This window comes from Mogibacterium kristiansenii, assembly GCF_029224645.1.
Taxonomy (GTDB): domain Bacteria; phylum Bacillota; class Clostridia; order Peptostreptococcales; family Anaerovoracaceae; genus Mogibacterium_A; species Mogibacterium_A kristiansenii.
The window spans coordinates 57,672-101,035 of record NZ_JAQXUZ010000018.1 but is presented as its reverse complement, the minus strand read 5'-3'; the positions used below and the strand labels follow the sequence as shown (position 1 = coordinate 101,035).

At 51.1% G+C, this 43,364-nt stretch carries 43 protein-coding genes and 1 other annotated feature (1 of these 44 only partly in view); of the genes, 8 read left to right on the top strand and 35 right to left on the bottom strand.

The window, feature by feature from the left end; all coding sequences use genetic code 11:
• The 24 genes from PUE40_RS05320 to PUE40_RS05205 all read right to left on the bottom strand — a co-directional run.
• Positions 1-453: GTP-binding protein (locus PUE40_RS05320; protein ID WP_277672117.1), on the bottom strand; the 453-nt coding region annotated here is incomplete at its 3' end.
• Between the two features lie 38 nt (positions 454-491).
• Positions 492-2,558 carry an elongation factor G gene (fusA, locus tag PUE40_RS05315; RefSeq protein WP_154553941.1) on the bottom strand — a complete coding sequence of 689 codons (2,067 nt, stop codon included), beginning with the start codon at positions 2,556-2,558 and terminating at the stop codon, positions 492-494.
• Between the two features lie 48 nt (positions 2,559-2,606).
• Positions 2,607-3,077, bottom strand: coding sequence for a 30S ribosomal protein S7 (rpsG, locus tag PUE40_RS05310; RefSeq protein ID WP_277672116.1), 471 nt, complete (start codon positions 3,075-3,077; stop codon positions 2,607-2,609).
• A 100-nt stretch (positions 3,078-3,177) separates the two neighbouring features.
• Positions 3,178-3,594 (bottom strand): 30S ribosomal protein S12, encoded by a 417-nt coding sequence (gene rpsL, locus PUE40_RS05305; protein WP_154553940.1) that lies wholly within the window; start codon positions 3,592-3,594, stop codon positions 3,178-3,180.
• A gap of 156 nt (positions 3,595-3,750) precedes the next feature.
• Positions 3,751-7,389: a DNA-directed RNA polymerase subunit beta' gene (rpoC, locus tag PUE40_RS05300; RefSeq protein ID WP_154553939.1), complete on the bottom strand. Its 3,639-nt coding sequence runs from the start codon at positions 7,387-7,389 to the stop codon at positions 3,751-3,753.
• A gap of 17 nt (positions 7,390-7,406) precedes the next feature.
• The gene (gene rpoB / locus PUE40_RS05295) at positions 7,407-11,240 is read right to left on the bottom strand and encodes a DNA-directed RNA polymerase subunit beta (RefSeq protein WP_154553938.1); all 3,834 of its coding nucleotides are present in this window, start codon (positions 11,238-11,240) and stop codon (positions 7,407-7,409) included.
• A 214-nt stretch (positions 11,241-11,454) separates the two neighbouring features.
• Complete coding sequence (rplL, locus tag PUE40_RS05290; RefSeq protein ID WP_154553937.1) at positions 11,455-11,823, bottom strand: 50S ribosomal protein L7/L12; 369 nt, start codon at positions 11,821-11,823, stop codon at positions 11,455-11,457.
• Positions 11,824-11,899: 76 nt separating this feature from the next.
• Positions 11,900-12,406: a 50S ribosomal protein L10 gene (rplJ, locus tag PUE40_RS05285; RefSeq protein ID WP_154553936.1), complete on the bottom strand. Its 507-nt coding sequence runs from the start codon at positions 12,404-12,406 to the stop codon at positions 11,900-11,902.
• A gap of 51 nt (positions 12,407-12,457) precedes the next feature.
• Positions 12,458-12,569, bottom strand: a sequence feature (ribosomal protein L10 leader region).
• An 11-nt stretch (positions 12,570-12,580) separates the two neighbouring features.
• A complete protein-coding gene (gene rplA, locus PUE40_RS05280) occupies positions 12,581-13,276 on the bottom strand; it encodes a 50S ribosomal protein L1 (RefSeq protein ID WP_154553935.1) in 696 nt (231 codons plus the stop codon).
• Positions 13,277-13,319: 43 nt separating this feature from the next.
• Entirely contained in the window at positions 13,320-13,745 is a 426-nt protein-coding gene (gene rplK, locus PUE40_RS05275; protein ID WP_154553934.1) for a 50S ribosomal protein L11, read from the bottom strand.
• Positions 13,746-13,768: 23 nt separating this feature from the next.
• Positions 13,769-14,362, bottom strand: coding sequence for a transcription termination/antitermination protein NusG (gene nusG / locus PUE40_RS05270; protein WP_154553933.1), 594 nt, complete (start codon positions 14,360-14,362; stop codon positions 13,769-13,771).
• Positions 14,363-14,381: 19 nt separating this feature from the next.
• Positions 14,382-14,618, bottom strand: a complete 237-nt coding sequence (gene secE, locus PUE40_RS05265) for a preprotein translocase subunit SecE (RefSeq protein WP_154553932.1) — start codon at positions 14,616-14,618, stop codon at positions 14,382-14,384.
• A gap of 30 nt (positions 14,619-14,648) precedes the next feature.
• Positions 14,649-14,798, bottom strand: coding sequence for a 50S ribosomal protein L33 (rpmG, locus tag PUE40_RS05260; RefSeq protein ID WP_277672115.1), 150 nt, complete (start codon positions 14,796-14,798; stop codon positions 14,649-14,651).
• A 224-nt stretch (positions 14,799-15,022) separates the two neighbouring features.
• Positions 15,023-15,205 carry a hypothetical protein gene (locus tag PUE40_RS05255; protein ID WP_277672114.1) on the bottom strand — a complete coding sequence of 61 codons (183 nt, stop codon included), beginning with the start codon at positions 15,203-15,205 and terminating at the stop codon, positions 15,023-15,025.
• Positions 15,206-15,431: 226 nt separating this feature from the next.
• Positions 15,432-16,454: a 23S rRNA (guanosine(2251)-2'-O)-methyltransferase RlmB gene (gene rlmB, locus PUE40_RS05250; protein WP_154553930.1), complete on the bottom strand. Its 1,023-nt coding sequence runs from the start codon at positions 16,452-16,454 to the stop codon at positions 15,432-15,434.
• A 2-nt stretch (positions 16,455-16,456) separates the two neighbouring features.
• A complete protein-coding gene (locus PUE40_RS05245) occupies positions 16,457-16,945 on the bottom strand; it encodes a dihydrofolate reductase (protein WP_154553929.1) in 489 nt (162 codons plus the stop codon).
• A gap of 119 nt (positions 16,946-17,064) precedes the next feature.
• Positions 17,065-17,895: a thymidylate synthase gene (thyA, locus tag PUE40_RS05240; protein ID WP_154553928.1), complete on the bottom strand. Its 831-nt coding sequence runs from the start codon at positions 17,893-17,895 to the stop codon at positions 17,065-17,067.
• Between the two features lie 3 nt (positions 17,896-17,898).
• Positions 17,899-18,288 carry a Mini-ribonuclease 3 gene (locus tag PUE40_RS05235; RefSeq protein WP_154553927.1) on the bottom strand — a complete coding sequence of 130 codons (390 nt, stop codon included), beginning with the start codon at positions 18,286-18,288 and terminating at the stop codon, positions 17,899-17,901.
• A 2-nt stretch (positions 18,289-18,290) separates the two neighbouring features.
• A complete protein-coding gene (cysS, locus tag PUE40_RS05230) occupies positions 18,291-19,694 on the bottom strand; it encodes a cysteine--tRNA ligase (RefSeq protein WP_277672113.1) in 1,404 nt (467 codons plus the stop codon).
• A 100-nt stretch (positions 19,695-19,794) separates the two neighbouring features.
• The gene (locus PUE40_RS05225; RefSeq protein ID WP_154553925.1) at positions 19,795-20,373 is read right to left on the bottom strand and encodes a chromate transporter; all 579 of its coding nucleotides are present in this window, start codon (positions 20,371-20,373) and stop codon (positions 19,795-19,797) included.
• Positions 20,370-20,915: a chromate transporter gene (locus PUE40_RS05220; protein ID WP_277672112.1), complete on the bottom strand. Its 546-nt coding sequence runs from the start codon at positions 20,913-20,915 to the stop codon at positions 20,370-20,372. The genes PUE40_RS05225 and PUE40_RS05220 overlap by 4 nt, the downstream gene beginning before the upstream one ends.
• A gap of 2 nt (positions 20,916-20,917) precedes the next feature.
• Positions 20,918-22,657 (bottom strand): proline--tRNA ligase, encoded by a 1,740-nt coding sequence (locus PUE40_RS05215; protein ID WP_277672111.1) that lies wholly within the window; start codon positions 22,655-22,657, stop codon positions 20,918-20,920.
• Positions 22,658-22,659: 2 nt separating this feature from the next.
• Complete coding sequence (ispF, locus tag PUE40_RS05210) at positions 22,660-23,853, bottom strand: 2-C-methyl-D-erythritol 2,4-cyclodiphosphate synthase (RefSeq protein WP_277672110.1); 1,194 nt, start codon at positions 23,851-23,853, stop codon at positions 22,660-22,662.
• A 78-nt stretch (positions 23,854-23,931) separates the two neighbouring features.
• Positions 23,932-24,405: a CarD family transcriptional regulator gene (locus tag PUE40_RS05205; RefSeq protein WP_154553921.1), complete on the bottom strand. Its 474-nt coding sequence runs from the start codon at positions 24,403-24,405 to the stop codon at positions 23,932-23,934.
• 276 nt (positions 24,406-24,681) lie between these two features.
• On the opposite strand from PUE40_RS05205, the gene PUE40_RS05200 reads away from it, so the two are divergent.
• From PUE40_RS05200 to PUE40_RS05175, 6 genes are all read left to right on the top strand, one after another.
• Positions 24,682-25,386, top strand: coding sequence for a response regulator transcription factor (locus PUE40_RS05200; protein WP_154553920.1), 705 nt, complete (start codon positions 24,682-24,684; stop codon positions 25,384-25,386).
• A complete protein-coding gene (locus PUE40_RS05195) occupies positions 25,343-26,830 on the top strand; it encodes a HAMP domain-containing sensor histidine kinase (protein ID WP_277672109.1) in 1,488 nt (495 codons plus the stop codon). The genes PUE40_RS05200 and PUE40_RS05195 overlap by 44 nt, the downstream gene beginning before the upstream one ends.
• Positions 26,831-26,940: 110 nt before the next feature.
• Entirely contained in the window at positions 26,941-27,954 is a 1,014-nt protein-coding gene (gene ansA, locus PUE40_RS05190; RefSeq protein ID WP_154553918.1) for an asparaginase, read from the top strand.
• The gene (locus PUE40_RS05185; protein ID WP_277672108.1) at positions 27,947-29,017 is read left to right on the top strand and encodes an elongator complex protein 3; all 1,071 of its coding nucleotides are present in this window, start codon (positions 27,947-27,949) and stop codon (positions 29,015-29,017) included. Before ansA ends, PUE40_RS05185 begins: the two co-directional genes overlap by 8 nt.
• Positions 29,010-29,282 carry an ACT domain-containing protein gene (locus tag PUE40_RS05180; protein ID WP_154553916.1) on the top strand — a complete coding sequence of 91 codons (273 nt, stop codon included), beginning with the start codon at positions 29,010-29,012 and terminating at the stop codon, positions 29,280-29,282. The genes PUE40_RS05185 and PUE40_RS05180 overlap by 8 nt, the downstream gene beginning before the upstream one ends.
• A 17-nt stretch (positions 29,283-29,299) precedes the next feature.
• Positions 29,300-30,661: a PFL family protein gene (locus PUE40_RS05175; protein WP_154553915.1), complete on the top strand. Its 1,362-nt coding sequence runs from the start codon at positions 29,300-29,302 to the stop codon at positions 30,659-30,661.
• Between the two features lie 85 nt (positions 30,662-30,746).
• Here the strand turns inward: PUE40_RS05175 and PUE40_RS05170 are convergent, their stop codons facing one another.
• From PUE40_RS05170 to tadA, 7 genes are all read right to left on the bottom strand, one after another.
• Positions 30,747-30,881 carry a hypothetical protein gene (locus tag PUE40_RS05170; RefSeq protein WP_330636939.1) on the bottom strand — a complete coding sequence of 45 codons (135 nt, stop codon included), beginning with the start codon at positions 30,879-30,881 and terminating at the stop codon, positions 30,747-30,749.
• 41 nt (positions 30,882-30,922) lie between these two features.
• Positions 30,923-34,978 carry a carbamoyl-phosphate synthase large subunit gene (carB, locus tag PUE40_RS05165; RefSeq protein ID WP_277672107.1) on the bottom strand — a complete coding sequence of 1,352 codons (4,056 nt, stop codon included), beginning with the start codon at positions 34,976-34,978 and terminating at the stop codon, positions 30,923-30,925.
• The gene (gene carA / locus PUE40_RS05160) at positions 34,971-36,059 is read right to left on the bottom strand and encodes a glutamine-hydrolyzing carbamoyl-phosphate synthase small subunit (RefSeq protein WP_277672106.1); all 1,089 of its coding nucleotides are present in this window, start codon (positions 36,057-36,059) and stop codon (positions 34,971-34,973) included. The genes carB and carA overlap by 8 nt, the downstream gene beginning before the upstream one ends.
• Before the next feature lie 118 nt (positions 36,060-36,177).
• On the bottom strand, positions 36,178-36,843 hold the full coding sequence (locus PUE40_RS05155; RefSeq protein WP_206157293.1) for a GntR family transcriptional regulator: 666 nt from the start codon (positions 36,841-36,843) through the stop codon (positions 36,178-36,180).
• Positions 36,830-37,792: a 4-(cytidine 5'-diphospho)-2-C-methyl-D-erythritol kinase gene (locus PUE40_RS05150; protein WP_277672105.1), complete on the bottom strand. Its 963-nt coding sequence runs from the start codon at positions 37,790-37,792 to the stop codon at positions 36,830-36,832. Before PUE40_RS05150 ends, PUE40_RS05155 begins: the two co-directional genes overlap by 14 nt.
• Before the next feature lie 68 nt (positions 37,793-37,860).
• Positions 37,861-38,712, bottom strand: a complete 852-nt coding sequence (locus tag PUE40_RS05145; protein WP_277672104.1) for an Ig-like domain-containing protein — start codon at positions 38,710-38,712, stop codon at positions 37,861-37,863.
• Positions 38,712-39,236, bottom strand: coding sequence for a tRNA adenosine(34) deaminase TadA (tadA, locus tag PUE40_RS05140; protein ID WP_277672103.1), 525 nt, complete (start codon positions 39,234-39,236; stop codon positions 38,712-38,714). The genes PUE40_RS05145 and tadA overlap by 1 nt, the downstream gene beginning before the upstream one ends.
• Positions 39,237-39,406: 170 nt before the next feature.
• Here tadA and pduL point away from each other — a divergent pair, with 170 nt between their 5' ends.
• Positions 39,407-39,985: a phosphate propanoyltransferase gene (gene pduL / locus PUE40_RS05135; protein WP_154553908.1), complete on the top strand. Its 579-nt coding sequence runs from the start codon at positions 39,407-39,409 to the stop codon at positions 39,983-39,985.
• Between the two features lie 114 nt (positions 39,986-40,099).
• On the opposite strand, the gene PUE40_RS05130 is transcribed toward pduL, so the two are convergent.
• Entirely contained in the window at positions 40,100-40,996 is an 897-nt protein-coding gene (locus tag PUE40_RS05130; protein WP_277672102.1) for a LysR family transcriptional regulator, read from the bottom strand.
• A gap of 385 nt (positions 40,997-41,381) precedes the next feature.
• On the opposite strand from PUE40_RS05130, the gene PUE40_RS05125 reads away from it, so the two are divergent.
• Positions 41,382-41,561, top strand: a complete 180-nt coding sequence (locus PUE40_RS05125; RefSeq protein WP_154553906.1) for a hypothetical protein — start codon at positions 41,382-41,384, stop codon at positions 41,559-41,561.
• Positions 41,562-41,612: 51 nt separating this feature from the next.
• Here the strand turns inward: PUE40_RS05125 and PUE40_RS05120 are convergent, their stop codons facing one another.
• The 3 genes in view from PUE40_RS05120 to PUE40_RS05110 are tightly spaced (at most 21 nt apart) and all read right to left on the bottom strand, a layout consistent with a single transcriptional unit that may run on beyond the window.
• A complete protein-coding gene (locus PUE40_RS05120; protein WP_277672101.1) occupies positions 41,613-42,611 on the bottom strand; it encodes a (Fe-S)-binding protein in 999 nt (332 codons plus the stop codon).
• Complete coding sequence (locus tag PUE40_RS05115; protein WP_277672100.1) at positions 42,604-43,311, bottom strand: TVP38/TMEM64 family protein; 708 nt, start codon at positions 43,309-43,311, stop codon at positions 42,604-42,606. Before PUE40_RS05115 ends, PUE40_RS05120 begins: the two co-directional genes overlap by 8 nt.
• A gap of 21 nt (positions 43,312-43,332) precedes the next feature.
• Positions 43,333-43,364, bottom strand: partial view of a nitroreductase family protein gene (locus PUE40_RS05110; RefSeq protein WP_154553904.1) — the 3' portion only. It continues 655 nt past the right edge of the window; 32 of the gene's 687 nt are visible here — the last part of the coding sequence; its start codon lies beyond the right edge, outside the window; it ends in the stop codon at positions 43,333-43,335.

The following is a 43,364-nucleotide window of genomic DNA, read 5'->3' as shown; positions in this document are numbered from 1 at the left end:
AACCAGGTCGAGCAGCTCCTCGTCATCAACCATATCGCACTTGTTCAGGAATACGATGATGTAAGGTACGCCTACCTGTCTGGACAGAAGAATGTGCTCTCTTGTCTGAGGCATCGGACCATCAGTTGCAGCTACTACCAGGATAGCACCATCCATCTGAGCAGCTCCTGTGATCATGTTCTTTACGTAGTCGGCGTGTCCCGGGCAGTCTACGTGAGCGTAGTGTCTGTTCGGAGTCTCGTACTCTACGTGTGCGGAAGAAATCGTGATTCCTCTTGCCTTTTCTTCCGGCGCCTTATCGATTTCGTCGAATGCTACGTCAGCACCCAGACCGTATCTTGCGTGCAGTGTCTTAGTGATTGCTGCAGTCAGAGTGGTCTTACCGTGGTCAACGTGGCCAATTGTACCGATATTAATATGCGGTTTGGTTCTCTCATATTTCTGCTTAGCCATATCTTTCCTCCTAATATGGTAAAAATAATTTTTTTATACTACTTCGTTACCTTTTCCAGCAGGCTCTCCGGGAGCTTGTCGAAATGGTCGAACTGCATTACATAGGTACCTCTGCCCTGTGTCTTGGAACGCAGGTCGGTAGCGTAACCGAACATCTCGGACAGCGGAACGAATCCACGTACGATTGCGGCACCGCCTCTGATGTCAGATCCTTCGATTCTTCCTCTTCTGGAACTGATATCACCGATGATGTCACCCATGTTGTTCTCCGGAACGGTTACCTCAACCTTGAAAATCGGCTCCAGAAGAACCGGTGCTGCCTTCTTGCAGGCATCCTTGAATCCCATGGTTGCTGCAATCTTGAAGGCCATCTCAGAAGAGTCGACTTCGTGGTAAGAACCGTCATACAGCTCGATACCGATGTCTACCATCTGATAGCCTGCAACCGGACCGGTTTCCATTGCGCTGACGAATCCTTCCTCGATCTTCGGGATGTATTCCTTCGGAATCGCACCACCCACGATGGAGTTCTTGAATTCGAATCCGGAACCGGCTTCTCTCGGATACATCTTGAAACGAACGTGTCCGTACTGTCCGGAACCACCGGTCTGTTTCTTGTGCTTGTAATCCTCGTCCACTTCCTTGGTGATGGTCTCCTTGTAGGATACCTGAGGCTTACCAACGTTTGCTTCTACCTTGAACTCTCTCAGCAGTCTGTCGACGATGATTTCCAGGTGAAGCTCACCCATGCCGGCGATGATGGTCTGACCGGTATCGGCGTTGGTGTAGGTCTTGAAGGTTGGGTCTTCTTCTGCCAGCTTTGCCAGAGCAATACCCATCTTTTCCTGACCTGCCTTGGTCTTCGGCTCAATGGCGATCTCGATTACCGGATCCGGGAATTCCATGGATTCCAGAATGATCGGATGATCCTCGTCACACAGAGTATCACCGGTGGTGGTCTGCTTCAGACCAACAGCGGCAGCCAGGTCACCGGAGTATACCATCTCGATTTCCTGTCTGTGGTTCGCATGCATCTGCATGATACGGCCGATTCTCTCCTTCTTGCCCTTGGTTGCGTTGTATACGTAGGAACCTGCCTTCAGAGTTCCGGAGTATACACGGAAGAATGCCAGCTTACCAACAAACGGGTCAGCAATAATCTTGAATGCAAGTGCGGCAAACGGAGCCTTATCGCTGGAGTGTCTTTCATCCTCTTCTCCGGTATCCGGGTCAATACCCTTGATAGCCGGAATGTCCAGTGGGGATGGCATGTAATCTACGATACCGTCCAGCATCATCTGAATACCCTTGTTCTTGTATGCAGATCCGCAGAACATCGGGAACATCTCGCCCTTCAGTGTCTCTTTACGGATTGTGGTCTTGATCTCGTCGATGGTGATTTCTTCACCCTCAAGATACTTCATCATGAGTTCCTCGTCGCACTCTGCAACAGACTCAACCAGCTTATCGTGCCATACCTGAGCCTCTTCCAGCATGTCTTCCGGAATATCTACGATATCAAATTCGGTTCCAAGAACGTCTCTGTCATATACCTCTGCCTTCATGGTGATCAGGTCGATGATACCTACGAACTGGTTCTCTGCACCGATTGGCATCTGAACCGGAACGGCATTCGCTCTTAATCTATCATGAATTGTGTCGAGAACGTGGAAGAAATCCGCACCCAGAACGTCCATCTTGTTAACGAAGATCATTCTCGGTACGTTATACTTCTCAGCCTGTCTCCAAACTGTTTCTGACTGAGGCTCTACACCCTCTTTCGCACTGAGTACCATTACCGCACCGTCCAGCACACGAAGAGATCTCTCTACCTCAACGGTAAAGTCCACGTGTCCCGGGGTGTCGATAATATTGATACGAGTGTCTTTCCACTGAGCGGTAGTAGCCGCAGAGGTGATGGTAATACCACGTTCCTGCTCCTGGGCCATGTAGTCCATGGTAGCTGCACCATCGTGTGTTTCACCGATCTTGTGCGTTTTTCCTGTGTAAAACAGAATACGTTCTGTCGTTGTGGTCTTACCGGCATCGATATGAGCCATGATACCAACGTTTCTTGTTTTCTCCAAAGAAAATTCTCTTGGCATTCTATCTCCTCTCTATAATACTCGTTTTCTCTTTCTGTTTCTTTCAGATTACCATCTGAAGTGTGCAAACGCCTTGTTTGCCTCAGCCATCTTATGCGTATCTTCCTTCTTCTTTACAGACGCACCTGTATTGTTGGACGCATCGATGAGCTCTTTTGCCAGTCTCTCTGCCATGGTCTTCTCTCCTCTGTTTCTTGTGTACAGAGTGAGCCAACGCAGAGCCAGAGTCTGACGTCTTTCTGGTCTTACTTCAATCGGAACCTGGTAGTTCGCACCACCGATTCTTCTTGCTTTAACTTCCAGTTTCGGCATGATGTTGTTCATTGCCTCTTCAAATACTTCCAGTGGTTCATTGCCGGTAGCTTCCTGAATCTGGTCGAAAGCATCATATACGATGCTCTGAGCAACGCCCTTCTTACCATCCAGCATGATGCTGTTGATGAGCTTTGCAACTACGACACTACCGTATACTGGATCTGGAAGTACATCTCTCTTTGGTGTGTTACCTTTTCTTGGCACTTCTCTTCCCTCCTTGTTACCACGGGGTACTCGACCGAACTTCTAACGCCGGCCGCGGCGCCTTAATATATTACAATATTAAGACAATATCCCGAATCAACTACTTCTTCTTAGGTCTCTTTGCTCCATACTTGGAACGCGCCTGACCACGGTCGGATACGCCAGCTGTATCCAGGGTACCTCTTACGATGTGATATCTAACACCCGGGAGGTCCTTAACTCTTCCGCCTCTGATCAGAACAACGGAGTGCTCCTGCAGATTGTGGCCGATACCCGGAATGTAAGCGGTAACTTCGATTCCGTTAGTCAAACGAACTCTTGCAACTTTTCTCAGAGCTGAATTTGGCTTCTTAGGAGTAACAGTCTTAACCGCTACGCACACGCCTCTCTTCTGTGGTGAGTTAACGTTGGTAAGACTCTTCTTCAGTGTGTTCATGTTCTTACCGAGCGCAGGTGCATTAGACTTCTTTACCGAGCTGGTTCTACCCTGACGAACTAATTGGTTAATAGTAGGCATTATTGTCTCCTTTCCTCTAGAATTTATGCCACCGCAGCGATAGGCTGCAGCATTTATCGTAAATCAAACTGAAAGACCTGGTGCGCCAGGTCTTTCAGTGATAACGAACATTGATGATTATATCAGCAATGCTGATATTTTGTCAATGCTAAATTATTAATTTGCGAGACTTTCCAGATCCTCATTTAAACCTTCCATCTTCCCACTCTTGTCGGAAACGGTTTCGGAAGCATTTCCTTCTTCGTTTTCTTCGTAGGAGCTTCTCATTAAAGGTTCGTTTTCTCCGTAGTCTACCTCGATGTTACGATACTGTTTCATGCCGGTACCTGCCGGAATGAGCTTTCCTATCATAACGTTCTCCTTCAGACCTCTCAGGTGGTCGGTCTTTCCCTTTACCGCTGCATCGGTCAGGACACGTGTGGTCTCCTGGAAGGATGCCGCAGACAGGAAGGAGTTGGTTGCCAGCGCTGCCTTGGTGATACCCAGCAGCTGACGTTCTGCCGTTGCCGGTTCTCCGTCTTTCTCTGCCGCAGCCTCGTTGGCCTTCTCCAGTTCGAAGCGGCTGTACATTCCGCCCGGCAGCAAGTCGGTGTCACCGGACTTCTCAATCTTGTACTTGGACAGCATCTGGCTTACGATAACTTCGATGTGCTTATCGTTGATATCTACACCCTGCTGTCTGTATACTCTCTGTACCTCGGACAGAAGATATTCGTATACTCCGGATACCCCCAGAATTCTCATGATATCCTTCGGATCCAGCGGTCCCTTGGTGAGCTGGTGACCGGCATGGACTTCATCGCCCTCGCTAACCAGCAAACGTGCACCGTACGGGATGATGTATTCTCGATTTCCGCCTTCCTCGCGAACGATGACCTCAGTCTTGTTGTCATCTCGGAGCGCGATGCTTTCCACTACGCCGTCTGCCTCACAGATTTCCGCAAGACCCTTTGGCTTTCTAGCTTCGAACAGCTCCTCGACTCTCGGAAGACCCTGCGTGATATCGCTTCCTGCGACACCACCGGTATGGAACGTTCTCATGGTCAGCTGAGTACCCGGTTCTCCGATGGACTGTGCGGCGATAATACCAACTGCTTCACCCGGAAGTACCCGAGTTCCCGTTGCCAAGTTTCTGCCGTAGCACTTTACGCAGACACCTCTCTCCGCACGGCAGGTCATTACGGAACGGATCTTGACGGTTTCGATACCGATTGCTTCGATATGCTCTGCCATCGCATCGGAAATCTCGTCATTTCTTTTTACCAGAACTTCACCGGTCGTCGGATCTGCGATATCCTCCGCCGCGAAGCGTCCTGCAATACGCTGGTTCAGCGGCTCGATGACGTCCTTGCCATCCTTGAATGCCTGAACCTCTACGCCTTCGGTAGAACCGCAATCCCAGTCGTTTACGATAACGCTGTGGGAAATATCTACCAGACGACGGGTCAGGTATCCGGAATCGGCCGTACGCAACGCAGTATCCGTCAGACCCTTACGCGCACCGTTGGATGAAATGAAGTACTCCAGTATGGACAGACCTTCACGGAAGTTGGACTTGATTGGAATCTCTACCGTATGTCCGGCAGCGTTGGCCATCAGTCCACGCATTCCGCCGACCTGACTGATCTGGCTCTTGTTACCTCTGGCTCCGGAGTTGGCCATGATGAACAGGTTGTTCAAGGATCCCAAGGATTCCATCAGGGCGTCCGCTACCTTTCCGGTTGCCTCTCTCCATACGCTGATAACACGGTCATATCTCTCACGGTCGGACATCAGTCCACGTCTGTAGTAGGTTTCGAATTTATCTACGTCACGCTCTGCTGCAGCAACGATTTCTGCCTTCTCTTCCGGAATTTCCATGTCGGAGATGGAAATAGTTACTGCACCGATGGTGGAGTAGTGATAGCCAATGCTCTTCACGTAGTCCAGCATCAGAACGGTCTCTGTATTTCCGTGCTTCTTGAAGCATTTGTCGATAATCGTACCCAGCTGTTTCTTTCCACACAGGAAGTCTACTTCCAGTGAATACGGATCCTTCTCACGGTCGACAAAACCCATATCCTGCGGCAGGCCCTGGTTGAAGATGAATCGGCCAACGGTGGATTCTACCAGCTTGCCCGGATCTTCCGGATATGCTTTCATCCGTACCTTGACCTTCGCATGAATGCCAATGGTGCCGTTTTGATATGCCATCATCATCTCGTCCATATCCGTGAAGCACTTTCCGTCGCCCTTCTCGTTGTCCAGGTTTCTCTCTTCGGTACCCGGGTGAGTCAGGTAATAGCTTCCCAGAATCATATCCTGTGTCGGGATGGTAATTGGAGAACCATCCTTTGGTGCCAGGATGTTGTTCACGGACAGCATCAGGAATCGGGCTTCTGCCTGAGCTTCTACGGACAGCGGTACGTGAACCGCCATCTGGTCTCCGTCGAAGTCGGCGTTGAACGCGGTACAAACCAGCGGGTGCAGCTTAATGGCTTTACCTTCTACCAGTACCGGCTCGAATGCCTGAATTCCCAGTCTGTGCAGTGTCGGGGCACGGTTCAGAAGAACCGGATGATCCTTGATCACGTAGTCCAGGACATCCCAGACTTCCGGCTTCATCTTCTCTACCATGGTCTTTGCGCTCTTGATGTTGTGTGCCTTCTCCTGTGCCACCAGTTCCTTCATGATGAACGGCTTGAACAGTTCCAGCGCCATGGTCTTTGGCAGACCGCACTGATAGAACTTCAGTCCCGGGCCGACAACGATTACGGAACGGCCGGAATAGTCAACACGCTTGCCCAGCAGGTTCTGACGGAAACGTCCCTGCTTACCCTTGAGCATATCCGACAGAGATTTCAGCGCTCTTCCGGCAACGCCTGTCACCGGTCTACCTCTTCTGCCGTTGTCAATCAGAGAGTCTACAGATTCCTGCAGCATTCTCTTCTCGTTTCGAACGATAATGTCCGGGGCACCCAGCTCCAACAGCTTCTTCAGTCTGTTGTTTCTGTTGATTACCCGGCGGTACAGGTCGTTCAGGTCGGAAGTTGCGAAACGTCCGCCTTCCAACTGTACCATCGGACGGAGGTCCGGCGGAATTACCGGAACAACGTCCAGAATCATCCACTCCGGTCTATTGCCGGACTGTTTGAAGGCCTCGATAACTTCCAGTCTTTTCACCAGTCGAATCCGCTTCTGACCGGACGCCTTCGTGAGCTGTTCCCGAAGCTCCTCGGCCAGCTCATCTACGTCGATATCCATCAGCAGCTGCTTGATTGCCTCCGCACCCATTGCTGCCTTAAAATTCTTGCCGTAGATTTCTCTTGCCTCATTGTACTGGGTTTCCTCGATAATCTGCTTGTATTCAAACGGAGTATCTCCCGGATCCGTTACGATATAGGAAGCAAAGTAGAGCACTCTCTCCAGATTCTTCGGGGTAATGTCCAGAACCAGTCCGATTCTGGACGGGATTCCCTTGAAGTACCAGATGTGGGACACCGGTGCAACCAGCTCGATATGTCCCATTCTCTCTCTACGAACCTTGGATTTGGTAACCTCAACGCCGCAGCTCGGACAAATCTGTCCTTTGAAACGGATTTTGTTGAACTTACCGCAACTGCAGGTCCAGTCCTTGGTCGGTCCAAAAATTCTTTCGCAGAACAGTCCGTCTCTTTCCGGCTTCAGGGTTCTGTAGTTGATGGTCTCCGGCTTGGTAACCTCGCCGTAAGACCATTCCTTCATTTTCTCTGTGGATGCCAGTTTGATCTGCAGGGATTCAAAATTTCTAAGTTCGTAATTATTCTCGTTATTCATATTTCCTCCCTTACCTCTTAAACCTCGTAACCGGCCTCGTCATCATTTCCGAGAAGACTGCTGATGTCGCTGTTATCCGACATGTCATCGTCATCCTCGAACGAGTCGTCTGCCTCTGCCTCGATTCCGGCAGCTGCCTGTGCTTCCGCTTCTGCCGCAAAAGCATCATCATCCATCTCTTCATCGTCCGGGTCCTGCAGGCCGAATGCGTCGTCCGATTCCTCTTCCATTCTCATTCTTTCCCACTTGCGCTCTTCCCGTTCGTGTTCTGCTTCCGACTTCCGGTCTGCCTGCTTCAGCATGCTGTCTACCGTTGCCGGATCATCGTATTCCGATGTATTCTTCAGCTTGATTTCCTTATTGTCTCCGGTCATCGCGCGAACATCCAGTGCCAGAGCCTGGAGCTCCTTAATCAATACCTTGAAGGATTCCGGAATTCCCGGTTCCGGAATGTTCTCGCCCTTGACGATCGCTTCGTAGGTCTTTACACGACCGATGATATCATCGGACTTTACGGTGAGGATTTCCTGCAATGTGTAAGCGGCACCGTATGCTTCCAGTGCCCATACTTCCATCTCTCCGAAACGCTGTCCGCCGAACTGAGCTTTACCGCCCAATGGCTGCTGTGTTACCAGAGAGTACGGACCCGTACTTCTCGCATGAATCTTATCATCTACCAGATGGTGCAGCTTCAGCATGTACATATAGCCCACCGTTATGTTGTGGTCGAAGTATTCACCGGTGCGTCCGTCTCTCAGCGGCAGCTTACCGGTCTTGGAATATCCGCATTCGTCCAGCAGCTGAACGACATCGCTCTCGTGTGCACCGTCGAATACCGGTGTCGCGATATACCAGCCCTTGGTCTTTGCAGCCAGTCCCAGATGAACTTCCAATACCTGTCCGACGTTCATTCGAGAAGGTACGCCCAACGGATTCAGCATGACCTGCAGGGTCTCGCCATCATCCTTGAACGGCATATCCTCTTCCGGCAAAATCCGGGAGATGACACCCTTGTTACCGTGACGTCCGGACATCTTATCGCCCACGTTAATCTTTCTTTTTGTCGCAATGTAGACACGTACCACCTTGTTTACACCCGGCGGCAGCTCGCTGTCTCCGTTCTCTCTGCTGAATACCTGCACGTCTACGACGATACCGGCTTCACCGTGAGGAACTCTCAGCGACGTATCTCTTACTTCTTTGGATTTCTCTCCAAAAATAGCACGGAGCATCCGAACTTCTGCGGTAAGATCGGTTTCGCTCTTCGGTGTCAGTTTGCCCACCAGAATGTCGGAGGATTTTACGCTGGCACCTACGCGAATGATGCCTTCTTCATCCAGCTCCTTCAGCATATCTTCGCTGACGTTCGGGATATCCCGGGTGATTTCTTCCGCACCCAGCTTGGTCTCTCTCGCTTCGCACTCGTATTTCTCAATATGGATCGAGGTGAGCACATCATCCATGAGCAGGCGCTCGTTCAGGATAATCGCATCCTCGTAGTTGTAACCTTCCCAGGTCATGTATCCAATCAGCAGGTTCTTGCCCAAAGAAATCTCACCTAGATTGGTGGACGGACCGTCGGCGATTACCTCGCCGGCTTCGATGTGTTCTCCAAAGGAAACAATCGGTCTCTGATTAATGCAGGTACCCTGGTTGGAACGCTTGAACTTCAGCAGCTTGTAGTTGTCTACGCCGTTATCCTCGTCCCGGCGAATCCGGATGGTCTTCGCATCCACGAATTCAACCGTTCCGGTGTTTTTAGCCAGAACAACTGCGCCGGAGTCACAAGCGGCCTTGTACTCGATACCGGTTCCGACATACGGAGCCTGAGTCACAAGCAGCGGAACTGCCTGACGCTGCATGTTACAACCCATCAGTGCACGGTTCGCATCGTCGTTTTCCAGGAACGGAATCATTGCAGTGGATACGGACACTACCTGCTTCGGTGATACGTCCATGTAGTCCACTTCGCCCCGCATCGCCATGGTTACTTCACCCTTGACGCCTCGAACGGCAACCTTCTTGTTCAGGAATCTTCCGTCTTCATCCAACGGTTCGTTGGCCTGAGCCACAACCATCAGTTCCTCATCGTCTGCGGACAGATATTCCACTGTCTTGGTAACGATGCCGGTTTCTTTATCTACCTTACGATACGGTGTTTCGATAAAACCATATTCGTTAATGATTGCATAAGTCGTCAGGGAACCAATCAAGCCGATGTTCGGACCTTCCGGAGTCTCGATTGGGCACATTCTTCCGTAGTGAGAATAATGTACGTCTCGAACTTCCATTCCGGCTCTTTCTCTGGACAGACCACCCGGTCCCAGTGCGGAAAGTCTTCTCTTATGAGTCAGCTCTGCCAGCGGGTTGTTCTGGTCCATGAACTGAGACAGCTGAGAACTTCCGAAGAACTCTCTTACCGCTGCGGTTACCGGACGGATGTTAATCAGCTGCTGCGGTGTCGCATTTTCGTTGGTCATGCGTTCCCGTACAGAACGTTCCATTCTGGAGAATCCGATACGGAACTGGTTCTGAAGCAATTCACCCACGGTCTTCAGACGACGGTTGCCCAGGTGGTCGATATCGTCCACTTCACCCAGTCCGTAGTTCAAGTTCAGCAGGTAGCTGATGGATGCGATGATGTCCGCAAGGATGATATGCTTCGGAGAAAGCTCGTGCTTCCGGCTGGCAATTGCCGCCTTCAGATCATCCTCGGTCTCCGCATTGTCAATGATATCCTTCAGCACCGGATAGTAAACCAGCTCAGACAGCTTGTACGGTGCCAGGTCGATGTCCACGTATCCGGTCGGATCCACGAACTGGTTTCCGATAACCTTAGCGACAGAATCATCATTCTCGTTCTTGCTGCGGATCAGTGCGCTCAGTACACCGGCATTCTCGATTTCATATGCCTTTGCACGGGAAATAAATCCATCCTTTTCCACCAGGATTTCTCCGGTGTTTGGATCGATGATATCCTCTGCCGCATAGGAGTTCACCAGTCTGTTGTGAATTCCCAGCTTCTTGTTGTATTTATATCTTCCGACTTTCGCCAAATCGTAGCGTCTCGCATCGAAGAGAAGGGAGTTCAGCATGGAACGCGCATTCTCAACGGTTGGCGGATCTCCCGGTCTTAATCTTCTATATATTTCCTTCACGCCTTCATCGCTGTTCTTGGTGTTATCCTTCTCCAGCGTACGAATCAGTCTGTCGTCATCGCCAAAGGTGTCCAGAATATCCTGGTTGGAATCCAGACCCAATGCTCTCAGGAAGGCGGTAATCGGTAATTTTCTTGTTCGGTCTACTCTTACATATATGATGCCAGCAGAATCCGTTTCATACTCCAACCATGCACCACGGTTCGGAATAATCGTAGAAGAGAACAGATTCTGATTGGACTTGTCCACTAATACTTCAAAATACGGTCCCGGAGAACGAACCAGCTGTGTGACGATGGCTCTCTCTGCACCGTTGTAGATGAATGTGCCCTTTTCTGTCATCAGAGGAAACTCGCCCATGAAGACATCCTGCTCTTTAATCTCACCGGTCTCGCGGTTAATCAGCCGTACCTTTACCGTAAGAGATGTTGCATACGTGGTCTCCCGTTCTTTACATTCTTCCTGACTATATTTGGTTTCTTCGGAAAAATGGTAGTCGGCGAACTCGAGACTGAGGGTATTCGTTGTATCCCGGATTGGGGAAACGTCCTCCAGAACCTCTGACAGACCTTCTTCCACAAACCATTTATAGGACTGTGTCTGCACGTCAATGAGGTTCGGCATCTCGCAAACTTCATTGATCTTGGCAAAGGTCATGCGTTCTTTCCTACCAACTTTTACAGGTCTTGGCATGTTATCACTCCTTATTGTTCAAGAAAAAATCGATTCTATTGCAACTAACAAGTATATGGCACAATTGCATAGAACTTGTGTGAATTTTGAGTGTTTTCAGTGATTTTTTTCTCGCTCACTTCGGGTCTCAATACCCCCAGGCGAGATAGATATATGCAAACAACAATATGGGCCCTGAGACAATCAGGGCCCAATTTCTGACTTCGTATCTGAACTACTTCAGCTCAACTACTGCGCCAACTTCTTCCAGAGCAGCCTTGAGTGCATCTGCTTCAGCCTTCTCAACGTTTTCCTTAACGTTAGCCGGAGCACCGTCAACCAGAGCCTTTGCTTCCTTCAGGCCAAGACCGGTAGCTTCTCTTACAGCCTTGATAACCTTAATCTTGTTGTCGCCAACTTCCTTCAGAACAACAGTGAATTCAGTCTGTTCTTCTTCAGCAGCAGCACCACCGGCAGCTCCCGGAGCAGCTACAACAGCAGCAGCAGCGGATACGCCAAATTCTTCTTCACAAGCCTTAACGAGTTCGTTGATTTCGAGAATGCTCATTTCCTTCAGAGCCTCGATGATCTGATCCTTATCCATTATAAGTTCTCCTTTTCTGATTTTTATAAGTGTTGGTTAGGCCGCAATGGCCCGCTTTATAAAATTATGATTTCGATTAAGCTTCCGCAGCTTCCTCGTCCTTGTCAGCAATTGCCTTGAAGGTTCTAACAAGCTGAGACAGAGGGGACTGGATGCTTCCCATGAAACGAGCGATGAGCTCTTCTCTGGATGGAATTTCAGCCAGCGCTTCTACCTGCTTTGCGTCATATACCTGACCCTCTACTACAGCGCCCTTGAACGCCATCTTCTTGTACTGCTTGATGGACTTGTTCAGGATTCTTGCACCTGCAGTTGCGTCTTCGTTGCTGAATGCGAATGCGCTGGAACCCTTCAGGGCTTCGCCCAGAGATTCGTACGGTGTTCCTTCGATGGCACGCTTTACAAGAGTGTTCTTGTAAACGGTGAAGCCAACGCCGCCTTCTCTGAGGTTCTTTCTCATCTCATCGGCTTCTGCTACAGTCAGTCCGAGATAATCTACAACAACAACAGACTGAGCCTGTTCAAAACGTTCTTTGATTTCGTCAATTACTACCTGTTTTGCTTTTTTTGCTTCTACAGACATTTGTTCTCCTTTCCTGACCGCCGGGCGGTCATAGTTTTGTTCCGAATGTCACACACGGTACAAAATACCCCGCTATGGAGACAGCGGGGTTCAATTTATATTGTACCTCGGCGGGAAATTAAGCTTTCGCACCCGCTGTCTACGGTTGATATTCGATTTTTAAAAGATAACGATTTAGCCTAAGGATGCGCTGTTCACTTTAACGCCAGGGCTCATTGTGGAAGCGATGGTTACGCTCTTGAAGTACTGACCCTTTGCTGCGGACGGCTTAGCCTTCGCAATTGCGTTCAGCAGTGCGTTTGCATTCTCTACCAGCTGCTCTTCGGTGAAAGATTTCTTTCCGATGATTACGTGGATGATGTTTGCCTTGTCCAGACGATACTCCACCTTACCGGCTTTAATCTCTTCCAGTGCTTTCGTTACGTCCATGGTTACGGTGCCGGACTTCGGGTTTGGCATCAAGCCCTTCGGTCCCAGAACTCTACCCAGACGACCTACAACGCCCATCATATCCGGGGTTGCTACTACTGCATCGAAGTCGAACCAGTTTTCCTGCTGGATTTTCTGTGCCATATCTTCAGCACCGACATAATCCGCACCGGCTGCCTCTGCCTCTTCTGCCTTTGCGCCCTTTGCGAAAACCAGAACCTTCTTGGATTTACCGGTTCCGTGCGGCAGTACAGTAGCTCCTCTTACCTGCTGGTCTGCGTGTCTTCCATCTACACCGAGACGGATGTGCATTTCGATGGTTTCATCGAACTTTGCAGTTGCAAGTTCCTTTACGTGCTGTACAGCTTCTGCTACTTCGTAAGTCTGAGTCTTATCGAAGTCTTTTGCAGCTTCGCTGTATCTTCTACTTCTCTTTGGCATTTTTTCCTCCTTGTGGTACTAGCGGCTTACGCCTCCCACTGTCTTAGCCTTCTACGATGATGCCCATGCTTCTTGCGGTTCCCTTAATCATATCCGTTGCGGCTTCAAGGGATGCTGCATTCAGGTCCGGCATCTTAGTCTTAGCGATTTCCTGAGCCTGTTCCAGAGTAATGGTAGCGACCTTGCGCTTGTTCGGTTCTCCGGATGCACTCTCGATTCCTGCAGCCTTCTTCAGCAGAACTGCTGCTGGCGGTGTCTTGCACACAAAGCTGAAGCTTCTGTCTGCATAAACAGTGATAACAACCGGAATAACCATTCCGCTCTGATCTGCTGTTCTTGCATTGAACTGCTTACAGAAGTCCATGATGTTCACGCTCTTCTGACCCAGTGCAGGACCAACAGGTGGTGCAGGAGTTGCTCCCCCGGCAGGAATCTGCAATTTGATGTAGCCATCAATTTTCTTTGCCATCGTCTTCTCCTTTCTTCAATTAATTATTGAATTTTTCCAACCTGCGAAAATTCAAGTTCCACAGGAGTATCTCTACCGAACATCGAAACTCTGGCTTTAACAATCTGCTTTTCTGGGCTGATCTCTTCTACGATGCCCAGTTGTCCTTCAAAAGGGCCCCCGATAACGCGGATTGTATCGCCGACTTCAACGTCCAGGTCGATTCGCATTTTTTCGACACCCATTCGTACTACTTCTTCCTTGCTCAAAGGAATCGGATCCGAACCGTGTCCAACAAAGCCCGTAACACCCTCTGTGTTGCGAACCAGGTACCAAGTTTCATTATTTACAATCATCTTGATAACGACATATCCCGGATACAGCTTGCGGGTTTTGATTTTCCGCTGACCGTTCTTGAGCTCCATAATCTCTTCGGTTGGGATTACGACTTTTTCAATCAGGTCCTGCATGCCACGATATTCCACCATCTTTTCGATGTTGCTTTTTACCTTGTTCTCATATCCAGAATACGTATGCACCACATACCACTTCGAGGTACCGTCACCACGAAGTCCTTCGCCTTCCAGCGGCGACACGGAAGTGCTGTTCGCATTCAAATTCTCTGTCATGTCCGCCATATTCAATTGCTCCTACATACTAGGAAAGTGTAATTCCAAGCACTTTGCGCAGCAACGCAAGGAATCCGGTATCCACCAGCCAGAAGCCCAAGGCAAAGAATGCGCACACTGCAAATACAACCAGTGTACTGCTGCTCAGCTCGTCCTTCGTCGGCCATACAACCTTGCCGAACTCTTCCTTTACGCCGGCAAGATATCCCAGGATTCCGCGCTTTTCGCCGCGGCTCTTCTTCCCAGTTTCTTTCTTATTAACCATGATTGCACTCCGCTGTTTACAATGCAGTAATTACTTTGTTTCCTTGTGAAGAGTCTCTTTTCCGCAGAATTTGCAATACTTTCTCAGTTCAATTCTGTCCGGATTGTTCTTCTTGTTCTTCATGGTGTTGTAGTTTCTCTGCTTGCACTCGGTGCATGCCAGGATAATTTTGTTTCTCACAGTAGTTTCCTCCTTATACTGCCATTATCTTGAAAAAATCCTTATTCACTCCAAAATCAGAGCAGGTATCTCACTGCTCTGTTTGTTATTTCATAAAGTCGCTCAATAATATTACTCTGATACCTCGTCAATGTCAAGAGATTTTGTAAATATTTTTGCTGCTTTACTCGTTTTATTTACTTTTTCTGAGATTACACGGCAAAAGCCGGCTTTGGAGCACTTCCTTACCTGCCGGTGTGTACCTTCACGTGGCTCATTGCCATCGCAGCCAGTGCGAAGCACACTACGGAAACGACCGCCTGAGTAACAATCGCCTCACGGCATACCAATACGACGAAAACTACGCTGAGAATCATCATTGCCATTGTTGCCAACATCCCATTGGAAATTATCTGTTTCTTATTCATAACAAACCTCACTTTCGTTGTCCGAGACAACATCCTTCTTGAAGTGAATATTATATGAAGATTGTCTAAATGTTAACCTTTGTTTTGAAATTGAAACATGAATTTCCTTGTTGAAAAATAAGGGACGATTTACTTTTTGTAATTCCTTCAAAGCCTTATGTTTCAAGGGTTTAAAACTGTTTTTTCTCCCTAAAATATTCTTGTTTTTCCTGTTGAAAAAACCAGTTTACCGGCATTCCCGGCGTCTGCGGATTTCCGCCAGCACGATGGCTGCCGCATTGGACGCATTCAGCGAATTGATTTTACCCTTCATCGGAATGGAAACGACAAAATCACATTTCTCTCGAACCAGTTTTCCGATGCCCCGACCCTCGTTGCCGATGACGATGGCCACCGCGCCGTTCAGCCCTGCCGCAGAGTAATACGCTTCGCCGTCCATATCACAGGCCGCAATCCAGATGCCCCGGCTCTGAAGCTCCTCGATGGTTCTTCCGATATTGGTCACCCGCACCACCGGAATCTGTTCAATGGCACCTGCCGCGCTCTTCGCAACGGTGCTGGTGAGACCGCATGCTCTCCGGTTCGGGATAATGATTCCGTGGGCGCCCATGCACTCCGCACTCCGAATGATGGCCCCCACATTGTGAGGGTCGGTGATTTCATCCAGGATGACGATGAACGGCTCCTCATCCATTGCCGCCGCCCGGGCGAAAATATCCTGCATCTTGGAATAGTGATATGCCGGAATTTCCGCAATCACCCCCTGGTGCTTCTGTCCCGGCGCCATATGGTCCAGCTTAAACCGATCCACCATACTGATGGACACACCCTGCTCCTTTGCCAAAGCTCGGATGATGGAAATGGATCCGCCGGCACCTTCCGCCATATAGATGCGTTCCACATCGTGTCCCGCCCGTAGAGCTTCAATTACCGGATTTCTTCCCACCAGCAGGTTCTCCGCAGATTCTTCCTGCTCAAAGTTTCTCACGCCTCTGCGCTCCGAATTTCCGCCCCGGAATCCCTCCGTCCGCGGTGCACGGCGGCTGCTCGGCCGGCTTCCCGCACCGCCGTAATCATATACCGAACGGGAATTGTTCTCCCGACCGCCATCCCTGCCGCCTCTTCGGCTTCCGTCACTCCGTTCGTTGGAACGGTTTCCGCCGTAGCTGCTCTTGCCTCTGGCTTCTCTTCTCTCATACACCCCGTGGGCATCCCGGCGATTCTTTCCGTTTTTCTTCTTTCCGGCCATCCTTAACTCCTTTCATATAGAACGAATTGATATTCAATCCCGTTTTCATTCTGCAGTTCGCTCTCCCAAGTCACCCGAAAACGAGCATCCTCGTCCAAATTCACCATGAACCGATCCGCATTCAGGTTCGCATGCATCTTCGTCACATACAGCTTGTCGCACTGTTCGTAGAACCGACGATAAATGCTCTCTCCGCCAATGATAAAAACATCTTCCGTCTTGTATTCCTCCAGCGCCTCGGTTAGTTCTTCTTTCGAATGAACCACCTGACACCGTTCCGCCTCGAATTCCGGATTCCCGGTGAGTACGAAATTCACCCGCTTCGGAAGCCCTTTCTTTCCCGGCAGACTTTCCAAGGTCTTCCGGCCCATCACCACCACCTTATCCATGGTGGTCTCCTTAAAGTATTTCAGGTCGCCCGGGATGTGGGCCAGCAGCTCTCCGCCGCAGCCGATGCCCCATTCCGAGTCCACTGCCACAATCAGATTCATATTTCCTCCTTCCGAATTTCTTCGGTTTTCATCTATCTATAAAAGAAACCCGGCAAGGCTTTCCTCACCGGGTCAGCATACGGCAGTCTGCCGCACCGTTTAATTTACACTGTTTTCCGTTAAATTGCAACCGGAATATTCTTCACCTGAGGATTGTGCTCGTAGTTTTCCACCGTCAGATCATCCACCGTATAATCGTAGAAGTTCTTCACTTCCGGATTCAGGGTCACCTTCGGTGCCGGATACTGGGGCCGTGCGATCAGTTCTTTTACGATATCCACATGGCGATCGTAGATATGAGCGTCGGAAATGACGTGCACCAATTCGCCGGCTTTGAGGTCGCTGACATTGGCCATCATCATCAGGAGGAGGGAGTACTGCACCACGTTCCAGTTATTGGCCGTCAGGATGTCCTGAGACCGCTGGTTCAGAATGGCGTTCAGCGTATCCCCTTTAACATTGAAGGTGACACTGTAAGCGCAAGGCTCCAGGTTCATCTCCGAGAGATCGTCAAAATTGTACATGTTGGTCAGAATCCGCCGGGAGTACCGGTCGTTCTTCAGCTGCCACAGCACGTTGTCCACCTGGTCCATTTCGCCCTGCTTGAAGGTGTACTTCTTTCCCAGCTGGTAGCCGTAGGCTTTGCCGATGGATCCGCCCTCATCCGCCCATTCATCCCAGATATGGCTGTTCAGGTCGTGAACGTTGTTGGATTTCTTCTGCCAGATCCATAGGAGTTCGTCAAAGGCCAATTTGATGGCGGTTGGGCGCAGGGTCAGTGCGGGAAATTCTTCCTGCAGGTTATACCGATTTACCACACCGAAATTCTTGATGGTGTGGGCCGGTGTTCCGTCCGGCCAGTGTGGGCGCACTTTCTGTCCCTCCGTACTGAAACCGTTCTCGATAATGTCCTGACACATGGTCACGAACAGCTGATCCGCTTTGCTCATATGTTACTCCTCTTCAATAATCCGGATGGCTTCCTCGATGACTTCGTCCAGCCGATCCGATTCCTCTGCCAGAAAAAGATATCCAATCAGGGCTTCAAATCCCGTGGCCACCTTGTAGGTGCGAGGGTCCGTATTCTTGGACCGGGACAGTGTCCGATGATTTCGAGCTCTCTTGTAGAGACGGATTTCATCCTCCGTCAGGAATCCGTTCACCAGCTTCCGCATGGCTTTCGCCTGACCCTCCGCCGAAACGTAGCGAACCGCCATCTTATGGAGTTTTCCCACATCGTGAGGGTCGTGCTCAATCAGCATTTCCCGGACGCGAACCTCGTACACCGCATCACCCATGTACGCCAGGGTTGTCGTGTTAATGTTCTGTATTTCCTGATCCATTCTTAGTTGTTTCTGATAATCTGCACCCCTTGAGGTGTATCCTTCAGCGTATATCCTTTCTCTGCCAGCATATCCCGGATTTCATCCGCTCTGGCCCAATTCTTCTCTTTTCGCGCCTGCTGACGTTCGTCCACCAGCGCCTGAATATCCTCACCGATGACATCCTCTTCCGCATCCTGCAGAATTCCCAGGACATCGGTCAGCTCGTGAATCCGCTTCAGCGCTTCTTCCGCAAATTCCTTCGAACCGCTTTCGTGCACTGCCTGGTTCACAGCGGTTACCATTTCAAAGATGACGGAAATCGCCAGTGCCGTATTCAGGTCGTCCTCCAGCGCGGCGATAAATCCTTCTTTGTAATAGCCGTTCAGCTTCTCCAAGGTTTCCTTTTCCGAAGCGGACATCTCATCCGTACCGTTCTTCTTCAGAAACTCCAGCGTCTCTACGGCGGTCACAATACGATCGTAGCCTTGTTTTACGCTGTTCATTTCCGTGTCGCTGAAATTAATCGGGCTCCGGTAGTGTCCCGACAGCAGGAAGAACCGAATGAAATCTCCGGTAAAGTCCTTTCGAATGTCCCGAACCGTAAAGAAGTTGTTCAGGGATTTGGACATCTTCACGCCGTCCACGGTGATGTATCCGTTATGCATCCAATACTTTGCGAACGGTACGCCGTTGCAAGCCTCGGACTGTGCAATTTCGTTCTCATGATGCGGGAACTGCAAATCCTGTCCGCCGCCGTGGATATCGATGGTCTCGCCCAGATGCTTCTTCGCCATGGTGGAGCACTCGATGTGCCAGCCCGGACGGCCTTTTCCCCACGGGGAATCCCACGCAATTTCATCCGGTTCCTTCTGCGCCTTCCACAGTGCAAAATCCAGCGGATCCTTCTTCACTTCGCCTATTGCAATCCGGGCGCCGGACTCTAGGTCATCGATATTCTGTCCGGACAGCTTTCCGTAATCTTTGAACTTCCGGGTGCTGTAGTACACATCCCCGTCTGCCTCATAGGCATAGCCCTTATCGATTAGCGTCCGGATGAAAGCAATGATCTCCGGAATGTGCTCGGACACCTTCGGGTGCACGTCCGCCGGAATCACGTTCAGCGCCTTCGCATCTTCGAAGTATTCTTTTATGTACTTCTCGGATACCTCCGGAGCGGTGATTTCCTCTTCCTTGGCCCGGCGAATAATCTTGTCATCCACGTCAGTGAAATTCTGCACGAACTTCACATCATATCCTCTGTATTTGAAATACCGGCGCAGTGTATCGAACACCACGAAAGGTCTGGCATTTCCAATGTGAAAGAAATTGTATACGGTCGGTCCGCAGACGTAAATCCGAACCTTCCCCTCTTCCAGCGGTACGAATTCTTCCTTGCAGCCGGTCATGGTATTGTATATCTTCATCGGTTCCCCTTTCCCCGCCAAATCTCTCCGGCGGTTCCCATTCGGTTAAAAACAATTTCGGGCAGTCTCCATCACCCGATTCAAAATCCGGTCCATTAAATTATACACCAACTACTGCACCAATGCATCCCATAATCAGCAATACGTATATTGCGTTTACGTGGAACTTCTTGATCAGCAGGACGGTGGCGGCGCACATCAGGATGGCAATTCCGTCAATGTGTCCCGGTAAAATACCGGAAATGGCGGAAATGCTCCCCCCTAAAGGATGCTCCGCTTCGACGGCCGGCCGGCAGATGGTAAGGGCCGCGGTAAAAATCATGCCCACCGTCGCGGGCCGAATTCCCTCCAGCGCTCCTTGAACGATTCGGCTCTGCTTGTAGCGATCAATCATGCTGGCGACGATGGCTACAAGGATAAAAGCAGGTGTGGCAACCCCCAGCGTGGCTACGAGGGACCCCGGCATTCCCGCCGTCTGATACCCCACATAGGTGGCCGTGTTCACCGCTACCGGTCCCGGCGTGACCTGTGCAATCGCCACGATGTCCGCATATTGGGACGGGGTCATGGACACAAATCCCCGGATGGTATCGTAGATCATGCCCACGATGGCCATGCCGCCGCCGAACCCCACAGCGCCAATTTTGAAGAATGCCCAGAATAGTTTTGCGAAAATCATTTCAAGACTCCTTCCCGGCGAGTGTTCCAAAGCGACCGAAGAATTCCGGTCACAAGAAACAGGAGTACAATCAGCACCACACTCATATTCGTAAATTCGATCAGCAGAATCCCCGCCAGGGAGGAAATCCCGGAAAACCAATCCTTGATGACGCCCTTAGCAATGGAATATACCGCAATCAGCACCAGTCCCATGGCGGCCGCCCGAAGGCCGCCCAACGCACCCATCACGTACGGATTATCTCCGAAGGCGGACAGGCCTTTGGCCACCAAAATAATCACGACAAAAGAAGGAAGCACAACCCCCACAGTCGAAACAAGGGATCCAAGCAAACCCTTTCGCTTGAATCCCACGTATGTTGCCATGTTAATTGCAATAACACCGGGGAGGCTCTGGCAGACGGATATGACATCCAGCGCTTCCTCTGCCGTGAACCACTTCTTTTCGTTGACGGCGATGTTCTGAAGAATCGGTATCATCGCCACACCGCCGCCAATCGTAAATAATCCCAGTTTAAAGAATGTTATAAAAAGCTCTAACACAATTACAGTCCAAATCTCTCCGCATTTACCAGATCGATGGCATCCTTTGTCGCATCTTCTGCAGACTTCAGGGTCATCTCCCCTTCTCTTCTCAGCTTATACTCCACAACACCCTCGCCGGCTTTCTTTCCGACGGTGATTCGAATCGGCAGTCCCAGCAAATCCGCATCCTTGAACTTCACGCCCGGTCTCTCATCTCTGTCATCGCACAGAACTTCCACACCGGCCTTCTCCAGCTCTTCCTCAATCTTGTCGGCCAGATTCATCTGGGTTTCATCCTGCGGATTGATTACGGTAATCATTACGTGATACGGCGCAACGGAAATCGGCCAGATAATGCCGTTTTCATCGTTGTGCTGCTCGATGATTGCCTGCAGGGTACGGGTGATGCCGATGCCGTAGCAACCCATCTGGTATACGCAGTCGTTTCCGTTCTCATCCCTGTAGAATGTCTTCATGGATTCGGAGTACTTGGTTCCCAGCTTGAAGATCTGTCCAACCTCGATACCTCTGCTATGCTCGATAATCGGTTTTCCGCACTTCGGGCAGCGCTCGCCCTCTTTCAGAACCTTGATATCCGTTACGATGTCGCCCTTGTAATCTCTTCCGTAACATACGCCGGTCATGTGGTGGTCTTCCTTGTTCGCACCGGCACACATGTTCACGGTTCCTACCAGTTCGCTATCCACTACAATCTTGCAGTTCTGCAGTCCTACCGGACCGGTGAATCCGCCGACACAACCGGTGGTTGCACCCATCTCGTCCTCATTGGCGAATTCGATGTAGTGTTCCGGAATGCCCAGTGCATTTACCAGCTTAATCATGTTCACTTCACGGTCACCGCGAACGAAGGCGCATACGTACTCTGCCGGATTCAGTTCATCGTCGTAGGTAACGAACATCAGCGCCTTGATGGACTTCTTCACATCCATGTGGAGGTAGTTGCATACGTCCTCGATGGTCTTGGTTCCCGGAGTATATACGCTCTTCAGTTCTTCCATCTCTTCCTGAACCGGTTCATCATCTACGCATTCCGCCCTCTCCAGCGTTGCCGCATATCCGCATTCCGGACAGTGTGCCAGTTCACTCTCTCCCACGTTAGACAGTGCGGAGAATTCGTGAGAACGGCTTCCACCGATTGGGCCGTTGTCCGCTTCTACAATTCTGTAGTCCAGTCCGCAGCGAGTGAAGATTCTCTCATAAGCACCGTACTCGTTCATGTAGCTGACATCCATTCCCGCTTCATCTCTATCGAAGGAATATCCGTCGCTCATCAGGAACTCTCTGGAACGCAGCAGTCCGTATCTTGGACGAGCTTCGTCTCTGTACTTCCACTGAATCTGGTACAGGGTCTGCGGAAGCTCTCTGTAGGAAGAGAATTCGTTCCGTGCGATATCCGTTACGGTCTCCTCATGCGTCGGTCCAAGGCAGAAGTCTCTTCCGTTTCTGTCCTTGATTCTCCACAGTTCCGGTCCGTATGCATACCATCTGCCGGATTCCTTCCACAGTTCGGCCGGATTCGGTCCCGGCATCAGGATTTCCTGATCGCCGATGCGGTCCAGTTCCTCCCGGACGATATTCTCCACCTTCCGAAGGGAACGGTATCCCAGCGGCATGAATTCATAGATTCCCGCTGCTACCTTGCGAACCAGGTTGGCACGAATCAGCAGCTGATGGCTGACCAGTTCCGCTTCCTTCGGTGCTTCTCTCAATGTCTTCAGATGTCTCTTGGATAATTTCATTTCTATTGTCTCCCTTCAATCGTGCAGCTCGCTATTGCCGCAATACCTTCTTCCCGTCCCGTAAAGCCCAGCTTCTCCGTGGTGGTGGCTTTTACATTCACCTGTCCCTCGGAAACATTCATCGCCCGGGCGAGATTCTCTTTCATGGCTTCTATATGAGGTGCCAGCTTCGGCTTCTCACAAATAATTGTCACATCCACGTTGACAACCCGGTAGTCGCCGATAATCCGGATTACCTCCCGGAGCAGCTCTATGCTGTCCGCTCCCCGATATTTCTCATCGGTATCCGGAAAATATTTTCCAATATCTCCTTTTCCCGCAGCCCCCAGCAGGGCATCCATCAATGCGTGCGTCGCTACGTCCGCATCGGAATGTCCCAGAAGTCCCAATTTGCTGGGGACCGGAGTCCCGCACAATATCAGGTTTCTGTCCGGGACAAGGCGGTGTACATCGTAACCGTTTCCTGTTCTGATTTCCATAGAAATGTCCTCTTTGGTCGTTATTTTTCGGTTGGCGTACTCTCCCTCCACAAGGACCACGGAGATGCCCGCCAATTCCGCGACGGATGCATCATCGGTACCGGAATATCCCTTCTGTCTCGCAACATCGTAGGCCCGGCGAATCACATCCAGCCGAAAGCTTTGAGGCGTCTGAACGCAAAACATGCGCCTTCTCTCAATAACTTTACTGTCCATTATAGGATAAATAAATAACGAGTTCAAGTCGGTATCCGGAATAATCCGCATGGAATCTACCGACGGAACCGCAGTACATACCGCATCCCACCGATCCAGACCCTTTAAGTTTCGGTCAATGATTCCGGTCGTCAGGTCCGCTCGAGCACCATCGTGAATCAGCACCTTCACGGAACTTTCCGAAATTCCTTTCTCTCTGCAAATATTTCCGCACATATCCAGCCCGGCCCGGACGGAGTCTCTTCGTTCCTTTCCGCCCTTCGTCAGCCGCACCGCCTTGCCGGAAACCTCCTGCAGGGCGCGGGCTGTTTTTAGGTAAAAATCCGCATTCGTACCGTCCTCCGGCGTGACGATGACGATTTCGTCGATATCCGGATGTTCCGCAAACGGCCGCGCGGCGCACTCCAAAACAGTGCTGTCCCGATACGGCAGCATCTGCTTCGGCACCTCCGCGTTCATGCGGGTTCCTTTTCCCGCCGCAACTACGATTCCAATGTTCATCGTTTTCTCCCTCAATATATTTTTCTAAAAGTATTCATATATAAAAACCGGTCGTTTCCGGCCATATACCGTTCTCGGTTATATGTGGGATTCGACCAGTTCATCTGCTTCTTCCATTGTATAATTTCCCGCCAGCATCAGCTCGCTTTCCAGAATCTGCTTTGCCGTGCCCAGGAGCTTCTTCTCTCCGGTGGAGAGGGACTTCTTTCGATCGCTTCGCACTAAATTTCGAACAACCGAAGCGACTTCCTCGATTTCCCCGGTTTTCAGCCGATCCATATTCAAGCGGTATCGGCGATTCCAATTCGCCGGCATCGCTTCCGCCTCTTCGCCCAGCAGCTTAAAGACTGTCGGAAAATCTTCCGCAGTAATAATTCTGCGCACGCCAACCCGCGCAGAACTTTCCACCGGAATCAGGACCGTCATCTTGCTGTGCGGCAGGTTCACATCGTAATATTTGTGAATTTCGCCCAACACTTCTTTCTCGACAATATCTGTAATCGTTCCGGCTCCGTACATCGGATATGCTATTTTCTCGCCAACCTGAAACATATCGCCTCTCCTTTTTTCGACACACTGTTATTATATCCCGAGGCAAAAATATTTGCAAGTAAAAATTTATTATTTTACCATCATGCTGTATATATGTCAACTGCATTTCTCGCTTTTTATTGCCGCAAGCGGTACTTTTCGGGACGGGGAAACATATACTTATCAGTTGTTATTCTATCATCTTTCACATTTCTGTGATATAATTTTTACAGTTTTTCAATGGCGCAATCTCTTATAATAAAAGGGACTGCCGGAATACTGAAAGGAGAAACTTGAATGAAGAAATTACTCGTAGTGGACGACGAAGATAAGATCCGTGAGGTCATCAAAGAATACGCTGAGTTCAGCGGATATGAGGTGACCGAAGCAGCCGACGGCATGAGTGCCATCGGTCTCTGCAAGCTCAACGATTACGATTTGATTATCATGGATGTGATGATGCCGAAGCTGGATGGATTCAGCTCCGTGAAGGAAATCAAGAAGATCAAGGATATCCCGGTAATCATGCTCTCCGCCAGAGGGGAAGAATACGACAAGCTGTTCGGCTTTGAGCTGGGCATCGACGATTATGTGGTCAAGCCATTCAGCCCGAAGGAACTGATGGCTCGGGTGAATGCGGTCCTGCAGCGGAAGAGCGGTTCCGAGAACAACAGCGCCCAGGTAATGAAGTTCGACGGACTGGAAGTGAACTTTGCCGCCCGCACCATTACCGTAGACGGTGAACGGGTCAACCTGACCCCGAAGGAATACGACCTTCTCTTCTACCTGATTCAGAATAAGAATATTGCATTGTCCAGAGACAAGCTTCTTTCCGACATCTGGGGATACGACTTCTTTGGCGACGACCGCACCATCGATACCCATATTAAGAATCTGCGGAACAACCTGGGACCGTATCGAAATTTCATTGTAACGTTGAGAGGAGTAGGATACAAATTTGAATACGACGACAGCAAGAAAGGAAAAGAATCAGCAGAATAAGTTTGATCTTAACAGCATCCGAACCGTCATGCTGCTGTACTTCTTCACTTTTGCAGCCGTATTGATTATGCTGATTTGGTCGCTCCAGAGCTTCTTCATGACCCATTATTTTGAACAGATGAAGGTTCAGGAAACGGAGCATACCGCTGCTCTTCTGAAGAACGAGTTTCTGCAGGACGACGGGCAATTCAAGAATCTGGCGCTCAACGCCTCTGCATCCAGTGATATTTTCATCCGGGTGGACACTCCGAACGGCACCAGCGTCTTTGACAACGGTTCGTACTTCAGGCCATCTTCCATCGCCTACGATTACGAAACATCCACGGCGCGGGACCGCTTGGAGAAGAGCAATAAGAATTCCGTTTCCCTAGTGGCTAACGATACGAAGAAGGACAGCCGGAAACTGATTTATGCCACCTACATCGGGGACACACCCAGCAATAACATTTTGTTCATCGTGGCCCCCTTGTATCCGGTGAAATCCACCATATCCATCCTTCGGCTGCAGCTGAAATACATCAGCTGCATCGCCCTGATTGTGGCCGCACTGCTGGCACTGTTCATCGCCCGAAGGCTGTCTCGACCGATTAAGGACATCACCAAATCGGCCGTGGAACTTTCTCACGGCAACTACAACGTGAAATTCAACGGAGGCATGTTCACAGAGACCAACGAATTGGCCCGAACCTTGAATACCGCTTCCTACGAAATGCAGAAGACGGACTTCTATCAACGGGATTTGATTGCCAATGTGTCCCACGATCTGAAGACTCCGCTCACCATGATCAAATCCTACGCGGAAATGATCAACGACATCTCCGGTGATAATCCGGAGAAGCGGAAGGAGCACCTAAAGGTCATCATCACCGAAGCGGATCGGCTGAACAAGCTGGTATCCGACATGCTTTCCGCCTCCAAGATTCAGTCCAACAATCTGGAGCTGGACAAGGAAATCTTCGATTTGGTGGCAGTGACGGAGGAAATCGTGGCTACCTATAAGGTGCTGAACGAGCAGAACGGATACCACATCCGACTGAACAAGTGCAAGGCGGCTTATGTCTACGGCGACAAGGAGAAAATCAAACAGGTCCTGTCCAACTTCGTCTCCAATGCCATTAAGTATTGCGGTGAGGATCGGGTGGTGATCGTGGAGGTAAAGCGAATCGGCAAAAAGGTCCGGGTAGATGTTATCGACCACGGCGACGGCATCGCCTCCGACGAACTGTCCCACGTATGGGAACGGTATTACCGCACCAGCGCGAACCGGAACCGGAGCATCGAAGGATCCGGCCTGGGGCTTTCCATCGTCAAAGGTATTCTGGTACTCCACAATGCTAATTACGGGGTAAAAAGCAAGGTAGGCCAGGGCAGCGACTTCTGGTTCGAAATGGATACGGTGAAAAAGCCGACAGATACCGAATGCAAAAATAAAACCCATGGATAATAATTCAATCTCTGTCCGGCGCAGAACCCGGGCAGAGATTTTTACGGTGTATAATTCACACTGCTATTTTCGTTTGATTTATTAATTATATAAAACATTTGGAGGAATGTATGAACAAAAGAGTCTGCATTATTTACACCGGCGGCACCATCGGCATGGTGCCGACCCGGGACGGCTACCAGCCGAAGGAAGGATATTTTTCCGGCGAACTGGAGAAGATTCGGGATCTGTATTCCGATGCCATGCCGAAGTGGGATCTCATCGAATACGATCCGCTTCTGGATTCGTCCAACATCACCTACGTGCAGTGGAACCGGATGGCCAACACCATTAAAGAGAACTACGAGCGCTACGACGGCTTCGTCATTCTCCACGGCACCGACACCATGGCCTATAGCGCTTCTGCCCTATCCTTCATGCTGGAAGGTCTGAAGAAACCGGTCATCTTCACCGGTTCGCAGATTCCTCTGTACGAGCTCCGTTCCGACGGACGGGACAATCTGATCACCTCCCTGATGATTGCGGCCAATAGTGACATCCACGAGGTATGCCTGTATTTCGGCAACCATCTGATTCGGGGAAACCGTGCTGTCAAAACCTCTGCGGACGGACTGATTGCATTCTCCTCCCCGAACTACCCGGTACTGGCCAAAGCCGGCATCGACATTGAATACTTCCCGAACCGCTTCCTGCCGGAACCAAAAGAACCGTTCCGGGTAACGGAGATGAAACCCACATCCATCGGTGTCATCAAATTGTTCCCGGGAATTCACTTCGATCTCTTTGCGCCAATCGTCAACAAGGATCTTCAGGCCCTGGTTCTGGAAACCTTCGGCACCGGAAACATTCCGAACTACGATTCGGAGCTTCCGCCGCTCATCAGCAAGGCTATCGAAAACGACACCGCCGTGGTGGTATGCACGCAGTGCATGCAGGGAACCGTTCGTCTGGGCACCTATGAGACCAGCTCCGAACTGGCCCGGGCCGGTGCCGCCAGCGGCAGCAATATGACCACCGAGGCCACGGTCACCAAGCTTCAGTACCTGTTCAGCAAAGGCTTCACTGCCAACGAGGTTCGCGACTGGGTAGAATCAGACCTACGGGGAGAGCTGACCATTGGCTAGCCGGAACAAGAAGCACGCCATCATCCCTGTTTTTATCCCTCACAAAGGGTGCCCCAACGACTGCATCTTCTGCAACCAGCGGAAAATCACCGCACGCTCGGCGGCAGTCACCCCGGAGGATGTGCGAACCACCATCCGCACTTGGCTCACCACGCTGCAAGATGTTCCGGCAGTGGAAGCCGCATTCTACGGCGGGAGTTTTACGGGGATTCCGTTGGAAGAACAGCGGGCCTACCTGGAAGTGGCGCAGGAATACAAGTGGGCGGGGGCAATTCAGAAGATTCACCTGTCCACCCGGCCGGACTACATCACCCCGGAGATCCTGGACAACCTGAAAGAATATTCCGTGGATACCATCGAGCTGGGCGTGCAGTCCTTCGATGAGGATGTACTCCGCCAAAGCCGCCGAGGCCATACAGCGCAGCAGGTCTACGACGCCGTTTCACGAATCCAAGACTACGGTTTCGAGCTGGGAATTCAGCTGATGATTGGACTGCCCGGCGATACGATGGAGAAGTGCCTCTATTCCGCACGGGAAACCGCCCGTCTGCGGCCGCAGCTGGCGCGCCTGTATCCCACCATCGTTCTGGACGAAACGGATCTCTATGACGCATACCGGCAGGGCACGTACATCCCGCTGAGCCGAGAAGAGGCCGTTCTTCGCACAAAAGAAATGTACAAAATCCTAGAGGCGTCCGATATTACCATCATGCGAGTGGGGCTGAAGAGCACGGAGCTCATCGGCGACGGCGGAGCCATTAACGGCGGAACCTACCACCCGGCCTTTCGCCAGCTGGTGGAAGGGGCGATTGCCCGAGAACGCATCGAGCCGCTGCTGAATCGATTGAAACTCAACGCTTCCGGCAATTCTTTAACAGAAAACAAACAGAAAATTGATGTATTTTCTAACGGAAAATGGTATTCTAATATGGTAGGTAATGAAGCCGACAATAAAAAGTATTTTACCCAAAAATTTCCGGAATTCAATTTCCGCTTTCGCCGGGACGACAGCCTGGCCGACGGACAGTTCCGGGTATCTGCAAAGGAGGAAAAAAATGGATAGAGAGAAAGCTGTGGTAACCATCACCGGCAGAGATGAGGTAGGCATTCTGGCCTCCGTCTCCGCTTGCTGCGCCAATGCCAATGCCAGCGTCATCGAGATGACCCAATCCGTAAAGCAGGACTTCTTCACCATGATGATGGTCATCAGCATCGAACAGATGAATGTAACAATTGCTGAGCTCCGGGATGCGATTCTGAAGGAACTCCCGACAATGGACGTTCATGTAATGCATGAAAATATTTTCAATTCCATGCATCGGATTTAGCAGAAGGGAGAACAAGCATGTATAACGATATTGGCGATATCTTGGAAACCATTTCCATGATTCGAGACAAAAACCTGGATGTCCGTACCACCACCATGGGCATTTCTCTGCTGGACTGCGCGGACAGCGACATCGACCGCTCCTGCGAGAAGATCTACGAAAAGATCTGCCGAAAAGCGGAACACCTGGTGGAAACCGGCGAAAAGATTACCGGAAAGTACGGAATTCCAATTGTAAACAAGCGGGTTTCCGTTACACCGATTGCCATGCTGGCCGGTGTATCCGGCGGCGATCCGGTGAAATACGCACGTACGCTGGATCGAGCAGCTCATACTGTCGGAATTGATTTTATCGGCGGATATTCCGCACTGGTCCAGAAGGGCTTCAGCGCCGGGGACCGGGAACTGATTGAATCCATCCCACAAGCTTTGGCCGAAACCCAGCTGGTGTGCTCCTCGGTAAATATCGGCTCCACCAAGGCCGGCATCAACATGGATGCCGTTGCCCTGATGGGCCGACAGATTCAGAAAGCCGCACTCCTCACCAAAGATAACCAGTGCATGGGCGCTGCCAAACTGGTGGTATTCTGCAACGCGGTAGAGGATAACCCGTTCATGGCCGGTGCTTTCCACGGCGTGGGCGAAGCAGATTCCGTCCTCAGCGTTGGCGTATCCGGTCCGGGCGTGGTTCGGTCCGTGCTGCATGACCTTCCGGACGATGCTCCGCTGAACGAGGTGGCAGAAACCATTAAGAAAACGGCATTTAAGATTACCCGTGTCGGTCAGCTGGTGGGTTCTGAAGCCGCTGCCGCATTGGGCGTACCGTTCGGAATCGTGGATCTGTCTCTGGCACCGACTCCGGCAATCGGCGATTCCGTTGCACGTATTCTGGAAGAAATCGGCCTGGAGCAGTGCGGTACTCACGGTACCACCGCTGCACTGGCCATGCTCAACGATGCGGTTAAAAAGGGCGGCGTAATGGCTTCTTCCAGTGTCGGCGGACTCTCCGGCGCATTTATCCCGGTAAGTGAAGACGAGGGTATGATTGCTGCCGCTCGCAGCGGAAACCTGGTTCTGGAGAAGCTGGAAGCCATGACCGCGGTATGCTCCGTGGGTCTGGACATGATTGTGATTCCGGGAGACACCACTCCGGAAACCATCTCCGCCATCATCGCCGACGAGGCGGCCATCGGCATGGTGAACAGCAAAACCACAGCCGTTCGCGTTATTCCGGCCATCGGTCTGAAGAGCGGTGAGGAACTGAACTTTGGCGGGCTGCTGGGCTACGGTCCGGTAATGGATCTGAAGAATCCTTCCCCGGCAAAAATGATTCGCCGCGGCGGACGGATTCCGGCTCCGCTTCAGAGCTTGAAGAACTAACAAAAAATATAGACGCTTCATGAAAAAAGCGAGAGGGCTGCACTGCAGCTCTCCCGCTTTTTTCGTGGTATGTTTTACTTTCCCTTTACGGTCTCAGGCCCATTCCGCCTTCCAGGGTGATGGTCTCACCGCTCATGAACTTGAAGTCCGGCGAAGCCAGCTGTACGCAGGCACGACCGATTTCTTTCTCTACGTCGCCGTAATGACCTGCCGGCGGCATCTTTACATTCGCTTCATTTGTTCATTTTTCTAATTACTGTATTAATACCAGAATTTACCGCTGAACGCGAAGGACACCTCGGCCGTCAGGCTGATTCGACCTTCCAGGAAGTTCACCAGAATATCGCCTCCCGGCGTTTCCACGATAATCTCCTTATCTCCTCTGCAGTAGCCCTGTTCCACCGCCATGCGGGCGGCACAGAATGCCGCACTGGCGCTGGAGAGCACCGCACCGTTGGCGCCGTCCCAGATCTTCAAACGGATGGTGGACGCATCCACCACCTTGATGAACTCGAAGCATGCCGGTGCATTGAAGATATCCGAATATTCGATTTCCGGTCCCAGCTTTTCGATATCAAAGGTATCGATGGAGTCGCAGAAAATCTGGCAGTGGAGCCCGCCCCCGGCAATTCGGCTGGTTTTCAGCGCCGTTGCGCCGGCGGTCGCCAGCTTCTCCTGAACGCAAGCGTCCGCAGCGGCTGCCTTTTCCATATCCCGGTCGTACAGGAACTGATCTTCCGGAACATACATGATTACCGATGTTACCCATCCGTCTCGCATGAACAGCTTCAGCTTCTGGATACCGTTGACGGTTTCCACCGTCATCATATCCCGACCGATCAAGCCCTGCTCGTAGGCGTATTTTGCACCGCAGCGGATGCCGTTTCCGCAGGCATCCCCTTCCGTGCCGTCGCTGTAGAAGACTCTCATCTTCACATCGGCCTTCCGGGACTTCTCCACCAGGACGATGCCGTCGCCGCCGATGGAGCGGTGGCGGTCGCACAGGCTGATGCACAGGGACTCCGGTCCCTCAATCCGTCCGTCGAAGTTATCCAGTACGATATAGTCATTTCCGCAGCTGTGCAGCTTGGTAAAGTACACATTTCGGTGGGTTGCCCGCATATGGTTGATGTCCACCAGCTCGGTGTTCTGTTCCGAATATCTGGATTCAATCATATTGACCAGGGCACCGGCGGTATCCACGCTGGTGAGGCAAGGGATGCCCAGCTGCATCGCCCGCTTGTGCACGGCGGTGTAATCGCCCAATGCCGCATCGTTGGCCTGTCCGGTAAAGATGATATAGCTGGTCTTTCCGCTTTCCATCAGATCGATGATATCCGTGCTCTTCTGGGCCTTCTGAACCTGAGTAACCTCGATACCCATGGTGCGGATGGCTTCTGCCGTGCCTCTTGTGGCATAAAGCTTCATTCCCAGGGTGTGCAGTTTCATGGCAATCGGCAGGATTTCCGGATAATCCCGTTTCTGAACGGAAATCATCACGCCGTGTTCTTCTCCGTATTTTCTCGGCGGCACGGTGAATCCGGCGGCGGTCAGTCCCTTGAACAGAGCTTCGTTCATGGTCCGACCCAGTCCCAGAACTTCTCCCGTGGATTTCATTTCCGGTCCCAGGATGGAGTTGGCATCGGTGAGCTTCTCAAAGGAGAATACCGGAACCTTTACGGCCACGTAGGCCGGAGTGCGGTACAATCCCGTTCCGTATCCCAGATCTTCCAGCTTCGCCCCTAGCATTACCTGGGACGCCAGATCCACCATCGGTACACCGGATACCTTGCTGATGTACGGTACCGTCCGGGAGGCTCTCGGATTCACCTCGATGACGTACAGCTCTCCGTTGTACTGGAGATACTGAATATTGACCAGTCCCTTGGTACCCAACGCCAGCGCCAGTTTCTCGGAAATATCCACAATTCGTCTCAGCTGACGATCCGACAGATTGAACGGAGGATATACAGCGATGGAGTCCCCGGAGTGAATTCCGGCTTTCTCGATATGCTCCATGATTCCCGGAATCAGCACATCCTCTCCGTCGGAAATAACATCCACTTCCAGCTCAATGCCCGGCATGTATTTGTCCACCAGCACCGTATTGTCGTCGGAGTTTTCCAGAATCCGCTCCATGTACTTCCGGGTATCCTCTTCGTCCCCGGCAATGGTCATGTTCTGGCCGCCGATGACGTAGGACGGTCTCAGAAGCACCGGATAGCCGATTTCTTCTGCCGCCCGGAGTGCGCCCTCCAGGTCGGTGACACTCTGACCCTTCGGACGGCTGATGCCGAATTTTTCCAGAAGAGCGTCGAACTTACCTCTGTCTTCCGCCAGATCGATTCCTTCTGCGGAGGTGCCCAGAATCTGAATTCCGTTGTCGTGCAGGAACTGGGTGAGCTTGATGGCGGTCTGACCACCGAAGGCCACAACGACGCCAATCGGCTTCTCCACCTTGATGATGTTCATCACGTCTTCCGGATGGAGCGGCTCGAAATACAGGCGGTTCGCCGTGTCGTAGTCCGTGGATACGGTTTCCGGGTTGTTGTTGACAATAACTACGTCGTAGCCCATCTCCCGCAGCGTCCATACGCAGTGTACCGATGAGTAGTCGAACTCGATTCCCTGACCGATTCGAATCGGGCCGGAACCCAGTACCATGATAACCGGCTTTCCGCTGCGGCGGAAGCTTCTGGATTCGCATTCCTTATCCGTTGTGGAATAGAAATACGGGGTCATTGCGTCGAATTCTGCGGCGCAAGTGTCTACCATCTTATAGCTGAAGTCCATGCCCGGAACTTCTTCCACTTCGGCAATCCGGCAAATCGCTTCGTCGGTATAGCCCAGCTTCTTCGCTTCCTCGTACATCTCTGCCGGAAGTCCTTTATTTTTGGCCGACTCTGCCAGCTCCAGTTCGAAGTCTGCCAGATGTTTGATCTTGTTCAGGAACCAGCGGTCGATCTTCGTGATGTCGTGCACCTGATCCACGGTGACCTGTCTCGTCTTAAAGCCTTCGAAAATCGCGAAGATGCGGTGATCGTCCTGCGTGCCGATCCGTTCCGTCAGGGTTTTGTCGCCCTGGTACTCGAAGTTCAGAGTGTCCAGGGAAATTTCCGCACCGCGGATGGCCTTCATCAATGCCGCCTCGAAGGAGTTGGCGATGGACATGACCTCACCGGTGGCCTTCATCCGGGTGCCCAGCTTCCGGCTGGAGCCGGCGAATTTGTCAAACGGCCACTTCGGCACCTTCAGCGCCACGTAATCCACCGTCGGCTCGAAGCAAGCGCAGGTCTTTCCGGTTACGTCGTTCACGATTTCGTCCAGGGTGTATCCCAAAGCGATTCGGGTGGTTACCTTGGCGATCGGATAGCCGGTGGCTTTGGACGCCAGGGCCGAGGAACGGGACACTCTCGGGTTCACCTCGATTACCGCATACTCAAAGCTGTCCGGGTTCAAGGCAAACTGGCAGTTGCATCCGCCTTCAATGCCCAACGCCGAAATGATTCTCAGCGCCGCGGAACGGAGCATCTGGAACTCCTTGTCCGCCAAAGTCAGGGTCGGTGCCACGACGATGGAGTCACCCGTGTGCACGCCCACCGGATCCAAGTTCTCCATCGGACAGATCTGAATCACATTGCCCATGGAGTCTCGCATGGTCTCAAATTCGATTTCCTTCCATCCGGCGATGCTCTTCTCCACCAGAATCTGGGTAATCGGGGACTGATCCAATCCATTCTGTGCGATGATGCGCAGTTCCTCTTCCGTCTCCGCGATTCCGCCACCGCTGCCGCCTAGGGTAAAAGCAGGACGCACGATGACCGGGTACCCGATTTCCTTTGCAATATCCAGCGCCGTCTGCAGGTCTTCCGCAATTCCGGAAGGCACGCAAGGCTCGCCGATTTCTTCCATCACCTCACGGAACAGTTCCCGGTCTTCTGCCTTATCGATGGCGTCCACATTGGATCCCAGCAGGCGCACGTTGTGCTCTTCCAGCCAGTTCTCCTTGGAAAGCTGCATGGCAATGGTTAATCCGGTCTGTCCGCCCAGTCCGGCCAGCAGGCCGTCCGGCTTCTCTTTCTCGATGATTCTCTTTACGGTTTCCACCGTCAGCGGCTCCAGATAAATCTCATCCGCCAGGTGTTTATCCGTCATGATGGTGGCCGGGTTGGAGTTCACCAGCACCGTATCGATGCCTTCCTCCTTCAGCACCCGGCAGGCCTGGGCGCCGGCATAGTCAAACTCCGCCGCCTGGCCGATGACAATCGGTCCGGAACCGATTACTAGAACTTTCTTAATACTTTTATCTTTAGGCATTTTTGTACTCCTCCATCAACTCAATGAACTGTTTAAACAGAAAACTCGTATCGTGAGGACCCGCATGAGCCTCCGGATGAAATTGTACGGAAAATGCGTTCTTGTCCGGATAAATCATTCCTTCACAGGTCTGGTCATTGGCATTCACGAAGCTGACCTCCCCTTTTCCTTCCAGGCTTTCCGGGCGAACCGCATAGCCGTGGTTCTGGGTGGTGATAAAAGTATGACCGCAATTCTCGCCGAAGGTGACCGTAGCCGGCTGATTTCCGCCCCGGTGACCGTACTTCAGCTTAAAGGTTTCGCCGCCCTGAGACAGCGCCAGCAGCTGGTGTCCCAGGCAGATGCCGAAAATCGGAACCCGGTTCATCAGTTTTCGGATTTCTTCAATGCATCCGGTATTTTCCGCCGGGTCTCCCGGGCCGTTGGACAGCATTACGCCATCCGGCCGGGATGCCAGAATCTCCTCTGCGGAAGTGGTGCTGGGTACCACCCGAACCTCACAGCCGTACCGGTTCAGCTTGCGGATGATATTTCTTTTTGCGCCGTAATCGATCAGGGTAACGCGATATTTTGCTTCTCCTTCCGGAGAAACGGTGTACGCCTCATCGCAGGTAACGGACTTTACGGCATTAACAATTGTATATTCTGTTACTGCATCCAAGTTTTCCGGAATCTCGGAGCAGATGACTGCGTTCATTACGCCGTGCTCCCGAATTTTCCGGGTCAGCGCACGGGTGTCGATGCCCCAAATTCCCGGCACATCGTTGTTTTTCAAGAATGTATCCAGATCATATTCCGAGCGGAAGTTGGATGGGGTATCACAGTATTCCCGAACCACGTATCCCTTCAGGGCGCATTTGCCCTCGAAATCTTCTTCCATCATTCCGTAATTTCCGATCAGCGGAAATGTCTGCATGACAATTTGTCCGCAGTAGCTCGGGTCCGTCAGCGTTTCCACATAGCCTTCCACACCGGTGGTGAAGACCAGTTCGCCGATAGAATCCCGTTCCGCTCCGAACCTTCTACCTTCCAGAATCGTGCCATCCGCCAGTATCAGATAGCCTTTCTTGTCCTTATTCAAAGTAATCTCCTTTCAAAAAACCATCATTTCATACATTTCATAACCCTTGCGAATTTTTCCTATCTCATCACCTCCCGCAAAATTTCCCTGAAATAGCAACCTTCCTCTTTCTTTTAATCTATCTTGTGACCTTGTCCAGCCCAATGATGAACTGCTTCAGGTCTTTGATATGCGCTTCTGCTTCCCGGCGCGCCTTCTCCGCATCACCGGCAACAATTGCTTCCATAACATGCTTGTGTTCCTTCGGAATCCGTTCGAATACGGTTCCGTCATCATAATAGAGATACCGGAACCGCATGGACAGTTCCTGCACCTGACGGCTCAGCTCAATCAGCACGTTGTTTCGGCTGCAGCGAACGATGAAATTATGGAACTTCTCGTCGTATTCCACGATTTCCTCTTTATCTCTGGCTTCCACGGCCATCTCATACAGCCGGTGCATCTTGCTCAGTGCCAGCTTCTCTTCCTCTGTAATCCGTTGTGCCGCCAGACCGGCCGCTAGACCTTCCAAATCTTCTCGTACCTCAAAAATATCCAGCATGTTCTGGATTGAAATATCCGATACGTACGCACCCCGTCTCGGTTCAATCACCACAAGTCCATCCGTCGCCAGCTCTCGAATGGCCTCCCGGATCGGTGTCCGGCTGACATTCATTCTCTCCGCCAGATCGATTTCCATCAAACGCGTTCTGGCTTGAATCTCGCCGGTAAGGATTTTGTGTTTGAGTTCCAGATATACTAGTTCTCGCAACGGCTTCTGAATCTGCAAATCAATGTTCATCATACATCTCTCCACTTTCTGTGTACCATACCTTCCAGTTGTCCCGAATCCATGGGGCATCTTTCGCCATTCGGTAATCAGATTCGGCTTGTGCCATCGAATTATAGTATGCAACCATTGTGGGGCCGCTGCCGCTCATCAGCACCCGGTCCGCCCGGAGATTTGCCTCCATGGCATCCTTTAGCGCTTTCGCTTCCGGATACTGTTTCAGTGTGTATTCTTCCATTCGGTTAAAAAAAAGTTTCTCCTCCACCGAACGTCCGGTTTGAGCATCCAATGCTTCGTACACTTCTCGCGTAGATACTCCGATTCCCGGATTCATCAGAATCACTCCGTATGGTTTCGGTTCCGTCGGCCGAACAATTTCGCCGATTCCCTCAATCTCTGCAGCTACTGAAGCTTCTTCAATTCCCGGCAATTCCGAAAAAACCGTTCTGTTCTTTCGCGCATTCATCATCAACGAGAACGGTACATCCGCTCCCACCGATGCCCCCAGCACCATCAGTTCCCGCAGCGAGAACGGGTTTCCGCAAAGGGCATTGGTCGCCAACATGCATCCCGCCGCATTGCCGCTTCCCCCGGCAATGCCTGCCGCTACCGGCAATTTCTTATCCACGAAGAGATACAGTTCCTCCGGTCGTTTTCCGTCTTCCGGCAATGCCTTCAGCACCGCTTCCACTCCCCGGTACGCCAAGTTGTCCGATCCCAGGGAAATTGCACTGTAATTCATACAAAATTTTACACGAACACCCTGGATAAAGCAATTGTTTGAAGGAAATTTTTGCATGCAAATACCCAAGGACTCTTCCGTAAGTCCCATAGTCACTACATCGTGAAGTCCAAGATCTTGCATAAAGGACAAAATATCGTGATATCCGTCCGGACGTCTCCGGAGTACTTCCAGCGAAAGATTAATCTTCGCATAGGCGTTCATGGTGATAGATGAATTCATGCTTTTCCCTCCTGATTCGGAATCTGCTTACAAAAAAGGAATGCCAAGGGCATTCCTTTCAAAAAATACTATCTCTGGTTCCGATTGCCGAACTTCTTCGCCGCTTTCGCCGCCTTTGCCGTCGGACCGTGTGAGGAAATATATTTACCGCCCGCTGTAGAAATCGGACGCGGTGCGGAAACGCTGTACACGTTCGGGAGAATCTCACTCAGCTTCAGCTGATAATCCTTCACGTACTCGGCTTCTCCGTTCTTGTTCTTCCGCTTTGCCTTCTTTGCGGCCTTTTCTTCCTTCTTCTTGTTCTCTGCAATAACCTCTTCCACGGTCTTGCCGGTGCGCTTTGCTTCGTGGTACGGATTGAAAGCGACCTCTTCCTTCTCGTCCTTCTTATTTTTCTTTTCCTGCTGCTGGTTGGCATTTCGAATGGTCATCACGGTAATACCACCGAAGATCAGGAACATCATGCCCATGTTAATCATCATGTTCAGGCGCTGATTGAAAGTCGTGAAAGAAAGGGTGGTCTCCTTGCCCAGGCGGTCACCCTGATCGTCCATCAGATTCTCGGAAATTACCAATTTGTATTTCGCGTTGTTCTCAACCTTGAATTTCTTATTGTTGCTGTCACCCAGAACCAGCAGAAGACCCTTGTCCGCCTTGCTGCTCATCACCTTAATCGGAATTTCCTTGCCGTTCGGGTCCACAATCTTTACGCACTTCGCGTTGTTCTTCTGTGCCTTTTCGCCGGCCAGCTCCCGGTTGAAACGCAGCTTCACGCCGACGTTCTCAATGGAAGTATTGGTCTGTCCATCCTTCGGATAGGAATTCACCAATTTAAAATCGCTTTCATCCGCCGAAACGAATGCCACGCTCATTGTTACCAGCACCGCTGCCAGCAGTGCAATCAGGCCTTTTCTCTTCATCAATTGTTTCCTCCATCAGTATTGTCCGGCGATGTCATTCTCTGCCGGAAAAGTTTTCGCTTCCGTGCCTTCACCGCGCGCATGTTCCGAAAGAAGTCCGACAGAATCTGTCCGCACTCCGCCTCCAGAATTCCCGTCTCCACCTCCATTCGGTGATTCAACCGTTCCTCCTGTACCACATTGAATACGGAGCCGCAAGCTCCGTTCTTCGGATCCATCGCACCAATCCACAAGCAATCCAACCGTGCCAAAACCATGGCGCCGGCGCACATGGCACAGGGCTCCAAGGTGACGTACAGCTCGCAGCCGGTCAGCCACTTGCTTCCCAGCACCCGCTCCGCCTTCCGAATGGCCAGCATCTCCGCATGCCCGGATGAATTTCGGTCGGTCTCTACATGGTTATATGCTTTTGCGATAATCTCTCCATCTCGCACCACAACCGCGCCCACCGGGACTTCTCCGATTTCCGCCGCCGCTTCCGCTTGATGCAGTGCCTCTCGCATATACATCTCATTTATATCCATAGCCGAATAATTTTATCATAGTCGGGGTTTCAATACAAGTTCTTTCGCAGATTATACCCCCCCATTTAAGAAAACTTTTGGTTAGTCGCATTTAACAATCTAGACAAAGGTTTCGCCATTGCATATAATGGAGTAGGTAAATTTTGTTAAGATAAAGGAGGGTTATCCCAATGGCTACATTAGATGTAAATGTTGAAGTAAGTGCTCGCCACGTGCACCTGTCCCAGGAGGACATCGAGAAACTGTTTGGTGCAGGTTATGAGCTGAAGGTTAAGAAGGAAATCGCAGGCGGTTTCGTTGCAGAAGAAAGACTGACCATCACCGGACCGAAGAGATCCATGGAGAGAGTTGCAATTCTGGGACCGGCTAGAAAAGGCACTCAGATTGAGCTGGCTGCTACAGACGCTCGTTCCCTGGGCGTAGATGCTCCGATCAGACTGTCCGGAGATCTGGCAGGCACACCGGGAATCAAGCTGACTGCTGAGAACGGAAACTCCGTTGAGACCGAAGCAGGCTGCATCGTTGCTCAGAGACACGTTCACCTCTCCGAGGAAGACGCTGCTAAGCTGGGCGTTGAGCAGAACCAGAACGTTGATCTGAAGATCGACACCGGCAAGAAGAGAGCTCTGGTATTCGGCGACGTTATCGTAAGAATCGGCGGACCGGTTTCCGTTGTTCATCTGGACACAGACGAAGGCAACGCTGCATGCACCGGCAGAGCTTGCGTTGGTACCGTTATCGCTGAATAATTTCGGCACGAACGAATTTTTGTAAAAAAAGAACGAGAGGGAATCGGTAAAGCCGTTTTCCTCTCGTTTTGTATTGCATAGATTTCCGGTTCGTTTCAATGTATCATCCCGACACTACGCCAGCTGATGGAAGTTCTCCCGCAGGTAGTCCACGAACGCCTTCATCACCGGGTTCATCCACTTGTTCTTCAGGCGAATCAGTTGGGTCCACATCTGCATCTCCAGCTTTTCCGTATCGATAATGGCCAATGCGCCGTGATTGATTGGATCGTCCGCCAAGAATTTCGGCAGGAAGGACACGCCCTTCCCCTGGCAGATCATGTTGATAATAGCGGAAGTGGAGCCGATTTCCAGGCTCGGATGATAGTTGATTCCCCGCTCGGCCAAAGCCTCTTCCATGTAGAGGCCGTAGCTGACTCCCCGGTCGGAAGTGATGAAGTTATCCCGAACCACCCGTTCCAGCGGTACGTTCTTCATGGCAGCCAGCGGGTTGTCCGGATTCGTGACGAACACGATATCCTCTTTCCGCTCCGCCACACTGACGAAGTCCGCAGAAATCAGTTTCCGCTCCAAGGTAAAGATGAAGTCCAACTCGTTCTGACGAAGAAGATCGAATGTGGAGGTCAGCATATCGGATGTCTTGATCACCACGTCAACCTTCGGATATTTCTCGTGAAAACCCGGGAGAATTCCCGGAAGAATTCCGGCCGAAAAGGACGAGCTGGCACCTATGCGAAGTGTGCCGGAAGGCTCATCGTCTTCCTTCATGAACGACGCCGCTTCTTCCACCGATTTCAGCAACCGCAGTGCATATGGCATGAACTTTTCGCCGGAATGGGTCAGCTTTACACTTCGACCGATTCGATCGAACAGCTGCGTGCCCAGCTCGTCTTCCAGCTGCTTGATCTGTACCGTAACCGCCGCCTGAGAGTACCCCAGCTGTGCCGCCGTCTTGGTAAAGCTCTGCATTTCCGTCGCTTTGACAAATGTTACTATATTACGAATTTCCATAAACGTTCTCCTTATACCTTTCAAAATTTATAATATCAAAAACAAACGCAAAATTCAATAGACCGTTGAAAATGTTGATATACTTGAATTTGAGAAGATATTCGATTTTCTGAATATCCCATTTGGTTTTCGTAAATCATTTATTATTTTTTATTGTTAGATTTATAACTATTAATTTTACAAAACATTCCCCGTATAGTATTATCATATTGTAATAAACAAACCTCTACAAAATAACCATATAAGAAAAAAACAGAAGTGACGCCGTTCTTATCGCTTCTGTTTTTCTTTTTTGATTTTATTCTCGCCCTCACGGAGATCTTTCGGTTGACTTCTTTTCGAATCACCTATATGATACATAATAGTATACGAAAGGTGGATTATTATGAAAAAACAATTTACTCATATCTTTACGCTTCTCACCATGGCACTGGTAATGGCTGCCGTACCGGTATGCTCTTTTGCGGCGACCGGCGGAAAGAGCCACGTAAGGGAAATTCTCTTTGCAGGCATCGCCATCGCCTTCGCAATTGATATGTGGCGAGAGTTCAAGAAAAGAAAATAACGGAAATCAAAAGGGAAAATGCACCATCATCGCATTCTCCCTTTTTTATTTCTATTTGTATTTCGTCTTAACCCGATTCAGATAAGAGGTCTTCGTTGCCGGCGCCTCCTCCATCCCCAAGAGCAGGGACAACACGTGGCGAATTTCTTTTCCGTTTCGAGCGTACTGTCCGGCACAGGAAGCGCAGAACGTGGTATTCCGAAGCCCGGAAGAAGTCAGCCCTTCGCCGAATTTTTTTGCCAGCTCCGGCTCCTCTGCCGATGCCATGCCCCCCAGACCGCAGCACTGTTCTGCCGCAGTCACTGCCGGCTCATATCCCAACAGTTTGCAAATGCCGTCGTACCATTCCCGATCGATTCGGTCCGGGCACGGAATCTGAATCTCGATATCCTTCGGCACGGAAATCTCCGGGACCAACTCCGGAAGCACCTCGTAGATGGATCTCACCCGTTGAGGAATTCGTTCCTTTAAGAAATAGTAACAGTTCGGGCAGGTGGTAATCACCTCGCCGATGTCCCGGCTCTCCAGTTCCCGGCTGATTCGGTTCACGATTCGCTCCTCGTCCCGGTAGAGTCCCAGCTCCGCAATGGGCTTTCCGCAGCAGTCGTACACCGTTCCGATGCCCTTGGCCTTGCACAGGTCCGCGATTTTCCGGTTGGTCTTCGGAAACATCGAAGGGAAGTTGCAGCCCGGGAACAGCACCCGCCCCGCCGTGGCATTTCGGTAATTCCGGAATTTGTAATCCTTCTTTTCCTTGAGCACGAAGGAATAGGGTTTCTCCTCCAGCTTTCCGTCCCGCACCTGCATCCGCCGCAGATTCTGAAACAGCTGCCTGCCGGAAATTCCCGCCGGGCACACCCGGTCGCAGTTACCGCAGAGAAAGCACCCATAAACATGTTCTTGTAATTTCGTCACATCTCCCAGATCCATCTCGTACTTGTCCAGGAATGCGCAGTTCTCCCGGCATTTTCCGCAGTGCACGCAGGCATCCGCTATGTTCTGCAGGGATTCCAACGAGCAAGTCTCGTCCCATTTTTCGAATTTACTCATCGGAGGCCTCCTCTTCCGGCACGTATTTCTTCCGCAGGGTTTTGCTCAGCACCATCACCGCCACCACAATGGCCGCGGTCAGACCGATGTACAGCAGCTTGTTGGACGCACCGGTGAGGGCGTAAGTTCCCACGGTGTACATGGCCACCCCCGGGATCATGAACACGAAGGTGCCCAGGGAATACTTTCCCAAGCTGATATCCGTAATCCCGTAAGCGAAATTCTGCAGGTTGTACGGAAACAGCGGCACCAGCCGGGTGATCATCAGCACCATCATCTCATTTTTGGTGCTCTTATCGAAGAGCAATCGGTTGATGTAGCGATTCTTTACAATTTGATCCCGCAGGCTGTCCTGCAAAAAGAACCGCCCTACCAGGAAGGCGGCAATCGCCCCCAAGGTGGCCGACAGGACGCAGAGCAGCGTGCCCCACCAGGGACCGAAAATCGCCCCGGCGATGATGGCAAAGGTCACCCCCGGCACCGCCAGCACCACGCTGGCAATCACCATCACCACGATGTATATCAGGGCCGCCTGCAGGAAATTAGTCTTCACCATCTGCTGCAGGTTTCCGTACCAGTCATCCCCGGAAAAGATATCCGACCACCCGTAGTAATGATTCAGCGCCACAATCAGCAATACGATTAGAACGAAGGAAATGAGCTTAATCCTTCCTTTTTTCTTCTTGTTCGTTGTCTCCACACCTTTCTCCTGTTTTTAATGTTACATATCCTCCGGCATCCATTGGAAGTTAT

Coding starts and splice junctions, on each gene's coding strand:
- carB (WP_277672107.1), bottom strand. CDS start 34,978: ATGCCTAAAGATAAAAGTATTAAGAAAGTTCTAGTAATCGGTTCCGGA.
- PUE40_RS05120 (WP_277672101.1), bottom strand. CDS start 42,611: ATGAGTAAATTCGAAAAATGGGACGAGACTTGCTCGTTGGAATCCCTG.
- cysS (WP_277672113.1), bottom strand. CDS start 19,694: ATGAAGATATACAATACCATGACCGGCTGCAAGGAAGAATTCGTACCG.
- PUE40_RS05155 (WP_206157293.1), bottom strand. CDS start 36,843: ATGATGAACATTGATTTGCAGATTCAGAAGCCGTTGCGAGAACTAGTA.
- PUE40_RS05125 (WP_154553906.1), top strand. CDS start 41,382: ATGAAAAAACAATTTACTCATATCTTTACGCTTCTCACCATGGCACTG.
- thyA (WP_154553928.1), bottom strand. CDS start 17,895: ATGAGCAAAGCGGATCAGCTGTTCGTGACCATGTGTCAGGACATTATC.
- rlmB (WP_154553930.1), bottom strand. CDS start 16,454: ATGGCCGGAAAGAAGAAAAACGGAAAGAATCGCCGGGATGCCCACGGG.
- rplK (WP_154553934.1), bottom strand. CDS start 13,745: ATGGCAAAGAAAATTGATGGCTACATCAAATTGCAGATTCCTGCCGGG.
- PUE40_RS05145 (WP_277672104.1), bottom strand. CDS start 38,712: ATGAAGAGAAAAGGCCTGATTGCACTGCTGGCAGCGGTGCTGGTAACA.
- rpoB (WP_154553938.1), bottom strand. CDS start 11,240: ATGCCAAGACCTGTAAAAGTTGGTAGGAAAGAACGCATGACCTTTGCC.
- PUE40_RS05175 (WP_154553915.1), top strand. CDS start 29,300: ATGTATAACGATATTGGCGATATCTTGGAAACCATTTCCATGATTCGA.
- pduL (WP_154553908.1), top strand. CDS start 39,407: ATGGCTACATTAGATGTAAATGTTGAAGTAAGTGCTCGCCACGTGCAC.
- rpsL (WP_154553940.1), bottom strand. CDS start 3,594: ATGCCTACTATTAACCAATTAGTTCGTCAGGGTAGAACCAGCTCGGTA.
- PUE40_RS05205 (WP_154553921.1), bottom strand. CDS start 24,405: ATGTTTCAGGTTGGCGAGAAAATAGCATATCCGATGTACGGAGCCGGA.
- PUE40_RS05170 (WP_330636939.1), bottom strand. CDS start 30,881: ATGCCGCCGGCAGGTCATTACGGCGACGTAGAGAAAGAAATCGGTCGT.
- tadA (WP_277672103.1), bottom strand. CDS start 39,236: ATGGATATAAATGAGATGTATATGCGAGAGGCACTGCATCAAGCGGAA.
- PUE40_RS05235 (WP_154553927.1), bottom strand. CDS start 18,288: ATGGATCAGGAAATACAGAACATTAACACGACAACCCTGGCGTACATG.
- PUE40_RS05180 (WP_154553916.1), top strand. CDS start 29,010: ATGGATAGAGAGAAAGCTGTGGTAACCATCACCGGCAGAGATGAGGTA.
- PUE40_RS05255 (WP_277672114.1), bottom strand. CDS start 15,205: ATGAATAAGAAACAGATAATTTCCAATGGGATGTTGGCAACAATGGCA.
- rpoC (WP_154553939.1), bottom strand. CDS start 7,389: ATGAATAACGAGAATAATTACGAACTTAGAAATTTTGAATCCCTGCAG.
- PUE40_RS05225 (WP_154553925.1), bottom strand. CDS start 20,373: ATGATTTTCGCAAAACTATTCTGGGCATTCTTCAAAATTGGCGCTGTG.
- nusG (WP_154553933.1), bottom strand. CDS start 14,362: ATGGCGGACATGACAGAGAATTTGAATGCGAACAGCACTTCCGTGTCG.
- rplL (WP_154553937.1), bottom strand. CDS start 11,823: ATGGATAAGGATCAGATCATCGAGGCTCTGAAGGAAATGAGCATTCTC.
- PUE40_RS05215 (WP_277672111.1), bottom strand. CDS start 22,657: ATGAAATTATCCAAGAGACATCTGAAGACATTGAGAGAAGCACCGAAG.
- rplA (WP_154553935.1), bottom strand. CDS start 13,276: ATGCCAAAGAGAAGTAGAAGATACAGCGAAGCTGCAAAAGACTTCGAT.
- ispF (WP_277672110.1), bottom strand. CDS start 23,853: ATGAACATTGGAATCGTAGTTGCGGCGGGAAAAGGAACCCGCATGAAC.
- PUE40_RS05245 (WP_154553929.1), bottom strand. CDS start 16,945: ATGAATCTGATTGTGGCAGTGGACTCGGAATGGGGCATCGGCTGCGGC.
- rplJ (WP_154553936.1), bottom strand. CDS start 12,406: ATGTCTGTAGAAGCAAAAAAAGCAAAACAGGTAGTAATTGACGAAATC.
- secE (WP_154553932.1), bottom strand. CDS start 14,618: ATGGTTAATAAGAAAGAAACTGGGAAGAAGAGCCGCGGCGAAAAGCGC.
- fusA (WP_154553941.1), bottom strand. CDS start 2,558: ATGCCAAGAGAATTTTCTTTGGAGAAAACAAGAAACGTTGGTATCATG.
- PUE40_RS05150 (WP_277672105.1), bottom strand. CDS start 37,792: ATGAATTCATCTATCACCATGAACGCCTATGCGAAGATTAATCTTTCG.
- PUE40_RS05130 (WP_277672102.1), bottom strand. CDS start 40,996: ATGGAAATTCGTAATATAGTAACATTTGTCAAAGCGACGGAAATGCAG.
- PUE40_RS05200 (WP_154553920.1), top strand. CDS start 24,682: ATGAAGAAATTACTCGTAGTGGACGACGAAGATAAGATCCGTGAGGTC.
- ansA (WP_154553918.1), top strand. CDS start 26,941: ATGAACAAAAGAGTCTGCATTATTTACACCGGCGGCACCATCGGCATG.